Source organism: Streptomyces sp. NPDC058741, assembly GCF_042746715.1.
Classification (GTDB): Bacteria; Actinomycetota; Actinomycetes; order Streptomycetales; family Streptomycetaceae; genus Streptomyces.
Genome location: NZ_JBHYQH010000002.1, coordinates 1 through 54799 on the forward strand (window position 1 = coordinate 1; position 54799 = coordinate 54799).

The window sequence follows — 54799 nt, forward strand, 5'->3', positions numbered from 1 at the left end:
ATCTCCCCGGCCCATTCCCCCTGCATGCCTACAAGACTGGCCCCAACTCCACCGAGCCGGGGCCAGAACCCGCAACATTTTCAGTGATCTTCTAGCCGAGCGCCTGCTGCAGGTCCTCCAGCAGGTCGTCGGCGTTCTCGATGCCGACGGACAGCCGCACCAGGTCGCCGGGGACCTCCAGCGCCGAGCCGGCCGCGGAGGCGTGCGTCATGCGGCCGGGGTGCTCGATCAGCGACTCGACACCGCCGAGCGACTCGCCGAGGGTGAACACCTCGGCGCGGTTGCACACCTCGACGGCCGCCTCCTCGCCGCCCTGGACCCGGAAGGAGATCATGCCGCCGAAGGACCTCATCTGCTTGGCGGCGACCTCGTGGCCGGGGTGCTCCGGCAGGCCCGGGTAGAGCACGCTCGTCACGCGCGCGTGCCGGGTGAGCATGTCGGCGACCTTGGCGGCGTTCTCGCTGTGCCGGTCCATGCGCACCGCGAGCGTCTTGGTGCCGCGCAGCACCAGCCAGGAGTCGAAGGGCCCGGCGACCGCGCCCATGGCGTTCTGGTGGAAGGCCAGCTCCTCGCCGAGTCCGGCGTCGGCGGTGATCAGGGCGCCGCCGACGACGTCGGAGTGGCCGCCCATGTACTTGGTCAGCGAGTGCACCACGATGTCCGCGCCGAGCGAGAGCGGCTGCTGGAGGTAGGGCGTGGCGAAGGTGTTGTCGACGACGAGGCGGGCGCCCGCGTCCCGGGCGACGTGGGCGACGGCGGCGATGTCGGTGATGCCGAGCAGCGGGTTGGAGGGGGTCTCCACCCATACGACCTTGGTCCTCGGGGTGATGGCGTCCCGGACGGCGGCCGGGTCGGAGGTGTCGGCGACCGACCACTCCACGCCCCAGCGGGCGACGACCTTGGCGAACAGGCGGAAGGTGCCGCCGTAGGCGTCGTTGGGGATGACCACGTGGTCGCCGGGGCTGAGCAGCGTGCGCAGCAGGCAGTCCTCGGCCGCCAGCCCGGACGCGAACGCGAGGCCGCGGCGGCCGCCCTCCAGGGCGGCGAGGTTCTCCTCCAGGGCGGTCCTGGTCGGGTTGGCGCTGCGGCTGTACTCGTAGCCGCCGCGCAGTCCGCCGACACCGTCCTGCTTGTAGGTGGAGACCTGGTAGATCGGCGGGACGACCGCGCCCGTCTGCGGGTCGGCGGTGTTGCCCGCGTGGATCGCGAGCGTCTCGAAGTGCTGACTGATGTGCCTGTCGCTCATGGGCACCGAGGGTAGTGCGCCGACGGGGCGCGTGCCCGGGACGGCCGGACACGGGCCCCGCGGCCGGTCTCCCACCGGTTGTCCCCAGGGCGGCGGGGGCCGCCCGTCCGGGTTTTCCACAGGTTCGGGGAGCAGGTTGGCCAAGGGACGGGGCCGTCTGGTTCGCTTGTGGCATGGAGATTCTCTGGGTCCTGATCGCACTGGTCATGCTGGGCTTCGTGCTGCTTCCCCTGCTGCGGCGCAGGCGCGGTGCGGTCGGGCTGGTCCCGCCCGACCACCCGGACGCGGCGGACCCGGCGAACTACGGCTTCGTCCGCGAGGAGGAGCTCGACATCCGCATGCCAGGCCCCGACCAGGACCTGCTGGACGTCCTGGAGGTCGTGCAGCGCACGCAGGACTACCGCGCGGCGCAGCAGCTCCTCGCGGGCACGGAGACGGAGGGCGAGCGGCGCTGGCAGCGTGTGCAGGCCTTCGCGGGGGCGGCCTCGCTGGAGCTCGCGCAGCGGCCCGGCGGGGTGGGCGAGTCGCCGGGCGGGCAGTGGCTGCGGGTGTGGCGGGCCGAGGCGCCCAAGGACGCGGGCGGGGCGGCGGTGCAGGCCGAGTTCCTGGTGCAGCAGGCCTGGCGCACGGCGACGCCCGGCACGGACGAGTTCCGGATCATCATGGAGGAGGCGAGATCGGCGTGCGCCGACGCGGCCCTGCTGGCCCCCGGCGATCCGATCCCGTACATCGTCGAGCTGTCGGTGGCCCGCGGGCTGAACCACGCGCAGAGGGACTTCGAGCAGCTCTGGCTGAAGATCCTGGACCGCGCCCCGGCGCACATGGGCGCGCATCTGGCCGCCCTGCACTACTGGTGCGAGAAGTGGCACGGCTCCCGTGACCAGGCGTACGCGTTCGCGGAGGCCGCCGCGGCCCGGGCCCCGCGGGGCTCGCTGCTGGCCGCCATGCCGCTGTTCGCGGTCTTCGAGCACCTGCCCGACGTGACGCTGGTCAGCAGCTTCTGGCAGTCGGAGGTCGTCACCAAGGCGGTGCACGGCGCGCTGCACGCGGTGCACTCGGCCCGCCCCGACGACCCGATGCTCGCGCACGTGCGGCACATGCTGGTGTTCTTCCTGGTCCGCGGCGAGCGCTGGTCGGAGGCGATGAACCAGCTGGTGCACATCGACGGGCACGTGGGCGCCCTGCCCTGGACGCTGTCGCCCGACCCGGCGGCGGAGTTCGCGGTGTTCCGCGCGCTGGCGGTGGCGGGCTACGAGGCGAACGGCGGCAATCCGGCGAGCCTGCCCCACTGAGGCGGGGCCGGAATTCCCTCCGGCCGCCGCGCGTTGTACGGGGCGTCGCCCGCCCGTGGGCGCCGCCCCCGATGGAGACCGCTGGAGACCGCATGTTCCTGCACAGCCGCACACCCCAGCTGCCGACCCCCGAGCAGGCCCTGCAGGGCCGCCCGGAGCCGGCGTTCACGGTCCCCGACCGGCACACCGTCCTCGGCAACCCGCTGCTCGGCCCCTATCCCGAGGGCATGGAGATCGCCGACTTCGGCCTGGGCTGCTTCTGGGGCGCCGAGCGCAAGTTCTGGCAGCTCCCGGCCGGCGTCTGGACGACCCTGGCCGGCTACCAGGGCGGCTCCACCGAGAACCCCACCTACGAGGAGGTCTGCTCGGGCCTCACCGGCCACACGGAGGTCGTGCGCGTGGTCTACGACCCGGCGCTGATCTCGTACGAGCGGCTGCTGAAGACGTTCTGGGAGTCCCACGACCCCACGCAGGGCTTCCGCCAGGGCAACGACGTGGGCACGCAGTACCGCTCGGCGATCTACACCCACACCCCCGAGCAGGACACCGCGGCCAAGTCCTCCCGGGAGGCCTACCAGAAGGTCCTCACCTCCGCCGGGCACGGCGGCATCACCACGGAGATCGTCGCGGCGGAGGGCCGGCCCTTCTACCCGGCGGAGGGCTACCACCAGCAGTACCTGGACAAGAACCCGGCCGGGTACTGCGGCATCGGCGGGACGGGCCTCTCCTGCCCGATCGGCGTGGCCCCGGCAGGCGGCTGAGGTCCGGTCGCGGGCGGTGCCGGCAGACCGCCGGCGCCGCTAACGCACCACGCGGTGGCGGAGGTAGACGAACCTCGAGTTGAAGGTGCGGGTCTCGACGAGTTCGAGATCCACCCGGCGCTCCTCGCGCGGGAAGAAGGGGATGCCGCCTCCGACGAGCACCGGGTGGACCACGGCCCGGTACTCGTCGATCAGGCCCGCCGCGGCCGCCTCGGCGGCGAGAGTCGCGCCGCCGATGGCGATGTCGCCCTCCCCCGGCTCGGCGCGCAGCCGCTCGATCTCCTCCGCCACTCCGCCCGTGGCCAGGCGCGCGTTGCCCTGCACCTCCGACAGCGTGGTGGAGAACACCACCTTCGGGAGCGGGTTCCAGAGCGCCGTCCACGCGCGCTCGGCGTCGTCGAGCGCGCGTTCCTGTTCGGCGGTCTCCCAGGACAGCATCGTCTCGTACAGCCGTCGTCCCAGCAGGTGGACGCCGACCTCCCGGATCTCGTCGATCCAGAAGCGGAAGACCTCCGGGTCGGGCGCCGTCCAGTCGAAGCGGCCGTCCGGGCCGACGATGTAACCGTCCAGGGAGACACCCATCGAGTAGGTCACGCTGCGCATCGGAGTTCCTCTCTCGGTGACGGGTTCGGCAACTACGACCGCCGGACGGCGCGGAACTCATCGGCGGGGCCTGCACCGGTTGACCCGAACGCCGGGCTTCGGCGCGCGTCGGCCCGCGCGGACCCGGTCGCCCCGCGGTGGCGGGGTTAGCCTCGACCGGCACGCGTCGAGGGAGCCCCGGAGGTGTCGCGGTGCCGGCAGTCGGGTCACGCACCGCAGCGGCTCGGCTGCCGCTCGTCCTCGGACTCGCCATCGCCTTCACGATCACGGTCCTCGACCCCCTGGTGCTCAGTCTCAACCTGCCGGAGGTGAGCCGGGCCCTCCACGTGCCGCCGCAGTACCTCGGGCTGCTGGGGGGAGCGGCGACGCTGGTGATGGCGTCCCTCGTCCTGGCCGCGGGCAGGATCGGGGACTCCTTCGGGCTCAAGCGGATGCTGATGCTGGGGCTGGCCGTCGCGACGGTGGCGAACCTGCTCGCCGCGCTGTCTCCCGGTTTCGGCTTCCTGCTGGCGATGCGCTTCCTGGCCGGGCTGGGGATGACCCCGATGCTGGGCGTGCCGCTGGCCCTGCTGAAGACGTCCGTGGCGCCCGGGAGGCGGCCGGTGGCCATCGGCGTGCTGATGGCCACCGACGTGATCCTGTGCGGCACGGCCCCCGCGGTCACGGGCTGGGTGGTGGCGGCCGTCGGCTGGCGGTTCCTGTTCCTGATCACCCCACTGCTGTGCCTGGTCTCGCTCTGGCTGATCGCCCGCCATGTCCCGGAGGCACCGCTGCGGCGAGGCGGCCGTCTCGACGTGGTCGGCATCTGCCTGATCGGGACGACCATGCTGGCTCTCGTCGTCAGTCTCTCCGCGGCGCAGAACGGCGTCTTCCGCCCTCAGACCTGGGGTCCGCTCGCTGTCGGCGTGGCCGGTGTCCTGCTCTTCCTGCTGCACGCGCGCCGGACCCCCGATCCCGCGCTGGACCTGGCGCTGTTCCGCAGCGCGCCGTTCAGCGTGGCCCTGATGGCGACGCTCACCGTGAACTTCCTGATCGCCGGGCTCGGGATCGTGCTCGGGCAGTTCGGCAGCAAGGTCCTGTCCCTGTCCCCCGAGGCCATCGGCCTGCTGTACCTGCCCGGCACCCTGCTGATCGCCGGTGCGGTGATCCTGGCCGGACGTCTGGTCGGGGCGTACACCCCGCGGCCGGTGATGGCCGGCGGACTGCTGGTGATGGCGGCCAGCGCGCTGCTGCTGGCGGGGACCGCCGGTCCCACGATGGCGGTCTGGCTGATCGTGCTGGTCACCTGGCTCTGCAACCTCGGCTCGGTGGTCGCGTCCGCGTCGGTGTCCGAGACGGTCCTCTCCCAGGCGCCGCCCGGGCAGTCCGGCACGGTGGCCTCGGTCCAGATGGGCTTCGCGGTGACCGGTGCCGCGTTCGGGCCCACCGTCTACCTGCTGCTGCTCAACTTCTTCTTCCAGCGGCAGTGGCTGGCGGACGCCGACTCGCGTGACATGTCGGCGAGCGATGCCGGGCAGGCCGTGGACGCGGTGCGCAGCGGCCTCGCGCAGAGCCCGGGCAGCACCGTGTACGACCCGAACCTGCTGCGTCAGGCCTCGGGGCTGGACCTCGGGCTGGACTTCGCCGGGGGCCTGCGGCTCACCATGCTGACCGTCAGCTTCCTGCCGCTCGTCGTGGCCGTGGCGGCCCTGGTGCTGATGCCGCGCGCCAAGGGGCCCCGGGCGCGGGGGTCCTGAGCTCCGGGGTGGGTCCGGTTCACCCGAGTGGTGGGTCGGCCGTGGCGCTCCTACGGTGAAGGGGGGAGCCGCCCGCCGCGAGCGGGGACGTGCGCCCCCGGCCCCCTCGCCCCGCGGAGCACCTATGGTCCTGCACCGGCATGCGGCGCTTCCCGCCCCGGCCCGTACGCTTCCCGCCCGGCCGGAACACGATGTGGTGGTGCGTACGTTCGCTCTCCGGGACCGTCCCGCCGGCCTGGACTACCGGGTGGACGTGGGCGGCCTGACGTTCACGTCCGCCCTCTCCTACGCATCGGTCCCGGCCTGGTCCGAGGTGTTCGCCGCCCTGCCCGTACGTCAGAACGGTCTGCGTCTGGTCAGCGCGCTGATCGCCTGGGACGCCATGCGGTTCCTCGCCCTGGGCGGCGAGCGTGTCGTCCTGCCGCCCGGGCTGTCCTGCGATGCCTCGGTCAGCGCGCTCTGGCGGCGGTGCTTCCTGAGCCAGTTCGGCGAGTGGCGGTACCGCAACAGGATCCGCTACCGCGACGGCGCACCGGCGCTGGTCTCCCCCGCGCCCGCGGCGGAGATACGGGGCGGAGGCCGCGCCCGGGACACCGGAGGCCGCGCCCTGCTGACCAACGGCGGCGGCAAGGACACCCTCGCCGGGATGATGATCCTCGGCAGGAGCGGGATAGACCACGACGTGTACGAGGCGTACCTGCCGGTCGGCGGTGACCACGACCTGCAGCGCCGGCTGCTGGAGAACCTGCGGTCGGGAGCGGATGCGCGGGGCGCCGAGGTGGTCCGCGTGCACGTCCGCGACGACTTCTACGACCGCCCGGCCGTCCGCTTCGCCGAAACCGGTGTGACGGCGGATCACTACCGGACCGACTTCGCCGTCGGGCACACGGCCAGCTATGTCGGGTACATGCCGATCGTGCTGCACGGGGGCTACGACCGCGTCTGGTTCAACATCGAGCGGTCCGCCGATGACCCGCACGTCGTGTGGGAGGGCGAGGAGATCAGCCACCAGTGGTGCAAGAGCAGCGAGTACCAGGCGATGTCGTCGCTGCTGTTCCCGGAACTCACCGGCTGCGACTGGTTCCAGGGCTTCGATTCCACCCTGCGCGGCCTCTACGACCACACCATCTACGGCATGGTCGCCACCCGGCCGGACCTTCTCCTGCGGACGCATTCGTGCAATTACGGCAAACCGTGGTGCGGCCGGTGCCCGAAGTGCTGCTTCTGCTACCTCATGACGACCGCGTTCCTCGGGGAGGACTACGCCCGCGGGCTGCTGGGCGTGCGGGACAGCCTGCTGGCGGAGCCGCACAACCTTCCCGTCTGGGAGTCCCTCATGGATCCCTCCCGGATCGCCTGGGAGTGCGTGCCGTCCCACCAGGAGATCCTGGCCGCGGTGGACCAGTGCCTCGCACGCGGGGTCGACCACCCGGTGCTGCGCCGGTACGCGCCCGGGCGCGAGCGAGCGGCCCGGCTGCGTGCCCGCTTCCTCGACGTCGACTGGTCACTGGTTCCCGCCCCCATCGCGGCAGCCGTGCGGGACCTGGCGCGCGGACCCGGCCGAGACACTTCCCCGGCTGGGTGAGCCGGGGAGGGCGGCGTCGCCGGCGCTACCGGGAAGACTTCGAGTGGCCGTAGGGTGCCTGGGTGACTGCCCCTTTGAGTTCCACGAAGACCCGGGACGCGCTGCGGACCTCCGCGCGGGTGTCCGCCGAGCTGCTGCTGCTCTTCGCCCTGTCGGCCGTGGCGCTGTGGCTGCTGGGCCGGATGTGGTCGGTGGTGTGGCCGCTCGTGGTCGGGCTGCTGCTGACCACGCTGACCTGGCCCGCGGCGCACTTCCTGCGGCGGCGCGGATGGCCGCCGGCGCTGGCCGCCTCAGTGGTGACCGTGGCTTTCCTGCTTCTCGCCGCGGGGGTCGTGGCGCTGATCGCCGTCCCCGTGGCCTCCCAGTCGGGTCAGCTGTCCGACGGGGTCGTCGAGGGCATCCAGCGGCTGCGCGAGTGGGCCGCCGGGCCGCCTCTGAACATCGGGGACGCCCAGATCGACCGGGCCTTCGACAGTGCGGTCGCCAAGGCCCAGGAGGGTCTCGGCAGCATGGTCGGCGCCGTCGTGACGGGCGTCAGCACCGTGGTGAACGGGGTCGTCACCGCCGTGCTCGCGCTCTTCCTGATGTTCTTCTTCCTCAAGGACGGGCCGCGGTTCCTGCCCTGGCTCGGCCGTCAGCTGCCGGGCCGACTGGCCACCGACGTGCCGACGGTGTTCGCCCGCGGCTGGGCGACGCTCGGCGCGTTCGTGCGGTCCCAGGCGGCCGTCGGACTGCTCGACGCCGTGCTGATCGGCCTCGGCCTGTGGATCCTCGGCGTCCCGCTGGTGCTGCCCCTGGCGGTGCTGACCTTCGTCTCGGCGTTCGTGCCGATCATCGGCGCCCTGTTCGCCGGCTTCGTCGCGGTGCTGATCGCGCTGGTCTCCAACGGCCTGACCGACGCGCTCATCGTGCTGGCGATCATCGTCGTGGTACAGCAGCTGGAGGGCAACGTCTTCCAGCCCATGATCCAGAGCCGCGGACTCGGCCTGCACGCGGCCGTGGTGCTGCTGGCCGTGACCCTGGGCGGCAGCCTCGCCGGCATCGTGGGCAGCCTGCTCGCGGTCCCCGTCGCCGCGCTGATCGCCGTGGTGTGGAACTACGTCCGTGAGCAGCTCGTCGACCCGGCGGTGCCGGTCACGGACCCGGACGGCGAGGCGGTCCGTCCCGTCACGCCGTAGCGCCCTGCCGGCCGGGCACGCCGCGCGGGCGGGCGGCGGCCAGCGGGTTACGGTCGGCGTATGGACGGCGATCACCCGGGTGGCGCCGGTGCCTGCTCGCCGGAGCGGTGTTCGCCGTGTGCATGGCCGGCACCACGCTGCCCACCCCGCTCTACCCGCTCTACCAGGACGAACTCCACTTCTCCGAGCTGACCGTCACCGTCGTCTACGCCCTGTACGCGTGCGCGGTCATCGGCGTGCTGCTGCTGGTGGGCAACGCCTCGGACGCCGTGGGCAGGCGCCCGGTGCTGGTGTGCGGCCTGGCGTTCGCGGCGGCGAGCGCCGTCTGTTTCCTGTCCGCGAGCGGCCTGCCCCGGCTCTATGCGGGGCGGCTGCTGTCGGGGGTGTCCGTCGGCCTGTTCACGGGCGCCGCCACGGCCTTACGTCATGGAGCCGCACCCCGGGGCGGCGCCTCCCGGGCCACCTTCGTCGCGACCGCCGCCAACATGGGGGGCCTCGGCTGCGGTCCCCTGCTGGCCGGAGTGCTCGCCCAGTACGCCCGCGGCCGCTCTACCTGCCCTTCGTGGTGCATCTGGTCCTGGTGGCCGTCTCGGCGGTCGTCCTGCTGCGGCTGGCGGAGACCGTGGAGGAGCCGCGGCCGCCGCGCACGGTACGGCCGCAGCGGCCCGCCCTGCCCGCGCAGGTGCGGGCGGTGTTCGGGCCGGCGGCCACGGCCTCCTTCGTGGGCTTCGCGCTGTTCGGGGTGTTCACGGCGGTCAGCCCGGCGTTCCTCGCCGAGTCGCTGGATCTGCGCGACCACGCCGTGAGCGGGGCGATCGTCGCCCTGGCCTTCTTCTCCTCGACCGCCGGGCAGCTGACGGCCGGCCGGGTCGGGGCGGGCCGGTCGCTGCCGGTGGGCTGCGCCGGGCTGCTCGGCGGGCTGCTGCTGCTCGCAGGCGCCCTGTACTGGGGCCTGGCGGCGCTGGTGGTGCTGAGCGCGCTCGTCGGCGCGACCGGGCAGGGACTGGCGTTCCGCGGGGCGCTGTCCGCGGTGGCCGACGCGTCGCCCGCTGACCGGCGCGCGGCGGTGATCTCGACGCTGTGCGTGGTGGCCTACGCGGGGATCTCGGTGCCGGTGATCGGCGTCGGGGTGCTGACGGAGCCGATCGGCCTGGAGGGTGCGGCGCTGGTGTTCATCGCGTGCATGGGGGTGCTGGTCTCGATCGCCGCGGGCCATCTGCTCCGGCAGCCGGTGCGGGCGAAGGCCTGAGCGGACGCCGTTGCGGCCCGCGCGGACGGACGAACCGGGCTCGCGGCGCACCTCCGGGCGTGTGAGCCTGGACGAGCCGTGGGGGTGCGGGGGTGCACGAGAGGAGTTGCCGGATGATTCCTGTCACCCCGTCGCCGGTGCGTCTGGAGGCGTACGTCGATCCCCGGCTGTCCCGCTGGATGTGGCTGGTGAAGTGGCTGCTCGCCGTCCCGCACTACATCGTGCTGTTCTTCCTCTTCATCGCGTTCGGCGTCGTGACCGTGATCGCCTTCTTCGCGATCCTCTTCACCGCCCGCTACCCCCGCGCGCTCTTCGACTTCAACGTCGGGGTGCTGCGGTGGAACTGGCGGGTCGCCTACTACGCCTACACCGCACTCGGCACCGACCGCTACCCGCCCTTCACGCTCGCCGACGTGGCGGACTACCCGGCCCGCTTCGACGTCGTCCACCCCGAGCGGCTCTCGCGCGGGCTGGTGCTGGTGAAGTGGTGGCTGCTGGTGATCCCGCAGTACGTCGTCGTCGGGATCCTGCTGGGCGGCTGGGGCTGGGGCGAGGAGGAGAACGAGGGCTGGGGAGGAGGCGGGCTGATCCCCTTCCTCTCGCTGGTCGCGGTGGTCGTCCTGCTGTTCACCGCCCGCTACCCCCGGCACCTCTTCGACCTCCTCATCGGCCTCGCCCGCTGGGTCGCGCGGGTGTCCGCCTACGCCGCGCTGATGACCGACCAGTACCCGCCGTTCCGGCTGGACCAGGGCGGCCGGGAGCCGGAGCGGGGCGCCCCTCCGCCGCCTCCGCGCACCTCGCCGCTGTCGAAGGACTGACCGCGCACGTGCTCCGGTCCGCACCGGAAGCGGTGCCTCCCCGCCTACGCTTCCCGCATGCGTCCGCTTCCCCCGCTCCGCCCCCTCCAGGGCAGCCGGTGCGCGGCCCGGCGACGGCGCGCTCCACCTCCCGCCCGGCCGTTCGGCGGGGCCCTGACGGCGACGCTCGCCGTCAGCCGCCGCTGCCGTAGGGCCTGGTGATGATCTCCAGGCTGTGGCCGTCGGGGTCGTCGAAGTAGGCGCCGCGGCCGCCGTCGTGGTGGTTGATCTCGCCGGGACGGCTGTGGAAGGGGTCCGCCCAGTACGTCAGGCCGGCCTCCCGGATACGGCCGAAGATCTCGTCGAACTCCTCCTCCGAGACCAGGAAGGCGTAGTGCTGCGGCATGATCGCGCCGGGGGTGTCCATGTAGTCGAGCGTGACGCCGTTGGAGATCTCGACCGGCAGGAAGGGGCCGTAGGGCGGGCCGACCTCGAGTCCCAGGAGGTCGGCCAGGAACCGGGCCGAGGCGCGTTTGTCGTGGGCGGCGACAATCGTGTGGTTGAGCTGCACGGTCATGGCTGGCCTCCCCTTCTGGGCTCCCCTGGACCACTCTCCCGTGTATACCCCTCCGGCTCCGGTGCGACACGGTCCGGCGGACACGCCGAGTGCCCCGGCCGCACACCCGGCCGGGGCACTCGTCCTGGGGCGTCGGATGCGTCAGATGGTCGCCGTGTCGATCACGAACCGGTACCGCACATCACTGCTCAGGACCCGCTCGTACGCCTCGTTGATCTGGTCGCCGCGGATCAGCTCGATCTCGGCGCCGAGACCGTGCTCGGCGCAGAAGTCCAGCATCTCCTGGGTCTCCGCGATGCCGCCGATCATGGAACCGGCGAGCGACTTGCCGCCCCCGATCACCGAGAAGAGGTTCAGGGAGACGGGCTCCTCGGGGGCGCCGACGTTCGCCAGGGTGCCCTCGGTCTTCAGCAGCGACAGGTAGGCGCCGAAGTCCAGCGGCGCCGAGACCGTGGAGACGATCAGGTCGAAGGTGCCGGCCAGCTCCTCGAAGGTCTTCGGGTCGCTGGTGGCGTAGTAGTGGTCCGCGCCCAGCCGCAGGCCGTCCTCCTGCTTGCGCAGGGACTGCGACAGCACGGTCACCTCGGCGCCGAGGGCGTGCGCGATCTTGACACCCATGTGGCCGAGGCCGCCCAGGCCGACGATCGCGACCTTCTGGCCGGGGCCGGCGCCGAAGCGCCTGAGCGGCGAGTACAGGGTGATGCCGGCGCACAGCAGCGGCGCTGCGACGTCGAGGGACAGGCCGTCGGGGATGCGGACGACGAAGTTCTCGTCGACGACGACCTTCTGCGAGTAGCCGCCGTAGGTGGGCTCGCCGTCCTTGCCGATGCCGTTGTACGTCGGGACGTTGCCCTGGACGCAGTACTGCTCGCGGCCGGCCTTGCAGTTCTCGCACTCACGGCAGGAGTCGACCATGCAGCCGACGCCCACGCGGTCGCCGACGGCGAACCTCGTCACACCGGAGCCGACCTCGGAGACGACACCGGCGATCTCGTGGCCGGGGACCATCGGGAAGATGGCCTCGCCCCAGCCCTCGCGGGCCTGGTGGATGTCGGAGTGGCAGATGCCGGCGAACTCGATGTCGATCAGGACGTCGAACTCGCCGACCTGGCGGCGCTCGATGGTGGTGCGCTCCAGGGGAGCCTTGGGAGCGGGTGCGGCGTACGCAGCGACTGTGGTCATGCCGGGTTTCTCCTCAACGACGTGATGTGCCCGGCTGCCTTCTGGATCTTCCGGCCGGGCACACTGTCCACCGTGCCGGAAGCGCGGGCCCGCACCCAGACCACGGTCTTGCGTACGTACGGCGTGCGTACCACTGGCGGGGTCAGGCTCGTATGCGTACGAACAGGTTTACTGGAGGGCATGGACGAACAGCCCGAACCCGTGCCGGTGGCCGGTGGCGGCCTGGACCGGCGCACCGAGCTCAGCGAGTTCCTGCGCACCCGGCGTGCCCGGCTGAAGCCGGAGGACGTGGGGCTGCCCGACTTCGGGCGGCGCCGGGTGCCGGGGCTGCGCCGGGAGGAGCTGGCACAGCTGGCCGGCATGTCCGTGGCGTACTACACACGGCTGGAGCAGGGCAACGGCCACAACGTCTCGGCCGAGGTGCTGGACGCGATCGCCCGGGCCCTGCGGCTGAGCGACGCCGAGCACGCGCACCTGACGCACCTGGCCAAGCCGAAGCAGCACAGGAAGAGGACGGTGGCGCGGGGCCGGCAGGTGCGGCCGGCGCTGCGGCACCTGCTGGACTCGATCGACAGCGTCCCGGCGTACGTGGTCGGGCGGCGCTCGGACGTCCTGGCCTGGAACCGGATGGCCGCGGCCCTCTTCGGCGACTGGGCGGAGCTGCCGGCCCCGGAGCGGAACTGGGCGCGGATGGTGTTCCTCGAGCCGGAGTACCGCGAGCTGTTCGTCGAGTGGGAGCAGAAGGCGTCCGACATCGTCGGCTACCTGCGCATGGACGCGGGCTGCCACCCGGACGACCCGCAGCTGTCCGCGCTGGTGGGGGAGCTGTCGGTGAAGAGCGAGGAGTTCCGCCGCCTGTGGGCCGCCCATAACGTCAAGGAGAAGAGCTACGGCGTCAAGCGCCTGCGCCATCCCCTGGTCGGTGACCTGACCCTCTCCTTCGAGACGTTCCGGCTCGTCGACGACGCCGAGCACTCCCTGATCACGTACCACGCGGAACCGGACAGCCCGTCCGCGGAGGCCCTGCGCCTGCTGGCGAGCTGGGGGGCCGACGCGACACGCGCGGGAGCCGGGAACCCGGCCCCGTAGGACGCGGGAACCCGGCTCCGCGGGACGCGGACGGCCCGCCGGAGGCCGAGGCTTCCGGCGGGCCGCTCACCGGCGGGCCCTGCGGCCCACTTGCCGTAGGAGGCGTCGTGGATCGAGATCGTCGACTTGTTGCCCTTCCTGTCGGCGATCTTGGCGTGGAAGGAGATGGCCTTCCCCTTCGCCGGGTTGGTGACGGTGATCTTGCCCTTCGTGACGGTGAGCTTCTTCCAGGTCCTGCCGAAGCCGTACGACACGTACACCGACGGGACTTGAGGTTGGCGCCCTTGGCGGCGCCCTCGACGGTGACCGGGACCGGCACCTTCCCGCCGGCCGGCGCCTTGCTGTCGAGGCCCGCAGCGGCGTGGAGGCGGGCGGTGGAGGCGGGCAGCTGCGACCGTGGCCGCGTACGCCCTTCTCACTCGTCTGCGCACGTTTCCCCCTTGCAGAAGTACCGGGCGATGTCCCCGTTCACCCGGCCGGGGGTGGTCTCGTAGGCGTGCTCGTACGCACCCGGGAACACGCCGTATGCCGAGGGGTGATCAGGTGCTCAGCAGAGGAGGTGGAGGCGGTGATCCCGGCGGCCCGCTGTTACCCGGCCGCCAGAACTCCGTTACAGAGCATGGCAGTTGAGATCGCGCGTTCTCCTTTACGGAGAAAGGCCGCCGCCCGTCCCCGCGTACGGGAGGGGCGGCGGCCTTTCTGCCGGTGGGTTGGTGGGCCGGCGGTACGTCAGACGGCCGAGCCGGCCTTCCAGTCGGCCCAGTTCATGTTCCAGCCGTTGAGGCCGTTGTCCGGGGCGATGGTCTTGTCGCCGGTGTTCTCGACGACCACCACGTCACCGACCATCGAGTTGTTGTAGAACCAGGCGCCCGGCGTCTTCGGGTCGTTCGCGCCCTTGACGTCCTGCAGGCCGACACAGCCGTGGCTGGTGTTCACGCTGCCGAAGATGGACTTGGCGCCCCAGTAGTTGCCGTGGATGAACGTGCCGGAGCTGGAGAGGCGGATGGCGTGCGGCACGTCCTTGATGTCGTACTCGCCCTTGCCGTCGTCGTCCGTGAAGCCCACGGTCGCGCCGTTCATGCGCGTCTCCTTGAACTTCTCGGACATCACCATGATGCCCTCGTAGGTCTTGTTCTCCGGGGAGCCGGCCGAGATCGGGATCGTGCGGACGACCTTGCCGTCCTGCGTGATCTTCATCTGCTTGGTCTTGGCGTCGACGTACGAGACCTGGTTGCGGCCGATCTTGAAGGTGACCGTCTTCTGCTGGACGCCGTAGACGCCCTTGGCACCCTCGACGCCGTCGAGGGCGAGCTCCAGCGTGACGGTGGAGCCTTCCTTCCAGTAGTCCTCGGGCCGGCAGTCCATCCGGTTGGCGTTGAACCAGTGGCAGGCGACCTCCTGGCCGCCGGTCGTGCTGACCGTGATGCCCTTCTGGACCGCGGCCTTGTTGGTGATCGCCTTGTCGAAGTTGATCGAGACCGGCATACCGACGCCCACGGTGGTGCCGTCGTCCGGGGTGAAGGTGCCGATGAAGCTGTTGGCCGGGGAGACGGTCGTGAACGAGGCGTTCTCGTGGGCGACGCGGCCCTCGGAGTCCTCGGCCTCCGCGGCGAGCTTGTACGTGGTCGAGCGCTCGAGCTGCGAGCTGGGCTTCCAGCTGGTCTTGTCGGCGGATATCTGGCCGCTGACCTGCGTGCCGTCGGAGGTGGTCATCTTGACGGACGTGAGCGTGCCCTTGCTCACGGTGACGGCCGCGGAGTTGTTGATCGAGGCGTTGTCCGAGCCGTCCTCGGGCGTGATCTTGATCTGGGCCTCGGAGGTCTTCTTGGCCGCGGCCTCGTCGACCTTCGACTGGGAGCTGTCGCCGCCGTCACCTCCCGAGGCGCCGTCGTCCCCGCCGGAGCACGCCGAGAGCACCAGAACTCCGCCGAGCAGTGCGGACGCGACCGTCAGGCCCTTGCGCCGCTTGCTGACCGTCATCACACGCTTCTCCATCGTTGCCGATCCCCAAAACCCCGGGTGTCCCGGTCGAAATCCAAGTGCCCCCGCCGGAACCCGTGAGTCCTCGTCGAGAACCTTCAACGCTACGACCGGGCCGTCCGGTTCCCCAGGCCGCGCAGGTGTGGGGATCACCACGTCCTGGCCGGACGGGGCGGGTGAGGCTCGTGCGGTCGGTGCGACGCTTGAGACGCGCAGACCCCGGGCGGCGGTTGCCTCCCGGGGTCACGGGGTTCCGGGCCGGTCAGCCGTCGCTGTCGTCGTCGCCATCATCCTCGCCGAGGTCCCAGTCCGGCGCGTCGGGGTCGTGGTCGATCCGCTCGGCACTCCAGGAGGCCTGCTGGAGCTCGACCCCGGGGACCTCGCTGACCAGGTCGAACGGGTCCACGAGGTAGGCGAGGGCCTCCGCCGTGTCCTCCGTCACAGTGCCCTCGGCGTGTGCCCGTTCCGTCTCGGGCATCGCGCTGTCGCCGGCGATCCGGCTCAGCGCGGACTTCGTGACCGCCTCGGCGTCCTCGACCTCGAGAACGAGCTCCACGCGAAGCCGTACAAAACGTGATGTCTCAGGTGTGCTCATGGCGGGAGCGTACGGCCAGAGCCTCCTGTGACTTTCCCGTGACCCGCGCCTTTCACTAACATCGCCCCACACGGCCAATTCGCCGACGTCTCAAGGGGATCGATATTCCGTGTCATCCGCTCGCCGTCCGTTGCTGACCGCCACCGCCGCGGCGTCCCTGCTGGGCGCCCTGTGGTTCGTCCCGTCCGCCAACGCGACGTCGGCCGCCCCGGTGAGAGCCACGGTCGCGGCCGACCCGTCGCCCCAGGTGACGGAGCAGGCGCGGATCGCGGCCACGGCCTCGGAGGCCTCCGTGACGGGCACCCGTCTCGCCGACACCGGCAGCTTCGACAGCACGCCGTACGTCATCGGCGGGACGATCTGCCTCACGCTGGGCGCCGGATTCGTCGTGTACTCCGTCCGCCGGGAACGGCTCGGTCTCTGACCGCACTTGACGAGGGCGCCGGACGGCAAGATCGCCCGCCGTCCGGCGGGGCCGTTCCTACCGCAGCGGCCCCGTGACCTTCTCCACCGCGGCGAGCAGCCGCCCGTCGCGCAGGAACGCCTCCGCCGCGGCCAGGTCGGGCGCCAGGAACCGGTCCGGCCCGGGCCCCCCGACCCCCGCCTCCCGCACGGCCTCGACGACCGCCCGCGTCGCGGGCGCCGGGGTCAGCCCCTCGCGCAGCTGGACCGCGCGCGTGGCGGCGTAGAGCTCGACGGCGAGGACCCGGGCGAGGTTGTCCACGGCCGTGCGCAGCTTGCGCGCCGCCGACCAGCCCATGGAGACGTGGTCCTCCTGCATGGCGGACGACGGGATCGAGTCGGCGGACGCCGGTACGGCGAGCCGCTTCAGCTCGCTGACCAGCGCGGCCTGCGTGTACTGAGCGATCATCAGGCCCGAGTCCACACCGGCGTCGTCGGCGAGGAACGGCGGCAGGCCGTGACTGCGGTTCTTGTCCAGCAGCCGGTCGGTGCGCCGCTCGGCGATGGAGCCTAGGTCGGCGGCGGCGATGGCGAGGAAGTCGAGCACGTAGGCGACGGGCGCCCCGTGGAAGTTGCCGTTGGACTCCACCCGTCCGTCGGGCAGCACCACCGGGTTGTCCACCGCGGACGCCAGCTCCCGCTCCGCCACCAGGCGGGCGTGGGCCAGGGTGTCCCGCCCGGCCCCGGCGACCTGCGGGGCGCAGCGCACCGAGTAGGCGTCCTGGACGCGCGGGGCGTCGTCCTGGTGGTGCCCGGTCAGGCCGGATCCCTTCAGCACGGCCAGCATGTTGGCGGCGCTGGCGGCCTGCCCCGGGTGCGGCCGGATGGCGTGCAGTTCGGGGGCGAGGACCTTGTCGGTGCCGAGCAGGGCTTCCAGCGACAGGGCGGCCGTGACGTCGGCGGACCGGTAGAGCGTCTCCAGGTCGGCCAGGGCCATGACCAGCATGCCGAGCATGCCGTCGGTGCCGTTGAGGAGGGCGAGGCCCTCCTTCTCGCGCAGTTCGACCGGCTGGAGGCCGTGCGCGGCGAGGAGTTCGGCGGCCGGGCGCACGACGCCGTCGGGGCCCTCGGCGTCCCCCTCGCCCATCAGCGCGAGCGCGCAGTGGGACAGCGGGGCGAGGTCGCCGGAACAGCCGAGGGAGCCGTACTCGTGCACGACCGGGGTGATACCGGCGTTGAGCAGGTCGGCCATGGCCTGCGCGACCTCGGGCCGGACGCCGGTGCGCCCGGAGCAGACCGTCTTCAGCCGCAGGAACATCAGGGCGCGGACGACCTCCCGCTCGACCCGCGGCCCCATGCCGGCGGCGTGCGAGCGGACGATGTTGCGCTGCAGCCGCGCGCGCAGCTCCGGGCTGATGTGCCGGGTCGCCAGGGCTCCGAATCCGGTGCTGACGCCGTAGACGGGGTCCGGCTTGGCCGCCAGCACGTCCACGATCTCGCGGGCCGCGGCGAGGGCGGCCACGGCCTCCTCGGAGAGGTCGACGCGGGCTCCGGCGCGCGCCACGGCGAGCACGTCGGACGCCGTGACCCCGGAAGCCCGCCCGTCGCCCACCACCACCCTTTCAGGGCCGCGCTGCGCGCCTTTCCCCTTCACCACAGTATGCATATCCATATTCAGGAGCGTACGCAGTGAATTCAACGATGTCACCATCCTGACGGGGCCCGCCCCTCACCGGTACGTCACACCGCTCGCGGGCGCCCGGCGGGGTCAGGGGGCGTGCCGGCCCCGGAAGCGGCGGCGTTCCCCCTCGGTCTCCTGCGACGGCTCGTCCGCGAGCCGGAGCACGGGGTCGTCGGGCCCGGCCCGCCCGGCGACGACCGGCCTGGCCGCCCGCTCCGCCTTGGCCCGGTACTGCGCGGCGTCGGCGAGCCGGAAGAGCCGGCGGGCGGAGCGCACGGTCCCGATCGGGTCCTCGGTGGAGGCGACCCCGCAGGCCACTCCGTCCCCGAGTTCCAACTCGGCGGCGCGCCGGCACAGTTCCTCGGCCGCCTTCACGACCTGGTCGGCGGGCGGCCCGACCGCGAGCAGGCAGAACTCGTCCCCGCCGAGCCGCGCGGCCAGAGCCCCCGGCAGCATGGCCCCGCACAGCGACAGCACCGACCCGAAGCGTTCGAGCAGCCGGTCCCCGGCGGCGTGCCCGTGGGTGTCGTTGACCCGCTTGAGCCCGTTCAGGTCGCAGACGACGAGGCTGACCACGGCCCCGTCCCTGCGGTGCCGCGCGACGGCCTGCTCCAGGCGGACGTCGACGGCACGGCGGTTGGCCAGACCCGTCAGCGCGTCGGTGAACGCGAGGCGGCGGGCCTCCTCCAGCCGCTCGGTCTGGGCGATGCCGGCGGCGACCACGGAGGCCAGGACGGTGGCGAAGTCGGCGTCGGCCCGGGCGAAGACGGGCTCACCGGCCGGGCGGGCGACATAGAGCTCGCCCCAGGCCCTGCCGTGCAGCACGATGGGCGCGACCACGCAGCAGCCACGGCCCCTGCGGCGCAGGGCGGCGACGCGCTGGTGACAGTACCCGGGCTGCCCGTCGGCGGGCCCCTCGGCGGTCTCCACCCACGCGTCGGGCTCCCCGCCCCCGGCCCACTGCTCGTGCAGGAACTCGGTGATCTCTGCGAACTGGTGGACCGGGTAGGCCTCGTCCTCCGGGAACTCCTCCTCGCCCTCGGCCAGCTCACCCACGTTGACGAGGACTTTCAGCCGCCCGAGGTCCCGCTCCCACACCGACAGCGCCGCGAAGCTCCCGCCCAGCGCCCGGCACGCCCCGACAGCCGCCGCACGCCACGCCTCACGCGACCCGTGCGCGGCCGCCATCCCCTGCGCCAACGCGACGACGGCCGCGAGCCGTCTGTCCTCACCCATCACCCCAGGCTAGGGACTTTTCAGCCAATCCGTCCGGTTGACGACGCGAACGGGGAGGACCGGGAGTTCACATCCGCGGGGCGGCGTTCACACACCCCGACGCCGCCGCACGGCCGCGGGCGGCCGTGCCGCCGCTCGGCTCACTCCCCCGGCCACTGCGGCGCGCGCCGCTCGTTGAACGCGGCCACGCCCTCGGCCCGGTCCCCGGAGAAGGCCGTCGTCCGCCACGCCGCGTCCTCCACTTCCAGCCCGGCCCGCAGATCCAGTCCCTGCCCGAGCCGCAACGCCCGCTTCGCCGCCCGCAGCCCCACCGGCGAGTTCCCGGCGATCCGCGCGGCCAGCTCCAGCGCCGCCTCCCGGTCCCGCCCCTCCTCCACGACCTGGTCGACCAGGCCCAGCCGGCCCGCCTCCTCGGCCTCCACCCGCCGCGCGGAGAAGATCAGCTCGGCGGCCCGGGCCGCGCCCACCCGCCGCGGCAGCAGCTGCGTCCCGCCGCCCCCGGGGATCACACCCACCGACACCTCCGGCAGCCCCACCACCGCCGTCCGGTCCGCCACGATCACGTCGCAGGCCAGGGCCAGCTCGAACCCGCCCCCGAGCGCGAACCCGTGCACCGCCGCGACCGTCGGCACCGGCAGCTCCAGCACGCCGGTGTACGCCCCGCGCGTCACCGGCCGCTGCCGCAGCAGGTCCGCGTCGGTGAACGCGTTCCGCTCCTTCAGGTCCGCGCCCACGCAGAACGCCCGTCCGTGCGTCGAGGTCAGGACGACCACGCGCACGTCCCGGTCCTCACCCAGCGCCGCGCAGGCCCCGGACAGGGAGCGCGCCATCCCGGTCGACACGGCGTTCATGGCCTTGGGCCGGTCCAGGACGAGCTCCGCCACACGCCCCTGCCCGTGCCGCCGCACCAGCACGAACTCCCCGAACCGTTCCTCACTCATGACACCCTCCGGTTAACGCGGGTTAACAAGGTCGACTCCCCGATCATCGCAGCCGCGCCCCGCACACGAAAGAGCGGACGCGGCCGGTTCCCGCACCACCCCGCCCACCCGTTCGGGTGACATCACCCCACGTCCTGCCCAAACCGCCCAGGGGAGCGCATAGCGTGCGTCCGCCACGGCGCACAGGGGGCGCATGCGCAGCGGGGAGGACCGTGATGACGACGAACACGCCGGCGAAGCCACACCGGCACACCCGGCTCCGTGCGCCCCACCGGCCGGGACCGGCCGCCGCCCACGATCCCGGCCCGCCGCGGACAGGGCCCTTCACCGCCCGCGTCCGGGGCCGCCACCGCAAACCCCGCCCCCGCAAGGTCCTCCTCGCCGCCGGCGGCCTCGCCCTGGCCGCGGGCGCCCTGAGCCTCGTACGTCTGACCGCGGGCCCCGCCCCCGACGGCACCGGCACGCCCGGAGCCGGGCCCCGCCCCGACCCCGTCGTCAGCGGCGCGGACAGCGCCTGGCACACCGCGGCGTCCCTGCCGACGATTCCCGGGGGGAGCCCCTCGTCACCCACCGCCCTGGGCGGCCTCACCCCGTCACCGGCCCTCAGCCCTGCACAGCCGACCGGCACGAGCACCTCCACCATCGGCCCGCAGGACACCGCGAAGCCCTCATCGGCAGCCGCACCCGGCTCCCCGGCCGCCCCCGGCACGGCGCACACCCCTGAACCGCCACCGCCCCGGGGCGACACCCGGAGCCCCGGCCCGGCCCGTCCCGCACCGCCGAGTCCGACCACGCCCCCACCGCCACCGCGGTCCGAGCACCCGGAGGAGCCGCATGAGACGGACCTGTGCGTGCCGATCATCGGCCTGTGCGTGGACACCCCGGTCGGCCACCCCTGATGAAGACCGCCGACGGCACCGCGCCCGGCCGCCACGGCACCGCGCCCGGCCGCCACGGCGCCCCGCCCGGCCGCCACGGCACCGCGCCCGGCCGCTACGGCGCCCCGTCCCGCCGTGTGAGCAGCCACGGCTCCACGACGCCCAGCCCGCGGACCGGCCGCTGCCACATCGGCTGCAGCCCGAACCGGTACACCGGTGGCTCCTCGCCCTCCTTCTCCGCCGCCGCGGCCTCCTCGGCCGCCTCCGCCTCGGAGGCCGGGGCGTCCTGCGTGCGGATCAGCTCCTCGGCGAAGGCCGTGTCGACGAGGACGGCGTCCTTCGGCGCTATCGAGGTGAGCCGGGACGCGAGGTTCACGGTCGTACCGAAGACATCACCCATGCGGGTGGTGACGGTGCCGAACGCCATGCCGACGCGCAGCTCCGGCATCGTCTCGTCGTGCGCCATGGTCTCGATCAGCCGCAGCGCGATCTCGGCGGCGGTGCCCGCGTCGTCGGCGGCGTACAGCACCTCGTCTCCGAGGGTCTTGATCAGCCGTCCGCCGTTCGCCGCCACCAGGTCGGCGGCCGTCGTCTCGAAGGCCTCGACGAGCTCGCCGAGCTCCTCCTCCTCCATCCGGCGGGTCAGCCGGGTGAAGCCGACCAGGTCGGCGAAGCCGACCGCGAGCCGCCGGTCGACCATCTCCTCGTCGTCCGCGGCCTGCACCACCCGCCCGGCCGAGGCGGCGAGCTGGCGGCGCCAGACGTAGACGAGGAACTCCTCCAGCTCCGGCAGGAGCAGCTCGACGATCGGATACGTCACCTCGGTGCGGGTCATGCCCGGCTCGGGCGGCTCGGTCAGGCCCTCCAGGAAGGAGTCGATCTGCCACTCGGCGAGCCGCGCGGTGGTCTGCCCGGTGGACCGGGCCACCTGCACGGCCATCGCCTCGCTCAGCAGCCCCGCCTCGACGAGACCGGCGAGCCGCCGCAGGGCCAGGACGTCGGCCTCGGTGAGGGCCTTGGCCTGCCCGATGTCGGCGAAGCCCATCGCCCGCCAGAAGCGGGAGGCCAGTTCCATGGAGACGCCGGCGCTGCGGGCCGCCTGGAACGGGGTGTAGCGGCGCTCGGCACCCAGGATGAGTTGTTCCAGCCGCAGGGCGAGCGGATCCTCGCCGGGGTCGACGCCCTGCGCGTCCGTGCCGGAGCCCGAGTCGTCGACGGTCACGCGTGCTGCCCTTCCGATCTGTCACGGTCATGTATCGACCGGCCTCAACTCTACGGCAGGTGTGCGCCAGCTCACTCCGTCAGGTCGGGCCGGGGGAGGTACCGGGCGTTCCCTCGAAAACCGGGCGTTGCGCCCCGGCCTCCCGGGGGCCGCCGCCCCCGGACCCCCGCTTCGGCCCGAACGGTCTCGTCCTCGATCGCCGGACGGGCTGGGTGGTGCTGGGCGGGGCGACGCCAAGCGCTGCGGGCAGTCGTGCCGCCAGGGGCGGGACGGGTGGGCGCGGCGGCACCCCGCGCCGCCGGGCTGCGGATCCACCCGGTCCCGTCCTCAGGCCGGCCGCAGGTGCACGATGTCCCCGGCACCGACGGGCTCCTGCACGCCCTCCTCCGTCGCCAGCACCAGCCGCCCGTCCCCGTCCACGGCCACCGCTTCGCCCACGACGGCCCGATCCCCCGGCAGCTCCGCCCGCACGGTCCGCCCGAGCGTCGCGCACCCCGCCGCGTAGGCCTCCTGCAACCGGCTCACCGCGGGGTCGCCCCCGGCCGCACGCCACGTGCCGTACCACTGCTCCAGCGCACGCAGCACCCCCCGCAGGAGCGGATCCCGGTCCGTGCTCACGGCCCCGGCCAGCGCGAGGGATCCCGCCGCCGGGACGGGCAGTTCGTTCTCCTTCAGGGAGACGTTGACGCCGACGCCGATCACCACGCCGCCGTCACCGGCCCGCTCGGCGAGGATCCCGCCGGCCTTGCGCTCCTCGCCCCCCACCGTGACCAGCAGGTCGTTCGGCCACTTCAGGGCCGTGTCCACCCCCGCGGCGCGGGACAGGCCCGTCGCCACCGCGACCCCCGTGAGCAGGGGAAGCCAGCCCCAGCGCTCCACGGGCACCTCGGCCGGTGTCAGCAGCACGGAGAAGAAGAGGCCGGACCGGGGCGGGGCCGTCCACTGCCGGTCCAGGCGACCGCGCCCGGCCGTCTGCTCCTCGGCGACCAGGACCGCCCCCTCGGCGGCCCCGCCCTTCGCCGCCCGGGCCACCAGGTCGGAGTTGGTGGAGCCGGTGCGCTGCACCACGTCCACCTGGGACCACAGCCCTCCCTCCCGCACCAGGCCCCGGCGCAGGGCGGTGCCATTGAGGGGCGGGCGGTCGAGGTCCGACCAACGGCTTCCGTGCGGCTCTGGTGCATCTCGCGGCGTCATGCAAGCCACCCTAGGTGTGGTAAACGCCGCACTGCCGATGTGGAGGGCCCCCACTACTCTACGGATGAGTAACCGTCCCCCCTTTTGAGCAGGCAGGGAGCCGCATCCCGATGTCCGAGCCGGAAGACCAGCAGCAGCCTGACATTCACACGACCGCGGGCAAGCTCGCGGATCTGAAGCGACGCATCGAGGAAGCGACACACGCCGGCTCCGCACGGGCCGTCGAGAAGCAGCACGCCAAGGGCAAACTGACGGCCCGTGAGCGGATCGAGCTCCTGCTCGACGAGGGCTCGTTCGTGGAGCTCGACGAGTTCGCCCGGCACCGCTCCACGAACTTCGGCCTCGACAGGAACCGCCCGTACGGCGACGGCGTGGTCACCGGCTACGGCACCGTCGACGGACGTCCGGTCGCGGTGTTCTCACAGGACTTCACCGTCTTCGGCGGTGCCCTCGGCGAGGTCTACGGGCAGAAGATCGTCAAGGTCATGGACTTCGCGCTGAAGACCGGCTGCCCGGTCATCGGCATCAACGACTCCGGCGGCGCCCGCATCCAGGAGGGTGTGGCCTCGCTCGGCGCCTACGGCGAGATCTTCCGTCGCAACACCCACGCCTCCGGTGTGATCCCGCAGATCAGCCTGGTCGTCGGGCCGTGCGCGGGCGGCGCGGTCTACTCCCCGGCCATCACCGACTTCACGGTCATGGTCGACCAGACCTCGCACATGTTCATCACCGGCCCCGACGTCATCAAGACCGTCACCGGCGAGGACGTCGGCTTCGAGGAGCTCGGCGGCGCCCGTACGCACAACGCGACCTCCGGCGTGGCCCACCACATGGCCGGGGACGAGAAGGACGCGATCGAGTACGTCAAGCAGCTGCTGTCGTACCTGCCGTCCAACAACCTCTCCGAGGCGCCGTCCTTCCCCGACGAGGCCGACCTGGAGCTCACGGAGGAGGACCGCGAGCTGGACACGATCGTCCCGGACAGCGCGAACCAGCCGTACGACATGCACACGGTGATCGAGCACGTCCTGGACGACGCCGAGTTCTTCGAGACGCAGCCGCTGTACGCGCCGAACATCCTCACCGGCTTCGGCCGGGTCGAGGGCCGCCCGGTCGGCATCGTCGCCAACCAGCCGATGCAGTTCGCCGGGTGCCTGGACATCAAGGCCAGCGAGAAGGCGGCCCGCTTCGTGCGGACCTGCGACGCCTTCAACCTGCCGGTGATCACCTTCGTCGACGTGCCCGGCTTCCTGCCCGGCGTCGACCAGGAGCACGACGGCATCATCCGCCGCGGCGCCAAGCTGATCTACGCCTACGCGGAGGCGACCGTCCCGCTGATCACGGTCATCACCCGCAAGGCCTTCGGCGGCGCCTACGACGTCATGGGCTCCAAGCACCTCGGCGCCGACCTCAACCTGGCCTGGCCCACCGCCCAGATCGCGGTCATGGGCGCCCAGGGCGCGGTCAACATCCTGCACCGCCGCACCCTCGCCGAGGCCGAGGCCGCCGGGGAGGACCTGGAGGCGGTCCGCGCCCGGCTGATCCAGGAGTACGAGGACACCCTCCTCAACCCCTACGTCGCGGCCGAGCGCGGCTACGTCGACGCCGTGATCCTGCCGTCCGAGACCCGCCGGCACGTCGTGCGGGGTCTGCGTCAACTGCGGACGAAGCGGGAATCCCTGCCTCCGAAGAAGCACGGCAACATCCCCCTCTAGCCACCAGGAGCCCATATGACGATCAAGGTCGTACGGGGCAACCCGACCCCGGAGGAGCTGGCCGCCGCCCTGGCGGTGGTCAGGGCCCGCGCCGCGGCGGCGGCAGCACCGCCCGGCGCACCGGCCCCCCGCGACTCCTGGTCCGACCCGTCCCGCATCGCCGCCCACCGTCTGCCCCAGCCGGGGCCGACGGCGTGGGGCCGCACGTACTGGCCCGGGTGAGCCGCAGGGGTGGCCCTGGGACAAGTTGAGTACGCGTACTCAGGCGCCACCCCACCCCCGGTCCGACCATGGAGGGCATGCTGTGGTCCGACCCCGAGAACGAACCGCCCGAAGAACTGCGCGACATGCAGGGCATGCTGCGGCGGCTGAGCGTTCTCCTGGCCCTGGCCATGGTGCTGACGATGCTCGTGATCGGCGTGAGGTGAGCGGACCCCGTCCGGGTGACTAACCTGACGGCATGACCGCTCAGCGCCGCAGGCGACTCGTCCTCGCCTCCCAGTCCCCCGCCCGGCTCGGCCTGCTCCGCCAGGCCGGTCTCGACCCCGAGGTGATCGTGAGCGGCGTCGACGAGGACGCCGTCACCGCCCCGACCCCCGCGGAGCTGGCCCTCGCCCTGGCCGAGGCGAAGGCCTCCGTCGTCGCGGCCCGGCCGGAGGTCAAGGGCGCGCTCGTGATCGGCTGCGACTCCGTCCTCGACCTGGACGGACAGGCCCTCGGCAAGCCCGAGGACGCCGAGGAGGCCACCGCCCGCTGGAAGGCCATGCGCGGCCGGGCCGGCACGCTCCAGACCGGCCACTGCGTCTACGACACGCTCACCGGCCGGTACGTCTCCGCCACCGCGTCGACCGTCGTCCACTTCGGCGAGCCCACGGACGAGGAGATCGCCGCCTACGTCGCCTCGGGCGAGCCCCTCCACGTCGCCGGGGCCTTCACCCTGGACGGCCGCTCGGGCCCGTTCATCGACGGCATCGACGGCGACCACGGCAACGTCATCGGCATCAGCCTGCCCCTCGTCCGCCGCCTGCTCGCGGACCTGGGCGTCGGCATCACGGAGTTGTGGGCGCCGGACCCCCGGTGACCGGGGACCCGCCGTCGCCGGCACCGCCCCCGGGCGCGGCGCCGGCGGGTCCGGCCGGACGGTCGTACGTCATCAGCAGCAGCACGATCAGGCCGAACACCAGCAGCATGAAGGCGAACGCGGGCCGGCCGACCAGCCCCCAGGTGAACGCGCCGAGCAGGGCGTGCACGACCGCCGCGCTGATCAGCAGCACACGCCCGAAGCCGGCCGGGGGCCGGTCCCGCAGCGCCACCAGCAGCGCGACCAGGGCGCACACCGCGAAGTAGAGGCCGAAGACGATCCCGCCGATCTTCGACGACACGGACATCATGTGCGGGTCGAGCCCGGCCAGGGACATGTCCTGCCGGTCGACGACGACCCCGAGGAACCAGTTCAGCGCCGCGACGCCGAACGCCTCGGCGAACAGCACCACCGCCACGACCCATGCCACCGGCCTGCGCATCACCGCGCCCCACCCTCTTCCGTCCGAGACATCGCGAACGCTACTCACCGGTAAACCACGGGACAAGAGTCCGGCAACCGGCAAAGAATCATTGGGCCATTCGTAGGGACTCGACAAAGAAACAGAGTGGCCCGCAGCACGTGATGACAGAGACCTTGGCCACAACGGACGGCTAGGGTTGCCCGGAGGAGTGCTGCGTCAGGCGGTGCGACAAGGGATTTCGCGGGTCGAGCCGGCCTCGCATCACGCTCCGTGTGGGAAAGGTCACCACTGGGGACGGGTCGAAGTGCCGTGTCGGCAGTCCCTAAACTCGGCTTGTTTCAAGGAGGGAGCCTCAATCGTGCGCAAGGTGCTCATCGCCAACCGTGGCGAAATCGCTGTCCGCGTGGCCCGGGCCTGCCGGGACGCCGGGATCGCGAGCGTTGCCGTCTACGCCGACCCGGATAGGGACGCTCTGCATGTCCGCGCCGCGGATGAGGCGTTCGCCCTGGGCGGTGACACCCCGGGCACCAGCTACCTCGACATCGAGAAGGTGCTGAAGGCCGCTCGCGAATCGGGGGCGGACGCGATCCACCCCGGCTACGGATTCCTCTCCGAGAACGCGGAGTTCGCCCAGGCGGTGCTGGACGCGGGCCTGATCTGGATCGGCCCGCCGCCGCAGGCGATCCGCGACCTCGGAGACAAGGTCGCCGCCCGGCACATCGCGCAGCGCGCGGGCGCCCCGCTGGTGGCGGGCACGCCCGACCCGGTGTCCGGCGCGGACGAGGTCGTGGCCTTCGCCGAGGAGCACGGTCTGCCGATCGCCATCAAGGCGGCGTTCGGTGGCGGCGGCCGCGGCCTGAAGGTCGCCCGCACGCTCGAAGAGGTGCCGGACCTGTACGACTCCGCGGTGCGCGAGGCCGTGGCGGCCTTCGGCCGGGGCGAGTGCTTCGTCGAGCGTTACCTCGACAACCCCCGGCACGTCGAGACCCAGTGCCTCGCCGACCAGCACGGCAACGTGGTCGTCGTCTCCACCCGTGACTGCTCGCTGCAGCGCCGCCACCAGAAGCTGGTGGAGGAGGCCCCCGCGCCGTTCCTGTCCGAGGAGCAGGTCGCCGAGCTGTACCGCTCCTCGAAGGCGATCCTGAAGGAGGCCGGCTACGTCGGCGCCGGCACGGTCGAGTTCCTCGTCGGCCTCGACGGCACGATCTCCTTCCTGGAGGTCAACACCCGTCTGCAGGTCGAGCACCCGGTGACCGAGGAGGTCGCCGGCATCGACCTGGTGCGCGAGATGTTCCGCGTCGCCGACGGCGAGGAGCTCGGCTACGGCGACCCGGTGCTGCGCGGTCACTCCTTCGAGTTCCGCATCAACGGCGAGGACCCGGGCCGCAACTTCCTGCCCGCCCCCGGCACCGTGACGACCTTCGCGCCGCCGTCCGGTCCGGGTGTCCGCCTGGACGCGGGCGTCGAGTCCGGCTCGGTCATCGGCCCGGCGTGGGACTCCCTGCTGGCCAAACTGATCGTCACCGGCCGTACGCGCAAGGAGGCCCTGGAGCGGGCCGCGCGGGCGCTGGACGAGTTCCAGGTCGAGGGCATGGCGACGGCCATCCCGTTCCACCGCGCGGTGGTGAGGGACCCGGCGTTCGCCCCGGAGCTCACCGGCTCGTCGGACCCGTTCACGGTCCACACGCGCTGGATCGAGACGGAGTTCGTCAACGAGATCAAGCCGTTCACCGCGTCCGCGGACGGCGCCGACGTGGACGAGGAGCCGGGTCGCGAGACGGTCGTCGTCGAGGTCGGCGGCAAGCGGCTCGAGGTCTCCCTGCCGTCCTCGCTGGGCATGTCGCTGGCCCGTACGGGCCTCGCGGCGGGCGCCAAGCCGAAGCGCCGCGCGGCGAAGAAGTCGGGCCCGGTGGCCTCCGGCGACACCCTCGCCTCCCCGATGCAGGGCACGATCGTCAAAGTCGCGGTCGAGGAGGGCCAGGAGGTCAAGGAGGGCGACCTGGTCGTCGTCCTGGAGGCCATGAAGATGGAGCAGCCCCTCAACGCCCACAAGTCCGGCACGATCAAGGGCCTGTCGGCCGAGATCGGCGCGTCGGTCACCTCGGGCGCGGGGATCTGCGAGATCAAGGACTGAGCCACTCCACCTCACCCCACCGCATCGCCTTCGGCGCGGCCCCGGGCCGGGGCCGCGCCGGGGGGTGTCCGTCCTCGGATCGGCGCGACGGGGTTGCGTCACGGCTGACTGTTCGTCGACGCGCCGACCGCTGCGGGCGGGCACCCCTCGACACGTCCCCTTCCGTGCGTGCGCGGGCGCGGGTCCGCCCAGCCGCGGGCATACGGGCCGCCGAAGGCGGCACGGATAGGCGCCGCGGCACCCCACCTCGCCGGGGTGCGCAACGCCCCGGCCTCAGCAGCGACGCCGGGAGCGCGGGTGCGGGTCCGCCCAGACGCGGGCCGCCGGTCCCGCCCGGCCGCGGGCATACGGGCCGCCGAAGGCGGCACGGATAGGGGCCGCGGCACCCCACCTCGCCGGGGTGCGCAACGCCCCGGCCTCAGCAGCGGCGCCGGGCACCTGGCGACGCACAGCCTCTCGGTCCACCCCCGCCGCTCACCGCCGTCGCAGGTCCGCCACCCGAGCCCCCCGCTCGGTACCGGGCCCCTGCTCTCCGAGCATCGAGGTGGACCGCAGCCCGCCCCCACCACCCCCCGGCACCTGCCGCCGGGGCCCCGGCAACGGCACGTCCCGGCGCTGCTGACGCGCCGGGACCGCATCACCCCCGGGGCCGGACGACCCCGCGGAACCCCCCTGCCCACCGGCCACGGCGATCTGGACGCCCTGGTCGGCCAATGCCTGGAGCTCCGTGGCCGCGCGGTCGTCGTGCGCGGGCGGCTCGTCCGTCACGAGGCGCGTGATGAGATCCGTCGGCACGGTCTGGAACATGGTGTCGGTCCCGAGCTTGCCGTGGTCGGCGAGGACCACGACCTCCGCGGCGGCCTGCACCAGCGCCCGGTCGACGGACGCCGACAGCATGTTGGACGTGGACAGCCCCCGCTCGGCGGTCAGCCCGCTCCCGGAGAGGAACGCCCGCGACACGCGCAGCCCCTGCAGCGACTGCTCGGCACCGCTGCCGACCAGGGCGTAGTTCGAGCCGCGAAGCGTCCCGCCGGTCATGACGACCTCGACCCGGTTGGCGTGGGCCAGCGCCTGCGCCACCAGCAGTGAGTTGGTGACGACGGTCAGCCCGGGCACCCGGGCGAGCCGGCGGGCCAGCTCCTGGGTCGTCGTACCCGCCCCGACCACGATCGCCTCCCCCTCGTCCACGAGGTTGGCGGCGAGGTCGGCGATGGCGGTCTTCTCGGCGGTCGCGAGGTGGGACTTCTGCGGGAAACCGGACTCCCGCGTGAAACCGCCCGGCAGTACCGCACCGCCGTGCCGGCGGTCGAGGAGTCCTTCCGCCTCCAGCGCGCGCACGTCCCGCCGTACGGTCACTTCGGAGGTCTGGACGACGCGGGCGAGCTCACGGAGCGACACGGCTCCGTTGGCTCGCACCATTTCGAGGATCAATTGGCGACGTTCTGCAGCGAACACGAAACTGACAGTAACGCCAGCGACCGTCTGCTTTCAGCTGTTTGCGCTGAATAGCAGAAGATGTTCGCACGGGGCGACGGGAAGTGGTATAAAGCCCAGCCGCGCCGCCTGTGCCGTACGCACGGTCGCGCACTCCCCGTGACGGGCGGGGAGCCGGATCCGGCCGCCTCAGACCTCGCCCGTCACCTTCCGCGTGTGCAACTGCCGTGCCACCTCGGCGATCGAGCCCGACAGGGACGGGTAGACGGTGAAGGCGTTCGCGATCTGCTCGACCGTCAGATTGTTGTCGACCGCGATCGAGACGGGGTGGATCAGTTCCGAGGCGCGCGGCGCCACGACCACACCGCCGACCACGATGCCCGTGCCCGGCCGGCAGAAGATCTTGACGAAGCCGTCCCGGATGCCCTGCATCTTGGCGCGCGGGTTGCGCAGCAGCGGCAGCTTGACGACCCGGGCGTCGATCTTCCCGCCGTCGACGTCGGCCTGGGTGTAGCCGACGGTGGCGATCTCCGGGTCGGTGAAGACGTTCGACGAGACGGTCTTCAGGTTCAGCGGGGCCACCGCGTCGCCCAGGAAGTGGTACATGGCGATCCGCCCCTGCATGGCGGCCACGGACGCGAGGGCGAACACACCCGTCACGTCACCGGCCGCGTACACACCCGGAGCGGTCGTGCGCGACACCTTGTCGGTCCAGATGTGACCGGACTCGCGCAGCCGGACACCGGCCTCCTCCAGCCCCATGCCGGCGCTGTTGGGCACGGCGCCGACGGCCATGAGGCAGTGCGAGCCGGTGATGACCCGCCCGTCGGCGAGGGTCACCTCGACCCGGTCCCCGACCCGCTTGGCGGACTGGGCCCGCGAGCGCCCCATCACGTTCATGCCGCGCCGCCGGAAGACGTCCTCCAGCACGGCGGCCGCGTCCGGGTCCTCGCCGGGCAGCACGCGGTCGCGCGACGACACGAGCGTGACCCTCGACCCCAGCGCCTGGTAGGCGCCGGCGAACTCGGCACCGGTCACACCCGATCCGACCACGATCAGCTCCTCGGGGAGCTCGTCGAGGTCGTACACCTGGGTCCAGTTCAGGATCCGCTCGCCGTCCGGCTGGGCGTCGGGCAGCTCACGGGGGTGCCCGCCGGTGGCGATGAGGACCGCGTCCGCCGTGAGCGTCTCCTCGCTCCCGTCGGCGGCGCGCACGACGACCTTGCGCGACCCGTCGAGCGCCTGCATGCCCTCCAGCCGTCCGCGCCCGCGCATGACACGCGCCCCGGCACGCGTCACGGAGGCCGTGATGTCGTGCGACTGGGCGAGCGCGAGCCGCTTCACACGCCGGTTGACCTTGCCCAGGTCGACGCCGACCACCCGGGCGGCCTGCTCGACGTGCGGGGTGTCGTCGGCGACGATGATCCCCAGCTCCTCGTAGGAGGAGTCGAAGGTGGTCATCACCTCGGCCGTGGCGATGAGGGTCTTCGACGGCACGCAGTCGGTCAGCACCGACGCGCCGCCGAGGCCGTCGGAGTCGACGACGGTCACCTCCGCGCCGAGTTGGGCGGCCACCAGCGCCGCTTCGTATCCGCCGGGTCCGCCACCGATGATCACGATCCGAGTCACGTACTCCATTGTCCCGTACCCCTCGACGCGACACCGCCCAGGGGGCCCGCCCGATGCGCCTCCGTTACGCGAGTGACGCCCGAGCACCTGCCGTACCCTTCCCCCATGTCGCTCTACGCCGCGTACGCCGGCAACCTCGACGCGCGGCTGATGTCCCGCCGCGCCCCCCATTCGCCGCTGCGCGCCACCGGCTGGCTGAACGGATGGCGGCTGACCTTCGGCGGCGAGCACATGGGCTGGGAGGGCGCCCTGCCGACGATCGTCGAGGACCCCCTCTCCCAGGTCTTCGTCGCGCTCTACGACATCGCGCCGATGGACGAGGAGTCGCTCGACCGCTGGGAGGGCGTGGGGCTCGACATCTACCGCCGCACGCGCGTACGGGTCCACACCCTCGACGGTGACGAGCAGGCCTGGGCGTTCGCCCTGAACGCCTACGAGGGCGGCCTGCCCTCCGCCCGCCACCTGGGCGAGATCGCCGACGCCGCCGAGTCGGCGGGCGCCCCGCACGACTACGTCATGGAGCTGCGCAAGCGCCCCTGCTGACACCGCCCGTCCTCGTTGGAAACGACAAGGCAACGATCGCCACCCCGTGAGCTCCGGCATCTACGCGCGTAGGCAATCACCGGCTACCCTCGACCGCGTGAACGCATCTCTTCTTCCGGACGACATCCAGGGCGACCCGCACGCGGCCGCCGACGCCGCCGCGGCCCGCCTGCGCGGACTCACGTGCGCCGAGAACCACGACGTCGCCCTCGTGATGGGCTCCGGCTGGGCTCCGGCCGTGGACGCCCTGGGCGCCCCCGAAGCCGAGTTCCAGGTCACCGAGCTGCCCGGTTTCCCGCCGCCGGCGGTGGAGGGCCACGGAGGCAAGATCCGCTCCTACCGGATCGGCGACAAGCGCGCCCTGGTCTTCCTGGGCCGTACGCACTACTACGAGGGCCGCGGCGTCGCCGCCGTCGCCCACGGCGTGCGCACCGCCGTCTCGGCCGGCTGCAAGACGGTCGTCCTCACCAACGGCTGCGGCGGCCTGCGCGAGGGCATGCGCCCCGGCCAGCCGGTCCTGATCAGCGACCACATCAACCTCACGGCGACGTCCCCCATCGTCGGGGCGAACTTCGTCGACCTCACCGACCTCTACTCCCCGCGCCTGCGCGCCCTGTGCAAGGAGGTCGACCCCACGCTGGAGGAAGGCGTCTACGCCCAGTTCCCCGGCCCGCACTACGAGACGCCGGCGGAGATCCGCATGGCCCGGGTCATCGGCGCGGACCTGGTGGGCATGTCGACGGTCCTGGAGGCGATCGCCGCACGCGAGGCGGGCGCCGAGATCCTCGGCATCTCCCTGGTCACCAACCTGGCGGCGGGCATGACGGGCGAGCCCCTGAACCACGAAGAGGTCCTCCAGGCGGGCCGCGACTCCGCGACGCGCATGGGCTCGCTGCTGACCCAGGTCCTCGGCCGCCTGTAAGCCCCCGGACCGGACGGCGGCCCGCACCCGCGGGCGCGGGACGACGGCCGCCCCGGCCCGGTCGGTCCTGGACGACGGCGACCCGCACCCGCCGGACCGCGCGAGGGGACGTGCCGGGGGTGCCCGCCCGCAGCGGTCGGCGCGTCAACACCCGTCACCCGGTGAGCAACTCCATCGCGCCGGTCCGAGGACGGACACCCCCCGGCGCGGCCCCGCCCCACCCACTGCCGGCAGGCGCGACGCGCACCCCCGCACACACCGCACAGGCGGCCGCAGGCACCACCACCCACGACGGAGAGGCTGACCCCAAACCGTGCACGACGAACTCATCGCACAGGCCCAAACGTGGCTCATCGAGGACCCCGACCCGGACACCCGTACCGAGCTCGCCGCCCTCATCGAGGCACAGGACCACGCCGGACTCGCCGCCCGCTTCTCCGGCACGCTCCAGTTCGGCACCGCCGGCCTGCGCGGCGAACTCGGCGCCGGCCCGATGCGCATGAACCGGACGGTCGTCATCCGCGCCGCGGCCGGACTCGCCGCGTACCTCAGGAAGCAGGGCCACGACGACGGCCTCGTCGTCATCGGCTACGACGCCCGGTACAAGTCGCACGACTTCGCCCTCGACACCGCCGCCGTCATGACCGGCGCCGGCCTGCGCGCGGCGGTCCTGCCCCGGCCCCTGCCCACTCCCGTCCTCGCCTTCGCGATCAGGCACCTGGGCGCGGTCGCCGGCGTGGAGGTCACCGCCAGCCACAACCCGCCCCGCGACAACGGCTACAAGGTGTACCTCGGCGACGGCTCCCAGATCGTCCCCCCGGCGGACACCGGCATCGCCGCGGAGATCGCCGCCGTTCCGTCCCTCACCACGGTCCGCCGCCCCACCGAGGGCTGGGACACCCTCGACGACTCCGTCCTGGACGCCTACCTCGCCCGCACGGACGCGGTCCTGGCCGAGGGCTCCCCCCGCACCGCCCGCACGGTCTACACGGCGATGCACGGCGTCGGCAAGGACGTCCTGCTCGCCGCCTTCGCCCGCGCCGGCTTCCCCGAACCGGCGCTCGTAGCGGAGCAGGCCGACCCCGACCCGGACTTCCCGACCGTCGCGTTCCCGAACCCGGAGGAGCCGGGCGCGATGGACCTGGCCTTCGCCGAGGCCCGCGAGACCGACCCGGACCTGGTCATCGCCAACGACCCGGACGCGGACCGCTGCGCGGTCGCCGTGCGCGACGGCGGCGACTGGCGGATGCTCCGCGGCGACGAGGTCGGCGCGCTCCTCGCCGCCCACCTGGTCCGCCGCGGTGCCACGGGCACGTTCGCGGAGTCGATCGTGTCGTCCTCGCTCCTGGGCCGGATCGCAGAGAAGGCGGGCCTGCGCCACGTCGAGACGCTCACCGGCTTCAAGTGGATCGCCCGCGCGGAGGGCCTGCGCTTCGGCTACGAGGAGGCCCTCGGCTACTGCGTGGACCCCGACGGCGTCCGCGACAAGGACGGCATCACGGCGGCGCTCCTGATCACCGAACTGGCCTCGCAGCTCAAGGAGGAGGGCCGTACCCTCCTCGACCTCCTGGACGACCTGGCGGTGGAGCACGGCCTGCACGCGACGGACCAGCTGTCGGTCCGCGTGGAGGACCTGTCCCTCATCGCGGCGGCGATGACCCGCCTGCGCGAACAGCCCCCGACCGGGCTGGGCGGCCTGCCCGTCACCCGCACCGAGGACCTCACCCGGGGCACGGACACGCTCCCGCCCACGGACGGCCTGCGCTACACCCTGGACGGCGCCCGGGTCGTCGTCCGCCCGAGCGGCACGGAGCCGAAGCTCAAGTGCTACCTGGAGGTCGTCGTCCCGGTCGCGTCCCACGCCGGGCTCCCGGCGGCCCGCGCGCGGGCGACGACCGTACTGGAGTCGATCAAGCGCGACCTGTCGACGGCGGCGGGGATCTGACGCACCACCCACGAGGCCGCTCGGACCCCCCTCCGGGCGGCCGCCGGCCGCCACCACCTCTTGACGCCGCCCGGAAGGCGCCCTCCCGGACGGAGACGCCGGGGGCCTCCCGGCAGAAACCAGGCCGAAGGGCGTCCCCACGGGTACGGGCAGAACCACACCCGGGGCTCCCACCGCGGCCAGGCCTCAGCAGGGCCGGCCGACGCCGAGGGTCGCACTCGGACCCCGCCCCGGCCAGGGCCCGGCAGGGCCGGACCCGGCATCCCCCCGGCTCAGCCCACCGCCAGCAGCACCAGCACCAGCACCGCCCCGGCGGCCGCCGGCCCCATCACCTCGTAGGCCCACCGCACGGTGACCGGTCCCTGCGCCGACTCCGCGCCCTGCCGCTTCTCGTGCAGCGCGCGCAGGTCGTCGACGATCCGGTCGTTCGCGGCCCGCACGGGCTCCTCGGACAGCGGCCTGCCGCCGCCCGGCCCCGGGCGCGTGCCGGGGCCGCCGCCGCGTCCCTCGTCCCGGCCCACGTGCCGCCGCGCCTCCGCCGTCGCGCGCATCTCCCGCCGCGCCGCCCTCTTGCGGGCGCGCAGCGAGACCGGCACGGCCCACAGCTGGTACTTCGCCCCGGAGGCGGTGAGGACCTCGTTGGAGTACGCGGACCGCAGCGCGGCGACCTCTCCCCAGGGCACGACGATCACGCGGAAGGGGTTGCGGATGCGCAGCCGGTCCTCGTTCGTGTACACGGCGGGCCGCAGCGTGAAGGCGACGATCAGCGGCACGACCAGCAGCATCACGGCCAGCGCCAGCCACGGCGTGCGGCCCTCGCCGACGAGGAGGGCGTCGATCCCGATCCAGCCGACGACGCCGATCAGCAGCACGCCACCGGCGATGGCCGGAGCCGACCGGTGCACCCGGTCCCCGGACTCGGGCTCCGAGGGCGGCGTAGGCGACTGGGGTTCGGGACTCGTCATGCCCCGATTCTGCCGGACGGCCCCCCGGGGGCCGTCATCCACCCGGGACGACGGAGGGCTGTACAGCCGCTACGCGCGTAGATATGCTCGTCTGGTGACCATGCCCAGTTCTGCACTCACCGCAGCTCACCCCCTCAAGGACGTCACCTCGTCCGACAGCGCGCTGCGCCGCTTCCTCCACGGGCTCCCGGGCGTCGACGCGGTCGGACTCGAGGGGCGTGCGGCCTCCCTCGGCACCCGATCGATCAAGACGACCGCGAAGGCGTACGCGATCGACCTCGCCATCTCGATGGTCGACCTGACGACGCTGGAAGGCGCGGACACCCCGGGCAAGGTCCGGGCGCTCGGCGCGAAGGCGGTCAAGCCCGACCCCACGGACCGTACGACGCCGAGCACGGCCGCGGTCTGCGTCTACCCCGACATGGTGGCCGTGGCCAAGGAGGCCGTCGCCGGCTCCGACGTCAAGGTCGCCTCGGTGGCCACGGCGTTCCCGGCCGGCCGCGCCTCGCTCGACGTCAAGCTGACGGACGTCCGCGAGGCGGTCGCCGCGGGCGCCGACGAGATCGACATGGTCATCGACCGGGGGGCGTTCCTCGCGGGCCGGTACCTGAAGGTGTACGACGAGATCACCGCCGTGAAGGAGGCCTGCGGCACCTCCGCGCGCCTGAAGGTCATCTTCGAGACGGGCGAGCTCTCGACGTACGACAACATCCGCCGCGCGAGCTGGCTCGGCATGCTGGCCGGGGCGGACTTCATCAAGACCTCCACCGGCAAGGTCGCCGTCAACGCGACCCCGGCGAACACGCTGCTGATGCTGGAGGCGGTCCGCGACTTCCGGGCGCAGACCGGCATCCAGGTCGGGGTGAAACCGGCCGGCGGGATCCGCACGTCGAAGGACGCCATCACGTTCCTCGTGCTGGTCAACGAGACGGCGGGCGAGGACTGGCTGGACAACCACTGGTTCCGCTTCGGCGCCTCCTCGCTGCTGAACGACCTGCTGATGCAGCGCCAGAAGCTGGCCACCGGCCGCTACTCCGGCCCCGACTACGTGACGGTGGACTGATCACCATGGCATCCCTGTTCGAGTACGCCCCGGCCCCCGAGTCGCGCGCGATCGTCGACATCGCCCCCTCGTACGGCCTGTTCATCGACGGCGAGTTCGTCGACGCGGCGGACGGCAAGGTCTTCAAGACCGTCTCCCCGTCGACCGAGGAGGTCCTCTCCGAGGTCGCCCGGGCCGGTTCCGAGGACGTCGACCGCGCGGTGCGGGCCGCGCGCAAGGCGTTCGAGAAGTGGTCGGCGCTGCCCGGTTCGGAGCGCGCCAAGTACCTGTTCCGCATCGCGCGGATCATCCAGGAGCGCAGCCGCGAGCTGGCCGTCCTGGAGACCCTGGACAACGGCAAGCCGATCAAGGAGACGCGCGACGCCGACCTGCCCCTGGTCGCCGCGCACTTCTTCTACTACGCGGGCTGGGCCGACAAGCTCGAGCACGCCGGTTTCGGCGCGCACCCCAGGCCGCTGGGTGTCGCGGGCCAGGTCATCCCCTGGAACTTCCCGCTGCTGATGCTGGCGTGGAAGATCGCCCCGGCGCTCGCGACGGGCAACACGGTCGTCCTCAAGCCGGCCGAGACCACCCCCCTCTCGGCGCTGTTCTTCGCGGACATCTGCCGCCAGGCGGGTCTGCCCAAGGGCGTCGTCAACATCCTCCCCGGTTACGGCGACGCGGGCGCGGCGCTGGTCGCCCACCCGGACGTGAACAAGGTGGCCTTCACCGGCTCCACCGCCGTCGGCAAGGAGATCGCCCGCACGGTCGCCGGGACGCGCAAGAAGCTCACCCTGGAACTGGGCGGCAAGGGCGCCAACATCGTCTTCGACGACGCGCCCGTCGACCAGGCCGTCGAGGGCATCGTCAACGGCATCTTCTTCAACCAGGGCCAGGTCTGCTGCGCCGGCAGCCGCCTGCTGGTGCAGGAGTCGGTCCAGGAGGAGCTCCTGGAGTCGCTCAAGCGCCGCCTGTCCACGCTGCGCCTCGGCGACCCGCTGGACAAGAACACCGATATCGGCGCGATCAACTCCGAGGAGCAGCTCTCCCGCATCACCTCCCTCGTCGAGCAGGGCGAGGCGGAGGGCGCCGAGCGCTGGTCGCCCGCCTGCGAACTGCCCGAGAGCGGCTACTGGTTCGCCCCGACGCTGTTCACGAACGTCACCCAGGCGCACCGGATCGCCCGCGACGAGATCTTCGGCCCGGTCCTGTCGGTGCTGACGTTCCGCACGCCGGACGAGGCGGTCGCCAAGGCCAACAACACGCAGTACGGCCTCTCGGCCGGCATCTGGACGGAGAAGGGCTCGCGCATCCTGGCGGTCGCGAACAGGCTCCGGGCGGGCGTCGTCTGGTCCAACACGTTCAACAAGTTCGACCCGACCTCGCCGTTCGGCGGTTACAAGGAGTCGGGCTTCGGCCGCGAGGGCGGCCGCCACGGCCTGGAGGCGTACCTCGCCCCGTCGAGCCCGGAGGGCGAGCGTTAAATGAATGCAACTGATCGACTCACCGTCCTGAAGACCTACAAGCTGTACGTGGGCGGCAAGTTCCCGCGTTCCGAGAGCGGCCGGGTGTACGAGGTGACGGACTCGAAGGGCAAGTGGCTGGCGAACGCGCCCCTCTCCTCCCGCAAGGACGCCCGGGACGCGGTCGTCGCGGCCCGCAAGGCGTTCGGCGGCTGGTCCGGGGCGACGGCGTACAACCGCGGCCAGGTCCTCTACCGCGTCGCCGAGATGCTGGAGGGCCGCCGCGAGCAGTTCACGCGTGAGGTGGCCGACGCGGAGGGCCTGTCGAGGTCCAAGGCGGCGGCGGTCGTGGACGCCGCGATCGACCGCTGGGTCTGGTACGCGGGCTGGACCGACAAGATCGCCCAGGTGGTCGGCGGCGGCAACCCGGTGGCGGGCCCGTTCTTCAACCTGTCCTCCCCCGAGCCGACGGGCGTGGTGGCCGTGCTGGCACCGCAGGATTCGTCGTTCCTGGGCCTGGTGTCGGTGCTCGCCCCGGTGATCGCGACGGGCAACACGGCGGTCGTGGTGGCCAGCGAGAAGGCCCCGCTCCCGGCGCTGTCCCTGGCCGAGGTGCTGGCCACCTCGGACGTCCCGGGCGGCGTGGTCAACGTCCTGTCGGGCAGCACGGCGGAGATCGCGGCCCCGCTCGCGGCCCACCAGGACGTCAACGCGATCGACCTCGCGGGCGCCGGCCAGGCGCTGGCGAAGGAGCTGGAGATCGCCGCGGCCGACAACCTCAAGCGCGTACTGCGTGCACAGCCTGTGGACGACTGGCGGGCGACGCCCGGCATCGACCGCCTGACGGCGTTCCTGGAGACGAAGACGGTCTGGCACCCGACGGGTTCGCTGGGCGCGTCCGGCTCCTCGTACTAGTAGGCGCCCCCACAGCCGAAGCCCCGGCCCTCCTCCGTCCGGGAGGGCCGGGGCTTCTCCTCGTGGGCGCCTACCGCGGCGACAGCAGCCCGGTCACCTGCCCCACCACCGGGATGCTCCCGATCGACTGCGCCTGCGCCACCGGCCCCGTCAGCGCCTGGGACATCAGCGGCGGGAAGTCGGCGAGCTGGGTGCCGACGCCGTTGTCCAGCGGGTCGACTCCCGTACCGGCGAGCGGGTTGGGCTTGAGGCCGGCGACCGGCCCGGTGACGTAGCCGACGGTCCCGGTCGCGGCTTGGAGGCCGGACTGGGGGTCGATCTCGCCGAGCGAGGTGGGACGGGTGTTGACCATGCCCAGGGCCGAGTCGGCGTCCGCCGCGGCGGCCGTCGCCGTAGCGGCCCCCAGCGCCATGCCCGCGGTCGCGAGAACGGCCAGTGCCCGCTGGGCAGTCGGCTGCTGGGGAGTGTCGTGTCGGGCCATCGCTGCCACCTTCTGATGCACTGGGTGATCGGGTCGGGACCGACAGTAGTCGAGGTGTGACGCACGCATCAAAGCCGACCCGCGGGGTCGTAAGGCCCCCGGTGGATGCCTCACACTGGTGTCCCGTGAGTTCCCCTCTCCCCATACCGACGCGAGTCGTGCTGCTCTGCGGCCCCTCCGGCTCCGGCAAGTCCCTCCTCGCGGCCCGATCCGGCCTCCCGGTGCTGCGGCTCGACGACTTCTACAAGGAGGCCGGCGACCCGACGCTGCCCCTGGTGGCGGGGAGCTCCGACATCGACTGGGACCATCCGGACTCCTGGGACGCGGACGCGGCCGTCGCCGCGATCACCGGGCTGTGCCGCACCGGCCGTACGGACGTTCCCGTCTACGACATCGCGCTGAGTGCCCGTACCGGCGCGGAGTCGGTCGAGATCGGCGGGACCCCCCTGTTCATCGCGGAGGGCATCTTCGCCGCGGAGATCGTCGCCCGCTGCCGGGAGGCCGGGGTCCTCGCGGACGCGCTGTGCCTGAGCCGCGGCCCGGTGAAGACGTTCCGCCGCCGCTTCCTGCGGGACCTGAGGGAGGGCCGCAAGTCGGTGCCCCTCCTGCTGCGCCGCGGCTGGCGCCTGATGCGCCAGGAACGCTCGATCGTCGCCCGCCAGACCGCGCTCGGCGCCCACGCCTGCGACCGCGACGAGGCGCTGGGCCGCCTGGCGGCAGCGACGGCGGGTCCCCGGGCGGGGCTGGGCACGGCGGCCTGATGCCCTGGGGGCGCCGTGGCCGCACCAACGGGCGAACTCGGCGCGCGTGCGGAGGACGTCCGACGGGTGCGCACGCCGCGCGGGACGACCTCTTCGGCTTCCGGTGTCCGCCGGTTCTTCCGGTGGGACCCGAGCCGCCCGCGGGCCGGCGGCGCCCGCAGCGCGAAAAGCGGGACCGGAAGGACCCCCCGGCCCTCCAGTCCCGCTTCCGTTTTCCCCCGTGGTGCTCCCCCGTGTCCCCCACTCTCCTGAAGGGGACGCCCCCCAGCGTCCCTTCAGTTCCCCCGTGGGCCCCCGTGTGGTGCACCCCCCGTACCTTCAGGCGACGAGTTCGCCGAAGGCGCCCTCCTCGTCACGGCCGAAGCTGAGGACCTCGTCCTCGCGCAGCCGGCGGAGCGACCGCCAGATGCTGGACTTCACCGTGCCGACACTGATGTCGAGGATCTCCGCGATCTCCGGGTCGGTGCGGCCCTCGTAGTAGCGCAGGACCAGCATCGTCCGCTGGAGTTCGGGCAGCCGGGCCAGCGCCTGCCACAGGACCGCGCGCAGCTCGGTGCCGCGCATCGCGTCCGTGTCGCCGGGCGTCTCCGGCAGTTCCTCGGTCGGGTACTCGTTGAGCTTGCGGCGCCGCCAGGCGCTGATGTGCAGGTTGGTCATGGTGCGGCGGAGGTATCCGCCGACCGCGGCCTTGTCGCTGATCCGGTCCCACGCCCGGTAGGTCGAGAACAGCGCGCTCTGCAGCAGGTCCTCGGCCTCGAAGCGGTCGCCGGTGAGGTGGTAGGCGGTTGCGTACAGGGAGGCGCGGCGCTCCTGGACGTAGGCGGTGAACTCCGCCTCCGTCAGCGAGCGGCGCTCCCCCGAGCCCTCCCTGTACGCGGCTCCCCCGTGAGCCGTCCCCGTGTTCTCCCCCGTCTGTGCGTCGACCACCGTCATGAACGCGGTGTGCTGACGCCCGGTGCCGCGAGCGCACCCCCGCCCTCCCCCGAGCTCTCGGCTCCGCTCGAGCAGGGAGACTCCCCCGTCAGCCCCGGACTTCTCGACCCCCCGGTGCACGTCGTGCAGACGCGTGACAACCGCGCTGGTGCTGGTGCCGTGCAGCGTGTTCATCTCGCGCCCCCCGTCGTGGACTTCCGGTGTGCCGCCCGCCTGGATGGCGGGCTTCCTTGCCTGTGCCGAGAAGCTTGCCGCCGCACTTTCATGGCGGTGTCCGCCGACTGTCACAGACCTGTCACAGGGGCCGGACACGGCTCCGCCGTGCTTCGTTCACAGGAATCGGCGGTACCGGAGGCCATCGTCTGCGCCCCACCGGTACTCCCCGACCCCCTCATGGGCCAGAATGAGCCCGTGCCTTCCCTGTTGCTGATCGAGGACGACGACGCCATCCGGACGGCCCTGGAGCTCTCTCTGACGCGCCAGGGCCACCGCGTGGCGACCGCTGCCAGTGGTGAGGACGGTCTGAAGCTGTTGCGCGAGCAGCGGCCGGATCTGGTCGTGCTGGACGTGATGCTGCCCGGCATCGACGGGTTCGAGGTGTGCCGGCGCATCCGGCGCACGGACCAGTTGCCGATCATCCTGCTGACCGCGCGCAACGACGACATCGACGTGGTGGTCGGGCTGGAGTCCGGCGCCGACGACTACGTGGTGAAGCCGGTGCAGGGGCGGGTCCTCGACGCCCGGATCCGGGCCGTGCTGCGGCGTGGCGAGCGGGAGTCGAACGACGCGGCCACCTTCGGCAGCCTCGTCATCGACCGCTCGGCGATGACCGTGACGAAGAACGGCGAGGACCTGCAGCTCACGCCGACCGAGCTGCGGCTGCTGCTGGAGCTGAGCCGGCGGCCCGGGCAGGCGCTGTCCCGCCAGCAGCTGCTGCGGCTGGTGTGGGAGCACGACTACCTGGGCGACTCGCGGCTGGTGGACGCCTGTGTCCAGCGGCTGCGCGCCAAGGTCGAGGACGTCCCGTCGTCCCCGACGCTGATCCGTACCGTGCGGGGTGTCGGCTACCGGCTGGATCCGCCTCAGTGACACAGCGGGACCCAGGGGGGAGCCGCGGCTGGACCGCGGCGCGCAAGGGAGTCTGGTCACGGCTGCGTCTGACGAGCCTGCGGCTGCGGCTGGTCGTGGTCTTCGGGCTGGTGGCGCTGACGGCGGCCGTGTCCGCGTCCGGCATCGCGTACTGGCTCAACCGCGAGGCCGTGCTCACCCGCACCCAGGACGCGGTGCTGCGCGACTTCGAGCAGGAGATGCAGAACCGCGCGAGCGCGCTGCCCGAGCGTCCGACGCAGGACGAGCTGCAGCACACCGCGGGCCAGATGGCCGGCAGCGACCAGCGCTTCAGTGTGCTGCTCGTCGCGCGGAACCCCGACGGCCGGACCGTCTACGGCAGCTCCGGCGGCCTGAACGGCTTCGTGCTGGGGGACGTGCCGCTCTCGCTGCGCACGGCGGTGAACAGGACGCAGAAGGTCGAGGGGGCCACCACGCACCCGTACCACCTGTACTGGCAGCGGATCGTCGACCACGACACGCCCTACCTGGTGGCGGGGACGCGGGTCATCGGGGGCGGTCCGACCGGTTACATGCTCAAGTCGCTGGAGCCGGAGGCCAAGGACCTCAACTCGCTGGCCTGGTCGCTGGGGATCGCCACGGGGCTCGCGCTGATCGGCTCGGCGCTGCTCGCGCAGGCCGCGGCCACGACCGTGCTGAAGCCGGTGCAGCGGCTCGGGGCGGCCGCCCGGCGGCTCGGCGAGGGCAAACTGGACACCCGGCTGCGGGTGTCCGGCACCGATGAACTCGCCGATCTGTCGAGGACGTTCAACAACGCGGCCGAGGCGCTGGAGAAACGGGTCGCCGACATGGCGGCGCGCGACGAGGCGTCCCGGCGGTTCGTGGCGGACATGAGCCACGAGCTGCGCACGCCCCTCACCGCGATCACCGCCGTGACGGAGGTGCTGGAGGAGGAGCTGGAGGCCGAGACGGGGAGCATGGACCCGATGATCGAGCCCGCCGTCCGGCTGGTCGTCAGCGAGACACGGCGGCTGAACGACCTGGTCGAGAACCTGATGGAGGTCACCCGCTTCGACGCCGGCACCGCCCGGCTCGTCCTGGACGACGTCGACATCGCCGACCAGATCACCGCCTGCATCGACGCCCGCGCCTGGCTGGACGCGGTCGAGCTGGACGCCGAGCGCGGCATCCACGCCCGGCTGGACCCGCGCCGGCTGGACGTCATCCTGGCGAACCTCATCGGCAACGCGCTCAAGCACGGCGGCTCCCCGGTGCGGGTGTCGGTCCGCGTGGACCGCCGGGACCACGAGGAGGGCGACTGGCTCGTCATCGAGGTGCAGGACCACGGGCCCGGCATCCCCGAGGACGTCCTGCCGCACGTCTTCGACCGCTTCTACAAGGCCAGCGCCTCCCGGCCGCGCTCCGAGGGCAGCGGCCTGGGGCTGTCCATCGCCCTGGAGAACGCCCACATCCACGGCGGCGAGATCACCGCGGCCAACTCCGCGGACTCGGGCGCGGTGTTCACCCTGCGCCTGCCCCGCGACAGCGCCCCCTCGGACCCGCCCGCCGAGGACGAGCGGCAGCCCGGGGACGAGGCCGGCCGGGCCCGGGGCGAGGACTCGAAGGGGGACGCCTGATGACCTGCCGTTTCACGGGCCCGTCCCGTCTGCTCGCCCTGCCCGTGCTCGCGCTGGCGCTCGCCGGCTGCGGGATCCGGGCCACCGAGGTGCCGACGAACTACGGTCCCGCGCCCTCGCGGGTGCGGTGCTCCCTGGCCGAGCCGAACGTGTCGACGCAGGCCGCGCGGGGAGTGCCCGTCCAGGTGTTCCTGCTGTGCGGCTCGCAGCTGGTGACCGTGGACCGGAGCGTGCGGGTGCCGGACGGTGCCGCCGGCTCCGAGCGCCGCCTGCTGGTGGCCCAGGGTCTGCTGGACCAGCTCGCGCAGCCGCCGTCGCCGACCGAGAAGGAGGCCGGCTACGGCACGGACGTCCGCGGCGGCATCACCGTGGCCGGGCCCCGCGCCGGCGACCCGGAGGACACGCTGCGCCTGAGCACGGCGCCGGAGAGCCTCACCTCGTACGCCCTGGCCCAGGTCGTCTGCACGTTCTCCGACTCGGCCGCGGCCGAGGGCGACGGCTCCGTGGTCCTCGGCGGGCCAGGCGCCGGGCCCTCGCGCCGCTACGAGTGCACCGACGAGGTGCGGGCCCGCCCGGGCAGCGCGGAGCCGCCGTCGAAGGACGTGGCGGCGGAGTAGCCCGCTGCGGCGGGGCTGTGGCGCATGCCTCACGGGCGGATCGGGGGGCCCTCCGGAACCGTTCCGGCCGGAGGCCGCGTCTAGGGGGGCGTGCAGCGTCAAGGCTCCATCGGCGGCAGCGCCGCGTTCCGCGTCCGTGTGGCAGGGGGTGTCCTCCTCGTCGCACACCTGGCGTTCGTCGCCTGGTTCACGCTGCGGCCGCTGGACGTGCCCTGGGTGATGCCCGCCAATCTGCGGCCGCTGGCCGGGGTCAGAGCCGACCTCGCGCTGGGCTGGCCCGAGGCGGCCCGCCACATCAGCGGAAAACTCGCCCTGCTGGCCCCCCTGGGCGTGCTGCTGCCGATGGCCGGCGGGCGGCTTGCCGTCTCACCCCTCGGGTCCCTGCTGCGCACCGTCGCGGCAGGGACCCTGCTGTCGCTGGGCATCGAGCTGCTGCAGACCGGCGTGCCCGGCCAGGTCGTCGACGTCGACTCGCTGTTCCTGAACACCGCGGGCGTGGCCCTGGCGCACCTCGCGCTGGTCCCGGCGGGCCGCTCCCGGCTGCGCCGCCGCGCCCTGGCCGGCCCGTCCCTGACGCCCCTGACCCCGGACGGGCCGGCTCAGGGTCGGACCCCGACGATTCCCAGGGTCGGGATCGCCCCGTGGAGCGACGCTTTGCCCCCTTCGTCTCCGTAGCGTGGAGCGCAGACGGGGTACTCGCAGGAGACACCCCGCACACCGACGCTGAAGGAGCCGCACATGTCCCGCCTCGCCCGCCCCACCCACGGCCGCATGATCGGCGGAGTGTGCGCCGCGCTGGCACGGCGCTTCGGCACCTCCGCGTCCACGATGCGGGTGATCTTCCTGGTGTCGTGCCTGCTGCCCGGCCCGCAGTTCCTGCTCTACATCGCCCTGTGGATCCTCCTGCCCTCGGAGGACCGGACGGGAGGCAAGGCCCGGACCGCCTGGTGACGCGGTCCGTCCAGAGCGAACGCCGATGGGGCGCACCCTGTGTCCGGGGGTGCGCCCCATCCGTTTCGCGTCCGCCTCGGTGGGAGGGTCAGCCGACCGGCAGGCCGTTCACCGGCAGGCCGTGCGTGGGCAGGCCCTGCAGCGGGAGCCCGCCGAGCAGTTGGGCGGCCGGGCCGGTCGGGCCCTCGGCGAGCAACTGCTCGGCGACCGGCTGCGCCGTGGTGAGGCCGGCGCCGGCGGCCGTCTGCCCCTGAGCCAGCGCCTCGCCCGAGCCCGGCAGCGCCGGGGAGAGCTGCTCCGCCGGGAGGGCGGCGGTGACGGTCTCCAGCGTCCGGGCGGTGTCCGGGAGGGCCGGGGCGGCGTCGGCGGCGCCCGTACCGGCGGCGGCGAAGGCGGCACCGAGAGCGGCGACACCGAGGGACTTGGCAGCGGACTGCTTCATGAATTACTTCCTCGAATGGGATGGCGGGGGGTGAGCGGTCGAGCGACCGTAAACACGCGGCGCCACCAGCCGCAAACATCGAAATGCGGACGGATGGTGAACACCGTCCGCATTCCCTGTGTGCCGCATCCCGCCGGTCAGCCGTCCGAGTCGGCAGAACCGCTGGTCGAGGCGGTCTGACGGAACAGCCATTCGGATTTCAGCTCGGCATATCCGGGCTTGATCACGTCATTGATCATGGCCAGTCGTTCATCGAAAGGAATGAACGCTGATTTCATCGCATTGACGGAGAACCACTGCATGTCGTCGAGCGTGTAACCGAACGCCTCGACAAGGTGCTCGAATTCCAGGCTCACGCTGGTGTGGGACATGAGCCGGTTGTCGGTGTTGACGGTGGCCCGGAAGTGGAGCCGGCGCAGCAGCCCGATGGGGTGTTCGGCGTAGGAGGACGCGGCTCCCGTCTGGAGGTTCGAGCTGGGGCACAGCTCCAGCGGGATGCGCTTGTCCCGGACGTACGAGGCGAGCCGGCCGAGTTCGACGCGGCCGTCCTCGTGGACCTGGATGTCGTCGATGATCCGCACCCCGTGCCCGAGCCGGTCGGCGCCGCACCACTGCAGCGCCTGCCAGATGGACGGCAGCCCGAAGGCCTCTCCGGCGTGGATGGTGAAGTGGTTGTTCTCGCGCTTGAGGTACTCGAAGGCGTCCAGGTGCCGGGTGGGCGGGTAGCCGGCCTCGGCGCCGGCGATGTCGAAGCCGACGACGCCCAGGTCCCGGTAGCGGTTGGCGAGTTCGGCGATCTCCAGGGCCCGGGCGGCGTGCCGCATGGCGGTGAGCAGGGCGCCGACGCGGATGCGCCGGCCGTCCGCCCGGGCGCGCCGCTCGCCTTCCCGGAAGCCCTCGTTCACGGCCTCGACGACCTCCTCGAGGCTGAGCCCCCCCTCCAGGTGCTGCTCGGGGGCGTAGCGGACCTCGGCGTAGACGACGCCGTCCGCGGCGAGGTCCTCGGCGCACTCGGCGGCGACCCGGACCAGGGCGTCACGGGTCTGCATGACGCCGACGGTGTGGGAGAAGGTCTCCAGGTACCTCTCCAGGGAACCGGAGTCGGCGGCCTCGCGGAACCAGACGCCGAGCTTCTCCGGATCGGTCTCGGGGAGCTGGGAGTAGCCGCTGTCGCGGGCGAGTTCGACGACCGTGGCGGGGCGCAGGCCGCCGTCGAGATGGTCGTGCAGCAGAACCTTGGGCGCCCGGCGGATCTGGTCCGGTGTCGGGGTGTTCGCGATGGTCTGGCTCGTCATTTCCGCACTCTAACTCCTACGCGCGTAGACGGCGCCTTCCCGGTCGCCGACGTCTCCGTCGATACGTAACGGTGACCCCGCAGAAGGGTCGCGTACACCGACCCTTCTGACACTGTTCTGCCATGGCACACCAAGCGACGCCGGCTCGTGCGGCCCGGCTGGGCAGGGCACTCGGTCCGGAGCCGACGGCGGTGAGCGGCGTGGTGCTGCTGCTCCCCGGCGGCGACGAGGTATCCGGCCGCAGGCCGTCGCCCCTGCTGGCGACCGCCTCCGTGCGCGCCCTCGGGCGCCGGCTGGCCCGCGGGGGGCGCGCGGAGGGCCTCGCCGTGCACGTGGTGCACTACCGCTGCCGCGGGTGGAACGGCAGCGAGGCGAACCTCGCGCGGGACGCGACGTGGGCGGCGGACGAGGTCGTACGGCGGTACGGGGACGTCCCCGTCTGCCTCGCCGGCCCCGGGATGGGCGGGCGGGCCGCGCTGCGGGCCGCTGGGCACGACGCCGTCAACTCCGTCGTGGCGCTCGCCCCTTGGCTGCCGGAGGAGGACGTCGCGGCGCCGCCCGAACCGGTGAAGCAGCTGGCGGGACGGCAGGTGCTGATCGTGCACGGCACGCACGACGGGCGGACGGACCCGGAGCTGTCGTTCCGGCTCGCGGCGCGGGCGAAGAAGGCGAATCGGGACGTGTGCCGCTTCGAAGTGCACGCGGACGGGCACGGGTTGCACCAGTACCGGGACGAAGTGCTGGCGCTGGCCGAGGACTTCGTGATGGGGGTGCTGTTCGGGCGGCCCGTGTCGCGGCCCGTGCGGGATGCGCTGGCCGCGCCGCCGCCGCTGGGGTTGCGGATGCCGTTGGCGGCGGGGTTCAGTCCTTCGCGGCGGTAGCGCCGACGGGGTGTCCGCACGTCGGCTTGTGCGGGGCGTCCGTGGCTCGTCGCGCCGTTCCCAGCGCCCCCGGTCAGGGCAGCAGACTGCCCCTCCTGGAGAGCAGGAACTTCTTGAAGGCCGCCACCGGCGGTGTGTCCGGGCGGCCCTGCAGCCAGGCCACGCCGATCTCGCGGGCCGCGCGGGGGGCGGTCACCGTCAGCTCGACGACCCCCGGGCGGGGGACGGCCGGCGGGGGCAGGAGAGCCACTCCGAGGCCCGCCGCGACCAGCCCGCGCAGGGTCTCCGCCTCCTCCCCCTCGAAGGCGATGCGCGGCCTGAAGCCGGCCTCCGCGCACAGGTCGTCGGTGATGCGGCGCAGGCCGTAGCCCGGCTCCAGGGTGACGAAGGTTTCGTCGGCGGCCTCGGCCAAGCGGATGCGGCGGCGGCCCGCGAGGGCGTGGTCGGCCGGGACGACCAGGCGCAGCTTCTGTTCGTCGAGGCGGCGGGCGACCAGGTCGGGCGCGTCGGGCACCGGTGACGTCAGGCAGAGGTCGAGTTCACCGGCGCGCAGGCGCTCCAGCATGGCCTCGCCGTAGTTCTGGACCAGGCTGAAGCGGACCCGGGGGTGGTCGGCGCGGAAGGCGTGCAGCAGGCCGGGTACGGTCTCGGCGCCCATGGTGTGCAGGAAGCCGAAGGCGACCTTCCCGGTGGTGGGGTCGGCGTCGGCCCGCACCTCCTCCGCGGCGCGCTCGACCTCGGCCAGGGCCCGTTCCACGGAGGCGAGGAAGGTGCGGCCGGCCGGGGTGAGGGAGACCGTGCGGCCGTGGCGGGCGAAGAGGTCGACGCCCAGGTCCTGCTCCAGGCGGGCCATCGACCGGGAGAGGGTGGACTGCGGGACGTTCATCTCCTGGGCGGCGCGGGTGACGTGCTCGGTGCGGGCCACACCGGCGAAGTACGCCAGGCGGGGCGCGAGCACCCGCGCCATCTCCGTCCTGTCTTCTGTGTCACTGCTCGGTGACAGGCGGGGCCGTGAGCTCGGTTGATGCGCCATGGGAACGATTATGGCCGTTCCGTGCATTGGACGGAACAGTGGGAGCGTCCGTACGTTCGAGGCATGTCTCCCGCCAGTACCGGGGCGTCCACCGCCGTGGGCGCCGATGCCTCCGTCCCCGCTTCCGACTCCCGTGTGTCCCCGGGCGGGCCCGGCTACCGCCGGATGAGTCTCGCCCTCTTCCTCGCCGGTGTAGCGACGTTCGCGCTGCTGTACTCCACCCAGGCTCTGCTCCCGCTGATCTCCGGGGAGTTCGCCGTGGCGGCGGGCGACGCGAGCTGGACGGTGGCCGCCGCGACGGGTGGTCTCGCGCTCTTCGTGCTGCCGATGAGCGCGCTGTCGGAGCGCTTCGGGCGGCGTCCGGTCATGACCGCCTCGCTGGGCGTGGCGGTGACCCTCGGGCTGCTGACGCCCTTCGCGCCCTCGCTGGGCGCGCTGGTCGCGCTGCGGGCCCTGCAGGGCGCGGCGCTGGCCGGTCTGCCCGCGTCGGCGACCGCGTACCTCGCGGAGGAGGTCAGCCCCAGGGCGCTCGTCACCGCGATCGGGCTGTTCGTCGCGGGCAACAGCGTGGGCGGGATGAGCGGCCGTGTCATCACGGGCTGGGTCGCGCAGGAGTGGGGCTGGCGGGTCGCCGTCGGGGTCATCGGCGTGATCGCGGTGGCCTGTGCGGTGGCCTTCCGGCTGCTGCTGCCCGCCCCGAAGCACTTCACGGCCGGCTCGCTGCGGCCCCGGGTCCTGGCCCGGACGGTCCGCGACCACCTGTCGAATCCGCTGCTGTGCCGGCTGTACGCGATCGGCGCGCTGTTCATGACGGTGTTCGGCGGGGTGTACACGGTCATCGGCTACCGGCTGACCGAGGCCCCGTTCTCCCTGCCCCAGGGCATCATCGGCTCGATCTTCCTGGTGTACCTCGTGGGCACGGTGTCGGCCTCGGCGGCCGGACGCCTGGTGGGCCGGCTGGGCCGCCGGGGCGCGCTGTACGCGGGCGGCGCGACGACCGCGGCGGGCCTGCTGCTGTCCCTGGCCGGGTCGCTCCCCGTGGTCCTGCTGGGCCTGGTCCTCATCACGGCGGGCTTCTTCGCGGGCCACGCGGTGGCGTCCTCGGCGGTCAGCAAGACGGCCGCCCACGGCCGCGCCCAGGCCTCCGCGCTGTACCAGTCGGCGTACTACATCGGCTCCAGCGCGGGCAGCACGCTCGGCGCGGTCGCCTTCCACACGAGCGGCTGGGGCGGCACGGTCGGCGTCGGGCTGCTGGCGGTCCTGGGCGTCGTGACGATCACGGTGTTCGGGACCAGGGCGGCCCGGGTCCGGCGGCGGCCGGCCGCGGCGGTCTGAGCCCGGGCCGCCGTCTTCCTCCCGCCCGGCCGACCACCCGCTGTGACCTGCGGTTCCGTCCGCTCCGGGGGCCGTTGTCAGTGGGCTGCGGTAGCTTCCGAAGTGCTGGGGCGCGACGGCGCGTGAACAGGACGTCCACACGGGTGGGTAAAGATGGCGAACGGCACGGCGACACCGACGGACCTGGACACCGGGCTGGAGGCATACCGCACGGAGCTGACGGGTTACTGCTACCGGATGCTGGGCTCCTCCTTCGAGGCCGAGGACGCGGTGCAGGACACGATGCTGCGCGCCTGGCGCAGCCACGACAAGTTCGAGGGCCGCTCCAGCCTCCGCTCCTGGCTCTACCGCATCGCGACGAACGTGTGCCTGGACATGCTGACGGCGGGCAACAAACGCGCCAGGCCCATGGACCTGACCGAGTCCACCCCGCTCGCCCAGGCAGCCCTCTCCCCCCGCCCCGACAACACCTGGCTGGAGCCCATGCCCGACGGGCGCGTGCTGCCCACGACCGACGACCCGGCGGAGGCGGCGGTCGCCAAGGAGTCCGTGCGGCTCGCGTTCATGGCCGCCCTGCAGAACCTGCCGGCCAAGCAGCGGGCCGTGCTGATCCTCCGGGAGGTCCTGGCCTGGAAGGCCAGCGAGGTCGCCGAGCTGCTGGACACCTCGGTGGCCTCCGTGAACAGCGCCCTTCAGCGGGCCCGCGCCACCCTGGCAGAGCGGCGGCAGCCGGGCGCCGACGCGGCCGTCTCCGACCCGCTGGACGAGGACCAGCAAAAGCTCCTGGACCGCTACATGGCGGCCTTCGAGGGCTACGACATGACGGCGCTGACGGCCCTGCTGCACGAGGACGCCATCATGACGATGCCGCCGTTCGACCTGTGGCTCACCGGCGCCGACGACATCACCGGCTTCATGACCACCCTCGGCGCGCCCTGCGCGGGTTCCCGGCTGGCGCCGGTCCAGGTCAACGGCATGCCCGGCTTCGCCCAGTACAAGCCGGACCCGGAGAGCGGCGGTTTCACGCCGTGGGCGGTCCAGGTGCTGGAGATCTCAGAGGGCCGGATCACCGGGTTCCACTGCTTCCTCGACACCGAGCGCTGGTTCCCGCTCTTCGATCTGCCCCTCCATCTCGAAGGGGAGACCGACCAGGTCGAGGAGGGCGCGTAGGGCCGGGTCGGGGTCGCGCAGCCGGATCCGGCCCCCGGCCCTGCGGGCGGCCAGCTGGAGCCGCGCCAGCAGTTCCACGGCGGCGAGGCCCGGCGGTCCCAGGCCTCCGACGTCGCACACCACGACCCGGGCACCGCCATGCTGCAGCAGTGCCCGTACGTCGTCGCTCAGCCCTCTCACCTCGTCCCGGGTGACGGGGCCGGGCAGTACGAGCACGGGCGGTGTCATGGCGTTCACGAGCGGTAGACCGGCCGGTCCTCCGTAACTCATCGGGGCGGTGGGCCCGTCCGGCGCCGTGAGGATCACATTGACCCTGGTGCGGCTCAGCCCGGAAGCTTGGCTGCATGCCCCATGCATCTGCCGGTCCCGTGTCGTGTGCCCGTCTCCTCGCCGGCCGGGGGTGCCGTGCAGAGGATGTCGTTCCGCCGATCCGGCGTGGCCGGCGGCTGTGGCGCTGCGGAACCGGGGGGTGTGCACCGGCGGGCCCGTCGGTGTACGCCGCCCCGTGCGCGTGCGGTGGGCCGGAGGGCGAGCCCTCGCTCAGGCGATGCGCTCCAGGACCACCGGCGACGGCGTGAGGTCCGCGCCCGGGGCCGCGACGTCGTACGAGCCCTCGACCGCCTCCAGCGCGTACGCGAAGCGCTCGGGGGTGTCGGTGTGGAGGGTCAGCAGGGGCTGGCCCTCGGTGACCGTGTCGCCCGGCTTGGCGTGGAGTTCGACGCCCGCGCCGGCCTGCACCGGGTCCTCCTTGCGGGCCCGGCCCGCGCCGAGGCGCCAGGCGGCCACGCCGATGTCGTAGGCGTCGACGCGGGTGAGGACGCCGGAGGACGGGGCCTTGATCACGTGCTGCTCCCGGGCCACGGGCAGCTCCGCGTCCGGATCGCCGCCCTGGGCGGCGATCATGCGGCGCCAGACGTCCATGGCGGAGCCGTCGGCCAGGGCCTTCGCCGGGTCGGCGTCCCGTACGCCCGCCGCGTCGAGCATCTCCCGGGCCAGGGCGATCGTCAGCTCGACCACGTCCGCGGGGCCGCCGCCGGCCAGTACCTCGACCGACTCCCGGACCTCCAGGGCGTTGCCGGCGGTGAGGCCGAGCGGGGTGGACATGTCCGTGAGCAGCGCGACCGTCCTCACCCCGTGGTCGGTGCCCAGGCCGACCATCGTGGAGGCCAGTTCGCGGGCGTCCTCGAGGGTCTTCATGAAGGCGCCGGTGCCGACCTTGACGTCCAGGACCAGCGAGCCCGTGCCCTCGGCGATCTTCTTCGACATGATCGAGGACGCGATCAGCGGGATCGCCTCGACCGTGCCGGTGACGTCGCGGAGCGCGTAGAGCTTCCTGTCGGCGGGGGCCAGCCCGTCACCGGCCGCGCAGATCACCGCGCCGGCGCCGTCCAGGACGTTCAGCATCTCGTCGTTGGAGAGCAGCGCGCGCCAGCCGGGGATGGACTCCAGCTTGTCCAGCGTGCCGCCGGTGTGGCCGAGGCCGCGGCCCGACAGCTGCGGGACGGCCGCACCGCAGGCGGCGACCAGCGGCGCCAGCGGGAGGGTGATCTTGTCGCCGACGCCGCCCGTGGAGTGCTTGTCGGCGGTCGGGCGGGACAGGGACGAGAAGTCCATGCGCTCGCCGGAGGCGATCATCGCGGCGGTCCAGCGGGCGATCTCGCGGCGGTTCATGCCGTTGAGGAGGATGGCCATCGCGAGGGCCGACATCTGCTCGTCGGCCACCTCCCCGCGGGTGTACGCGTCGATGACCCAGTCGATCTGCGCGTCGCTGAGTTCGCCGTGGTCCCGCTTGGTGCGGATGACGGAGATGGCGTCCATGGCCATGGCTTGGCTTCCTTCCGAGGGTTCCAGAAGCCGTACGGCCCCCCTGAGCAACTCAGCAGGGCCGCACGGGGTTACGTGCTGAGGTGGCCCGGCCCGAAGGCCTGCGGCAGCATCTCCGACAGCGGCAGGATCCCCGCCGGGGTGTCCATCAGGAGGTCCGGGCCGCCGAACTCGTACAGCAGCTGGCGGCAGCGGCCGCACGGCACGAGCGGCGCGCCGTCGCGGTCGACGCAGGTGAAGTGCGTCAGCCGGCCGCCCCCGGTGTTGTGCAGCTCCGACACCAGGCCGCACTCGGCGCACAGGCCCAGCCCGTAGGAGGCGTTCTCGACGTTGCAGCCGGAGACGATCCGGCCGTCGTCGACCAGGGCCGCCACGCCCACCGGGTAGCCGCTGTACGGGGCGTACGCCCGGGACATGGCGTCCCGGGCCACCGCGCGCAGCCGCTCCCAGTCGACCGCGGGACCGGCGTCGGTCACTTGCCCTGTCCCTTCCGGTACGGCAGACCGTCCGCCTTGGGCATCCGCAGCCGCTGCGCGGACAGGGCCAGGACCACCAGGGTGATGACGTACGGCGTGGCCGAGACGACCTGGTTGGGGACCTCGTCGGTGGTCGCGTACCAGGCGAACACCAGGGCGCCGACGACCGCGGTGATCACCGCGGGGACGTACTTCTTGCGGACCACCAGCCAGATCGCGCCGATGACCAGCAGCAGCGCGCCGAGCAGCAGCAGGGCGT

At 72.8% G+C, this 54799-nt stretch carries 53 protein-coding genes and 2 pseudogenes (1 of these 55 cut by a window edge); 30 read left to right on the plus strand and 25 right to left on the minus strand.

The window, feature by feature from the left end:
* Positions 1-91: 91 nt before the first annotated feature.
* Positions 92-1246 (minus strand): cystathionine gamma-synthase, encoded by a 1155-nt coding sequence (locus tag ACFW6P_RS01455; RefSeq protein WP_386422620.1) that lies wholly within the window; start codon positions 1244-1246, stop codon positions 92-94.
* 173 nt (positions 1247-1419) lie between these two features.
* On the opposite strand from ACFW6P_RS01455, the gene ACFW6P_RS01460 reads away from it, so the two are divergent.
* Together ACFW6P_RS01460 and msrA are read left to right on the plus strand one after the other, a co-directional pair.
* Complete coding sequence (locus ACFW6P_RS01460; protein ID WP_386351213.1) at positions 1420-2538, plus strand: hypothetical protein; 1119 nt, start codon at positions 1420-1422, stop codon at positions 2536-2538.
* Positions 2539-2630: 92 nt separating this feature from the next.
* Positions 2631-3299, plus strand: coding sequence for a peptide-methionine (S)-S-oxide reductase MsrA (gene msrA, locus ACFW6P_RS01465; RefSeq protein WP_386351216.1), 669 nt, complete (start codon positions 2631-2633; stop codon positions 3297-3299).
* Positions 3300-3338: 39 nt separating this feature from the next.
* Here the strand turns inward: msrA and ACFW6P_RS01470 are convergent, their stop codons facing one another.
* Positions 3339-3902, minus strand: a complete 564-nt coding sequence (locus ACFW6P_RS01470) for a dihydrofolate reductase family protein (protein ID WP_386351219.1) — start codon at positions 3900-3902, stop codon at positions 3339-3341.
* Between the two features lie 191 nt (positions 3903-4093).
* Between ACFW6P_RS01470 and ACFW6P_RS01475 the strand changes: the two genes are divergently transcribed.
* From ACFW6P_RS01475 to ACFW6P_RS01495, 5 genes and pseudogenes are all read left to right on the plus strand, one after another.
* The gene (locus ACFW6P_RS01475) at positions 4094-5638 is read left to right on the plus strand and encodes an MFS transporter (protein WP_386351221.1); all 1545 of its coding nucleotides are present in this window, start codon (positions 4094-4096) and stop codon (positions 5636-5638) included.
* Between the two features lie 199 nt (positions 5639-5837).
* Positions 5838-7223 carry a hypothetical protein gene (locus ACFW6P_RS01480; RefSeq protein WP_386351224.1) on the plus strand — a complete coding sequence of 462 codons (1386 nt, stop codon included), beginning with the start codon at positions 5838-5840 and terminating at the stop codon, positions 7221-7223.
* A gap of 62 nt (positions 7224-7285) precedes the next feature.
* Positions 7286-8401 (plus strand): AI-2E family transporter, encoded by a 1116-nt coding sequence (locus ACFW6P_RS01485; RefSeq protein ID WP_386351227.1) that lies wholly within the window; start codon positions 7286-7288, stop codon positions 8399-8401.
* Positions 8402-8461: 60 nt separating this feature from the next.
* Positions 8462-9650 (plus strand): annotated as a pseudogene (locus tag ACFW6P_RS01490) (MFS transporter).
* 113 nt (positions 9651-9763) lie between these two features.
* Positions 9764-10468, plus strand: coding sequence for a DUF4389 domain-containing protein (locus ACFW6P_RS01495; protein ID WP_386351230.1), 705 nt, complete (start codon positions 9764-9766; stop codon positions 10466-10468).
* Between the two features lie 172 nt (positions 10469-10640).
* Here ACFW6P_RS01495 and ACFW6P_RS01500 read toward each other — a convergent pair whose 3' ends face one another.
* Both ACFW6P_RS01500 and ACFW6P_RS01505 read right to left on the minus strand, forming a co-directional pair.
* Positions 10641-11024, minus strand: coding sequence for a VOC family protein (locus ACFW6P_RS01500; protein WP_386351233.1), 384 nt, complete (start codon positions 11022-11024; stop codon positions 10641-10643).
* Between the two features lie 141 nt (positions 11025-11165).
* Positions 11166-12206 (minus strand): NAD(P)-dependent alcohol dehydrogenase, encoded by a 1041-nt coding sequence (locus tag ACFW6P_RS01505; protein WP_386351235.1) that lies wholly within the window; start codon positions 12204-12206, stop codon positions 11166-11168.
* Between the two features lie 180 nt (positions 12207-12386).
* Here ACFW6P_RS01505 and ACFW6P_RS01510 point away from each other — a divergent pair, with 180 nt between their 5' ends.
* Positions 12387-13295, plus strand: a complete 909-nt coding sequence (locus ACFW6P_RS01510) for a helix-turn-helix transcriptional regulator (RefSeq protein WP_386422623.1) — start codon at positions 12387-12389, stop codon at positions 13293-13295.
* A gap of 89 nt (positions 13296-13384) precedes the next feature.
* Here the strand turns inward: ACFW6P_RS01510 and ACFW6P_RS01515 are convergent.
* From ACFW6P_RS01515 to ACFW6P_RS01525, 3 genes and pseudogenes are all read right to left on the minus strand, one after another.
* Positions 13385-13692 (minus strand): annotated as a pseudogene (locus ACFW6P_RS01515) (hypothetical protein); the annotation flags it as partial.
* Between the two features lie 332 nt (positions 13693-14024).
* Positions 14025-15290 (minus strand): Ig-like domain-containing protein, encoded by a 1266-nt coding sequence (locus ACFW6P_RS01520; RefSeq protein ID WP_386422626.1) that lies wholly within the window; start codon positions 15288-15290, stop codon positions 14025-14027.
* Between the two features lie 247 nt (positions 15291-15537).
* Complete coding sequence (locus ACFW6P_RS01525) at positions 15538-15831, minus strand: hypothetical protein (protein ID WP_386422629.1); 294 nt, start codon at positions 15829-15831, stop codon at positions 15538-15540.
* A gap of 148 nt (positions 15832-15979) precedes the next feature.
* Between ACFW6P_RS01525 and ACFW6P_RS01530 the strand changes: the two genes are divergently transcribed.
* Positions 15980-16294, plus strand: a complete 315-nt coding sequence (locus tag ACFW6P_RS01530) for a hypothetical protein (RefSeq protein WP_386351245.1) — start codon at positions 15980-15982, stop codon at positions 16292-16294.
* A 57-nt stretch (positions 16295-16351) separates the two neighbouring features.
* Here the strand turns inward: ACFW6P_RS01530 and hutH are convergent, their stop codons facing one another.
* The 3 genes from hutH to ACFW6P_RS01545 form a co-directional block, all read right to left on the minus strand.
* Positions 16352-17938, minus strand: a complete 1587-nt coding sequence (gene hutH, locus ACFW6P_RS01535; RefSeq protein ID WP_386351583.1) for a histidine ammonia-lyase — start codon at positions 17936-17938, stop codon at positions 16352-16354.
* A 102-nt stretch (positions 17939-18040) separates the two neighbouring features.
* The gene (locus ACFW6P_RS01540; RefSeq protein ID WP_386351248.1) at positions 18041-19189 is read right to left on the minus strand and encodes a diguanylate cyclase domain-containing protein; all 1149 of its coding nucleotides are present in this window, start codon (positions 19187-19189) and stop codon (positions 18041-18043) included.
* Positions 19190-19329: 140 nt separating this feature from the next.
* Positions 19330-20130 carry an enoyl-CoA hydratase/isomerase family protein gene (locus ACFW6P_RS01545; protein ID WP_386351251.1) on the minus strand — a complete coding sequence of 267 codons (801 nt, stop codon included), beginning with the start codon at positions 20128-20130 and terminating at the stop codon, positions 19330-19332.
* 215 nt (positions 20131-20345) lie between these two features.
* Here ACFW6P_RS01545 and ACFW6P_RS01550 point away from each other — a divergent pair, with 215 nt between their 5' ends.
* Positions 20346-21029 carry a hypothetical protein gene (locus tag ACFW6P_RS01550; protein ID WP_386351254.1) on the plus strand — a complete coding sequence of 228 codons (684 nt, stop codon included), beginning with the start codon at positions 20346-20348 and terminating at the stop codon, positions 21027-21029.
* A 94-nt stretch (positions 21030-21123) separates the two neighbouring features.
* On the opposite strand, the gene ACFW6P_RS01555 is transcribed toward ACFW6P_RS01550, so the two are convergent.
* Both ACFW6P_RS01555 and ACFW6P_RS01560 read right to left on the minus strand, forming a co-directional pair.
* On the minus strand, positions 21124-22230 hold the full coding sequence (locus ACFW6P_RS01555; protein ID WP_386351257.1) for an adenylate/guanylate cyclase domain-containing protein: 1107 nt from the start codon (positions 22228-22230) through the stop codon (positions 21124-21126).
* Positions 22231-22557: 327 nt separating this feature from the next.
* On the minus strand, positions 22558-23424 hold the full coding sequence (locus tag ACFW6P_RS01560; protein ID WP_386351260.1) for a biotin--[acetyl-CoA-carboxylase] ligase: 867 nt from the start codon (positions 23422-23424) through the stop codon (positions 22558-22560).
* Positions 23425-23534: 110 nt separating this feature from the next.
* On the opposite strand from ACFW6P_RS01560, the gene ACFW6P_RS01565 reads away from it, so the two are divergent.
* From ACFW6P_RS01565 to ACFW6P_RS01580, 4 genes are all read left to right on the plus strand, one after another.
* The gene (locus tag ACFW6P_RS01565; RefSeq protein WP_386351263.1) at positions 23535-25139 is read left to right on the plus strand and encodes an acyl-CoA carboxylase subunit beta; all 1605 of its coding nucleotides are present in this window, start codon (positions 23535-23537) and stop codon (positions 25137-25139) included.
* A gap of 15 nt (positions 25140-25154) precedes the next feature.
* Positions 25155-25361 carry an acyl-CoA carboxylase epsilon subunit gene (locus ACFW6P_RS01570; RefSeq protein WP_386351266.1) on the plus strand — a complete coding sequence of 69 codons (207 nt, stop codon included), beginning with the start codon at positions 25155-25157 and terminating at the stop codon, positions 25359-25361.
* Positions 25362-25438: 77 nt separating this feature from the next.
* Entirely contained in the window at positions 25439-25567 is a 129-nt protein-coding gene (gene mmpB, locus ACFW6P_RS01575) for a morphogenic membrane protein MmpB (RefSeq protein WP_356437071.1), read from the plus strand.
* Positions 25568-25599: 32 nt separating this feature from the next.
* Positions 25600-26220 carry a Maf family protein gene (locus ACFW6P_RS01580; protein WP_386351270.1) on the plus strand — a complete coding sequence of 207 codons (621 nt, stop codon included), beginning with the start codon at positions 25600-25602 and terminating at the stop codon, positions 26218-26220.
* Here the strand turns inward: ACFW6P_RS01580 and ACFW6P_RS01585 are convergent.
* Positions 26189-26662 carry a hypothetical protein gene (locus ACFW6P_RS01585; protein WP_386351272.1) on the minus strand — a complete coding sequence of 158 codons (474 nt, stop codon included), beginning with the start codon at positions 26660-26662 and terminating at the stop codon, positions 26189-26191. The genes ACFW6P_RS01580 and ACFW6P_RS01585 overlap by 32 nt on opposite strands.
* A gap of 340 nt (positions 26663-27002) precedes the next feature.
* Here ACFW6P_RS01585 and ACFW6P_RS01590 point away from each other — a divergent pair, with 340 nt between their 5' ends.
* A complete protein-coding gene (locus ACFW6P_RS01590; protein WP_386351274.1) occupies positions 27003-28778 on the plus strand; it encodes an acetyl/propionyl/methylcrotonyl-CoA carboxylase subunit alpha in 1776 nt (591 codons plus the stop codon).
* Positions 28779-29252: 474 nt separating this feature from the next.
* Here the strand turns inward: ACFW6P_RS01590 and ACFW6P_RS01595 are convergent, their stop codons facing one another.
* Together ACFW6P_RS01595 and ACFW6P_RS01600 are read right to left on the minus strand one after the other, a co-directional pair.
* Positions 29253-30233, minus strand: coding sequence for a DeoR/GlpR family DNA-binding transcription regulator (locus ACFW6P_RS01595; protein WP_386351277.1), 981 nt, complete (start codon positions 30231-30233; stop codon positions 29253-29255).
* Positions 30234-30401: 168 nt separating this feature from the next.
* Positions 30402-31850 carry an NAD(P)H-quinone dehydrogenase gene (locus tag ACFW6P_RS01600; RefSeq protein WP_386351279.1) on the minus strand — a complete coding sequence of 483 codons (1449 nt, stop codon included), beginning with the start codon at positions 31848-31850 and terminating at the stop codon, positions 30402-30404.
* Positions 31851-31946: 96 nt separating this feature from the next.
* On the opposite strand from ACFW6P_RS01600, the gene ACFW6P_RS01605 reads away from it, so the two are divergent.
* The 3 genes from ACFW6P_RS01605 to ACFW6P_RS01615 all read left to right on the plus strand — a co-directional run bounded on the left by ACFW6P_RS01605 (position 31947) and on the right by ACFW6P_RS01615 (position 35251).
* The gene (locus ACFW6P_RS01605) at positions 31947-32384 is read left to right on the plus strand and encodes a gamma-glutamylcyclotransferase (RefSeq protein ID WP_386422631.1); all 438 of its coding nucleotides are present in this window, start codon (positions 31947-31949) and stop codon (positions 32382-32384) included.
* 97 nt (positions 32385-32481) lie between these two features.
* Complete coding sequence (locus tag ACFW6P_RS01610; RefSeq protein ID WP_386351284.1) at positions 32482-33306, plus strand: purine-nucleoside phosphorylase; 825 nt, start codon at positions 32482-32484, stop codon at positions 33304-33306.
* A gap of 313 nt (positions 33307-33619) precedes the next feature.
* Positions 33620-35251 (plus strand): phospho-sugar mutase, encoded by a 1632-nt coding sequence (locus ACFW6P_RS01615; RefSeq protein ID WP_386351287.1) that lies wholly within the window; start codon positions 33620-33622, stop codon positions 35249-35251.
* Positions 35252-35523: 272 nt separating this feature from the next.
* Here ACFW6P_RS01615 and ACFW6P_RS01620 read toward each other — a convergent pair whose 3' ends face one another.
* Positions 35524-36216 carry a PH domain-containing protein gene (locus ACFW6P_RS01620; protein ID WP_386422634.1) on the minus strand — a complete coding sequence of 231 codons (693 nt, stop codon included), beginning with the start codon at positions 36214-36216 and terminating at the stop codon, positions 35524-35526.
* Positions 36217-36316: 100 nt separating this feature from the next.
* Between ACFW6P_RS01620 and deoC the strand changes: the two genes are divergently transcribed.
* From deoC to ACFW6P_RS01635, 3 genes are read left to right on the plus strand one after another with little or no spacing between them, the layout of a single operon-like run.
* Positions 36317-37279, plus strand: coding sequence for a deoxyribose-phosphate aldolase (gene deoC / locus ACFW6P_RS01625; protein WP_386351292.1), 963 nt, complete (start codon positions 36317-36319; stop codon positions 37277-37279).
* Between the two features lie 5 nt (positions 37280-37284).
* The gene (locus tag ACFW6P_RS01630; RefSeq protein WP_386351294.1) at positions 37285-38742 is read left to right on the plus strand and encodes an aldehyde dehydrogenase family protein; all 1458 of its coding nucleotides are present in this window, start codon (positions 37285-37287) and stop codon (positions 38740-38742) included.
* Entirely contained in the window at positions 38743-39636 is an 894-nt protein-coding gene (locus tag ACFW6P_RS01635; protein WP_386422636.1) for an aldehyde dehydrogenase family protein, read from the plus strand. It begins immediately after the preceding gene.
* A 70-nt stretch (positions 39637-39706) separates the two neighbouring features.
* Here ACFW6P_RS01635 and ACFW6P_RS01640 read toward each other — a convergent pair whose 3' ends face one another.
* Positions 39707-40117 (minus strand): hypothetical protein, encoded by a 411-nt coding sequence (locus ACFW6P_RS01640; RefSeq protein WP_386422639.1) that lies wholly within the window; start codon positions 40115-40117, stop codon positions 39707-39709.
* A gap of 56 nt (positions 40118-40173) precedes the next feature.
* Here ACFW6P_RS01640 and ACFW6P_RS01645 point away from each other — a divergent pair, with 56 nt between their 5' ends.
* Complete coding sequence (locus ACFW6P_RS01645) at positions 40174-40878, plus strand: uridine kinase (protein WP_386351326.1); 705 nt, start codon at positions 40174-40176, stop codon at positions 40876-40878.
* A 318-nt stretch (positions 40879-41196) separates the two neighbouring features.
* Here ACFW6P_RS01645 and ACFW6P_RS01650 read toward each other — a convergent pair whose 3' ends face one another.
* Positions 41197-41985, minus strand: a complete 789-nt coding sequence (locus tag ACFW6P_RS01650) for a SigE family RNA polymerase sigma factor (RefSeq protein WP_386422641.1) — start codon at positions 41983-41985, stop codon at positions 41197-41199.
* 237 nt (positions 41986-42222) lie between these two features.
* Here ACFW6P_RS01650 and afsQ1 point away from each other — a divergent pair, with 237 nt between their 5' ends.
* From afsQ1 to ACFW6P_RS01675, 5 genes are all read left to right on the plus strand, one after another.
* Complete coding sequence (gene afsQ1, locus ACFW6P_RS01655) at positions 42223-42900, plus strand: two-component system response regulator AfsQ1 (RefSeq protein ID WP_386351331.1); 678 nt, start codon at positions 42223-42225, stop codon at positions 42898-42900.
* Positions 42897-44516 (plus strand): ATP-binding protein, encoded by a 1620-nt coding sequence (locus ACFW6P_RS01660; RefSeq protein WP_386351333.1) that lies wholly within the window; start codon positions 42897-42899, stop codon positions 44514-44516. The genes afsQ1 and ACFW6P_RS01660 overlap by 4 nt, the downstream gene beginning before the upstream one ends.
* Positions 44516-45133 carry a hypothetical protein gene (locus ACFW6P_RS01665; RefSeq protein WP_386351336.1) on the plus strand — a complete coding sequence of 206 codons (618 nt, stop codon included), beginning with the start codon at positions 44516-44518 and terminating at the stop codon, positions 45131-45133. The genes ACFW6P_RS01660 and ACFW6P_RS01665 overlap by 1 nt, the downstream gene beginning before the upstream one ends.
* 90 nt (positions 45134-45223) lie before the next feature.
* Positions 45224-45808 (plus strand): VanZ family protein, encoded by a 585-nt coding sequence (locus ACFW6P_RS01670; protein ID WP_386422644.1) that lies wholly within the window; start codon positions 45224-45226, stop codon positions 45806-45808.
* 63 nt (positions 45809-45871) lie between these two features.
* Positions 45872-46084 carry a PspC domain-containing protein gene (locus tag ACFW6P_RS01675; RefSeq protein WP_386351342.1) on the plus strand — a complete coding sequence of 71 codons (213 nt, stop codon included), beginning with the start codon at positions 45872-45874 and terminating at the stop codon, positions 46082-46084.
* Positions 46085-46172: 88 nt separating this feature from the next.
* On the opposite strand, the gene ACFW6P_RS01680 is transcribed toward ACFW6P_RS01675, so the two are convergent.
* Together ACFW6P_RS01680 and ACFW6P_RS01685 are read right to left on the minus strand one after the other, a co-directional pair.
* The gene (locus ACFW6P_RS01680; protein ID WP_386422647.1) at positions 46173-46526 is read right to left on the minus strand and encodes an ATP-binding protein; all 354 of its coding nucleotides are present in this window, start codon (positions 46524-46526) and stop codon (positions 46173-46175) included.
* Between the two features lie 137 nt (positions 46527-46663).
* Positions 46664-47821: an adenosine deaminase gene (locus tag ACFW6P_RS01685; protein ID WP_386422649.1), complete on the minus strand. Its 1158-nt coding sequence runs from the start codon at positions 47819-47821 to the stop codon at positions 46664-46666.
* Between the two features lie 122 nt (positions 47822-47943).
* On the opposite strand from ACFW6P_RS01685, the gene ACFW6P_RS01690 reads away from it, so the two are divergent.
* Positions 47944-48702 carry an alpha/beta hydrolase gene (locus ACFW6P_RS01690; RefSeq protein ID WP_386422652.1) on the plus strand — a complete coding sequence of 253 codons (759 nt, stop codon included), beginning with the start codon at positions 47944-47946 and terminating at the stop codon, positions 48700-48702.
* 73 nt (positions 48703-48775) lie between these two features.
* Here ACFW6P_RS01690 and ACFW6P_RS01695 read toward each other — a convergent pair whose 3' ends face one another.
* Entirely contained in the window at positions 48776-49735 is a 960-nt protein-coding gene (locus ACFW6P_RS01695) for a LysR family transcriptional regulator (protein WP_386351353.1), read from the minus strand.
* Between the two features lie 63 nt (positions 49736-49798).
* Between ACFW6P_RS01695 and ACFW6P_RS01700 the strand changes: the two genes are divergently transcribed.
* Both ACFW6P_RS01700 and ACFW6P_RS01705 read left to right on the plus strand, forming a co-directional pair.
* Positions 49799-51070, plus strand: a complete 1272-nt coding sequence (locus tag ACFW6P_RS01700; RefSeq protein ID WP_386422655.1) for an MFS transporter — start codon at positions 49799-49801, stop codon at positions 51068-51070.
* A 153-nt stretch (positions 51071-51223) separates the two neighbouring features.
* Positions 51224-52240 (plus strand): sigma-70 family RNA polymerase sigma factor, encoded by a 1017-nt coding sequence (locus tag ACFW6P_RS01705; protein ID WP_386422658.1) that lies wholly within the window; start codon positions 51224-51226, stop codon positions 52238-52240.
* Here the strand turns inward: ACFW6P_RS01705 and ACFW6P_RS01710 are convergent.
* The 4 genes from ACFW6P_RS01710 to ACFW6P_RS01725 form a co-directional block, all read right to left on the minus strand.
* Positions 52124-52510, minus strand: coding sequence for an STAS domain-containing protein (locus tag ACFW6P_RS01710; RefSeq protein WP_386422661.1), 387 nt, complete (start codon positions 52508-52510; stop codon positions 52124-52126). The genes ACFW6P_RS01705 and ACFW6P_RS01710 overlap by 117 nt on opposite strands.
* Positions 52511-52780: 270 nt before the next feature.
* Complete coding sequence (locus ACFW6P_RS01715; RefSeq protein ID WP_386422664.1) at positions 52781-54064, minus strand: thymidine phosphorylase; 1284 nt, start codon at positions 54062-54064, stop codon at positions 52781-52783.
* Between the two features lie 71 nt (positions 54065-54135).
* Positions 54136-54540, minus strand: a complete 405-nt coding sequence (locus ACFW6P_RS01720) for a cytidine deaminase (protein ID WP_386351367.1) — start codon at positions 54538-54540, stop codon at positions 54136-54138.
* Positions 54537-54799: the 3' portion of an ABC transporter permease gene (locus ACFW6P_RS01725; protein ID WP_386422666.1), read on the minus strand. Its footprint extends 1012 nt past the window's final position; 263 of the gene's 1275 nt are visible here — the last part of the coding sequence; its start codon lies off the right edge, out of view; the stop codon is at positions 54537-54539. Before ACFW6P_RS01725 ends, ACFW6P_RS01720 begins: the two co-directional genes overlap by 4 nt.

Bases quoted from the DNA above. Each gene is read 5' to 3' on its own strand.
- ACFW6P_RS01455 (WP_386422620.1), bottom strand. From the start codon at position 1,246: ATGAGCGACAGGCACATCAGTCAGCACTTCGAGACGCTCGCGATCCAC.
- ACFW6P_RS01460 (WP_386351213.1), top strand. From the start codon at position 1,420: ATGGAGATTCTCTGGGTCCTGATCGCACTGGTCATGCTGGGCTTCGTG.
- msrA (WP_386351216.1), top strand. From the start codon at position 2,631: ATGTTCCTGCACAGCCGCACACCCCAGCTGCCGACCCCCGAGCAGGCC.
- ACFW6P_RS01470 (WP_386351219.1), bottom strand. From the start codon at position 3,902: ATGCGCAGCGTGACCTACTCGATGGGTGTCTCCCTGGACGGTTACATC.
- ACFW6P_RS01495 (WP_386351230.1), top strand. From the start codon at position 9,764: ATGATTCCTGTCACCCCGTCGCCGGTGCGTCTGGAGGCGTACGTCGAT.
- ACFW6P_RS01500 (WP_386351233.1), bottom strand. From the start codon at position 11,024: ATGACCGTGCAGCTCAACCACACGATTGTCGCCGCCCACGACAAACGC.
- ACFW6P_RS01505 (WP_386351235.1), bottom strand. From the start codon at position 12,206: ATGACCACAGTCGCTGCGTACGCCGCACCCGCTCCCAAGGCTCCCCTG.
- ACFW6P_RS01510 (WP_386422623.1), top strand. From the start codon at position 12,387: ATGGACGAACAGCCCGAACCCGTGCCGGTGGCCGGTGGCGGCCTGGAC.
- ACFW6P_RS01520 (WP_386422626.1), bottom strand. From the start codon at position 15,290: ATGGAGAAGCGTGTGATGACGGTCAGCAAGCGGCGCAAGGGCCTGACG.
- hutH (WP_386351583.1), bottom strand. From the start codon at position 17,938: ATGCATACTGTGGTGAAGGGGAAAGGCGCGCAGCGCGGCCCTGAAAGG.
- ACFW6P_RS01540 (WP_386351248.1), bottom strand. From the start codon at position 19,189: ATGGGTGAGGACAGACGGCTCGCGGCCGTCGTCGCGTTGGCGCAGGGG.
- ACFW6P_RS01545 (WP_386351251.1), bottom strand. From the start codon at position 20,130: ATGAGTGAGGAACGGTTCGGGGAGTTCGTGCTGGTGCGGCGGCACGGG.
- ACFW6P_RS01550 (WP_386351254.1), top strand. From the start codon at position 20,346: ATGACGACGAACACGCCGGCGAAGCCACACCGGCACACCCGGCTCCGT.
- ACFW6P_RS01560 (WP_386351260.1), bottom strand. From the start codon at position 23,424: ATGACGCCGCGAGATGCACCAGAGCCGCACGGAAGCCGTTGGTCGGAC.
- ACFW6P_RS01565 (WP_386351263.1), top strand. From the start codon at position 23,535: ATGTCCGAGCCGGAAGACCAGCAGCAGCCTGACATTCACACGACCGCG.
- ACFW6P_RS01570 (WP_386351266.1), top strand. From the start codon at position 25,155: ATGACGATCAAGGTCGTACGGGGCAACCCGACCCCGGAGGAGCTGGCC.
- mmpB (WP_356437071.1), top strand. From the start codon at position 25,439: ATGCTGTGGTCCGACCCCGAGAACGAACCGCCCGAAGAACTGCGCGAC.
- ACFW6P_RS01580 (WP_386351270.1), top strand. From the start codon at position 25,600: ATGACCGCTCAGCGCCGCAGGCGACTCGTCCTCGCCTCCCAGTCCCCC.
- ACFW6P_RS01585 (WP_386351272.1), bottom strand. From the start codon at position 26,662: ATGCGCAGGCCGGTGGCATGGGTCGTGGCGGTGGTGCTGTTCGCCGAG.
- ACFW6P_RS01600 (WP_386351279.1), bottom strand. From the start codon at position 31,850: ATGGAGTACGTGACTCGGATCGTGATCATCGGTGGCGGACCCGGCGGA.
- ACFW6P_RS01605 (WP_386422631.1), top strand. From the start codon at position 31,947: ATGTCGCTCTACGCCGCGTACGCCGGCAACCTCGACGCGCGGCTGATG.
- ACFW6P_RS01620 (WP_386422634.1), bottom strand. From the start codon at position 36,216: ATGACGAGTCCCGAACCCCAGTCGCCTACGCCGCCCTCGGAGCCCGAG.
- deoC (WP_386351292.1), top strand. From the start codon at position 36,317: ATGCCCAGTTCTGCACTCACCGCAGCTCACCCCCTCAAGGACGTCACC.
- ACFW6P_RS01630 (WP_386351294.1), top strand. From the start codon at position 37,285: ATGGCATCCCTGTTCGAGTACGCCCCGGCCCCCGAGTCGCGCGCGATC.
- ACFW6P_RS01635 (WP_386422636.1), top strand. From the start codon at position 38,743: ATGAATGCAACTGATCGACTCACCGTCCTGAAGACCTACAAGCTGTAC.
- ACFW6P_RS01640 (WP_386422639.1), bottom strand. From the start codon at position 40,117: ATGGCCCGACACGACACTCCCCAGCAGCCGACTGCCCAGCGGGCACTG.
- ACFW6P_RS01650 (WP_386422641.1), bottom strand. From the start codon at position 41,985: ATGAACACGCTGCACGGCACCAGCACCAGCGCGGTTGTCACGCGTCTG.
- ACFW6P_RS01665 (WP_386351336.1), top strand. From the start codon at position 44,516: ATGACCTGCCGTTTCACGGGCCCGTCCCGTCTGCTCGCCCTGCCCGTG.
- ACFW6P_RS01675 (WP_386351342.1), top strand. From the start codon at position 45,872: ATGTCCCGCCTCGCCCGCCCCACCCACGGCCGCATGATCGGCGGAGTG.
- ACFW6P_RS01680 (WP_386422647.1), bottom strand. From the start codon at position 46,526: ATGAAGCAGTCCGCTGCCAAGTCCCTCGGTGTCGCCGCTCTCGGTGCC.
- ACFW6P_RS01685 (WP_386422649.1), bottom strand. From the start codon at position 47,821: ATGACGAGCCAGACCATCGCGAACACCCCGACACCGGACCAGATCCGC.
- ACFW6P_RS01690 (WP_386422652.1), top strand. From the start codon at position 47,944: ATGGCACACCAAGCGACGCCGGCTCGTGCGGCCCGGCTGGGCAGGGCA.
- ACFW6P_RS01695 (WP_386351353.1), bottom strand. From the start codon at position 49,735: ATGGCGCATCAACCGAGCTCACGGCCCCGCCTGTCACCGAGCAGTGAC.
- ACFW6P_RS01700 (WP_386422655.1), top strand. From the start codon at position 49,799: ATGTCTCCCGCCAGTACCGGGGCGTCCACCGCCGTGGGCGCCGATGCC.
- ACFW6P_RS01705 (WP_386422658.1), top strand. From the start codon at position 51,224: ATGGCGAACGGCACGGCGACACCGACGGACCTGGACACCGGGCTGGAG.
- ACFW6P_RS01710 (WP_386422661.1), bottom strand. From the start codon at position 52,510: ATGAGTTACGGAGGACCGGCCGGTCTACCGCTCGTGAACGCCATGACA.
- ACFW6P_RS01715 (WP_386422664.1), bottom strand. From the start codon at position 54,064: ATGGCCATGGACGCCATCTCCGTCATCCGCACCAAGCGGGACCACGGC.